Genomic DNA, 55761 nt, shown 5'->3' with positions numbered 1-55761 from the left:
GCCCGGTCGGCCTCCGGGATGCCGAGCATCTCTGCGATCACGGCGACGGGCAGCGGCTCGGCGACATCGGTGAGCAGGTCACCGCCGCCCTTCTCGACCAGCCCGTTGACGAGCTCTCCGGCCAGCTGGGTGACGTACGGCTTGAGCTGCTCCACCGTGCGCGGGGTGAAGGCCTTCGAGACCAGGCGGCGGATGCGGGTGTGGTCCGGGGGCTCCAGGTCGAGCATGCCGTGGTCGTTGAGCGTGTGGAACGGCTCGTGTTCCGCCGGGGGCGCCGTCCGCGCGAAGTCCTCGTGCGTGAACCGGTGCTGATACGTCCGCCCGAGCCGCCGTTCCCGCAGCAGCGCCGAGACGTCGGCGTGCTGCGGGACGAGCCACTGGTTCGTGGGCTCGTAGTACTGGACACGCCCCCTGGCGCGCAGGTCGGCGTAAGCGGGGTACGGGTCGGCGAGGAAGTCCGGGTCCCACGGGTCGAAGGCTGCCATGCCGGGACGCTAGCCCGACCTTCCCCCTTCTGACCAGGGGTGTCTCAGCGGGGCGATGCCGAGACCGGCGCTGCCCGGCGCGGCCGTGGGGGCGCCGGGCACCGGCGGTGCCGCTCTGGCGACCGGGTTATCGGGCCGTGGTCGGGCTCGGACACAGCTCCGCGCCGAGCACGTGCGGTTGCTGCGCGAACCTCGGCGGGCCGCGTACCACCTGCCCTGACCGCCGCCGCGTTCCAGGCGGAAGCCGCACTGCTCGTCTCACGCGGCGAGGTGTACCGCTGGATCCGGAGCCTGGAGCGCGGAACCGCTACAGCGGAACACGAACGGGCCGAGGAGAAGGGGCTGGTCTAAGGGGCCCCGCCGAAGTCGGGAAGGGTGACCGTGCCGTCCTCGGCGAGGGGGAAGCCGGGGTTGTGGGCGATCTCCCAGGCGTGGCCGTCGGGGTCGGTGAAGGCGGAGGAGTAGAAGCCGATGGCGTTGACCGCGGCGGGCTTGGTGACGGTGCCGCCGGCGGCTCGAACGGTGGCGAGCAGTTCATCGACCTCGGCCTCGGACCGCACGTTGTGCGCGAGGGCGATCCCGCCGAAGCCCTGTGTCTTTCCGGGCTCCAGCCCACAGTCCTCGGCGAGCTTGTCCCGGCCCCACAGGACCAGTCCCAGGCCGCCCGCCTGGAAAAAGACCGTCTCCTGGACTTCCTGGCCCTGCCAGCCGAGGGCTTCGTAGAAGGCCTTGGACCGGGCGAGGTCGGAGACGCCGAGGGTGATCAGGGTGACTCGCTGTTCCATGAGGGGCGGCCCTTCAGGTGGGAGATGAGGGCGGTGAAGGCGGGGGTGGGGAAGGAGGTGGATTTTCGCCAGTTCATCACAGTCACCCTATGCAAGAGCGCACGGAGCCGCTCCAACTGCGTTTCTGCGTCGATGTCGAATTCAGCAGGGCAACACCAAAGGCCCCGCCGCCCTACGCGTCCGCTGGTCGGACGGCGTACTGCGGATCGGGGCCTGGGATGCGCCTGTGCCAGCCTCTGGGGCCGGTGCGAACTGGCCTCGGCGTGACGGTTGTCAGCAGCTGGAGGCCGTGTCGATGCGGACGCCGGTCACCATGGATGAGGATCCGAAGTGGTAGGTGCTGTTCGGCGCCAGACAGACGTAGTACGTCACCGAGTCGTTGATGTAACGCAGGTAGGCGCGGTCGTCGTTGCGGGTGTTGCGGACATAGTTGGCGCCTCGGCTGGCGGAGCCCAGGGTCTGGTAGGAACTGGTGACGTCCTGGTACGCCGCCGTGGAGTCGCCGGCGCTCCAGTCGCTGTCGGTGAGGTAGAAGCAGACACGGGGCCAGCCGCATCCGTTGTAGTCGTAGGCCGAGGCGGCCGGCGCCGTGGCCAGCGTGGCGGTGGCGAGGGCAGCGGCCGCCGTCGCCATGACGGCCACCCGCTTGGTCGTCCTGCTCTTCAGTCGAACACGCACAAGGAATCAGCTCCTCGTTTCGCCCAGGTGGGCTCAGGTCCGGTCAGGCACACCTGACTGTCTCCTGGCCCCAGGCGCCGGGATACCTACAACTGTGCAGGTTCCCCGCACCGCCGCCCTGCGTAAGGCTGTCTTCCGCACCGCGAACATCCAGGGCACTGCGACAGACCTCAAAGCTGCCGGGGTAGGGCGATCCGATCTCGCAGTAGGGCGCCCTATCCCGGCTTCACCAACCGTGCCTCGTACGCGAACACCGCTGCCTGTGTCCGGTCCCTCAGCCCCAGCTTCACCAAGATCCGGCTGACGTGGGTCTTGATCGTCGACTCGGCCACCACCAAACGCTCGGCCATCTCCGCGTTGGACAGGCCCTGGGCGATCAGGACCAGTACCTCTGTCTCCCGTTCGGTCAGTTCGCCGTAGGCCGCCTGGGCGCCCGACATCAGTCGCGGCCCCTCGGACAGCTTGGAGAACTCGGTGATCAGGCGCTTGGTGACCGAGGGGGCCAGCAGAGCCTCGCCGGAGGCCACCACCCGCACGCCATCCGCCAGTTGACGGGCCGAGGCGTCCTTGAGCAGGAAGCCCGAGGCGCCCGCCCGAAGCGCCTGGTACACGTACTCGTCCAGGTCGAACGTCGTCAGCACCAGCACCTTCGCCGCACCGTCCGCCGCGACGATCTCTCTCGTCGCCTCGATGCCGTTCAGCTCGGGCATGCGGATGTCCATCAGCACGACGTCCGGGGCGAGTTCACGGACCCGGTCCACCGCCTCGCGGCCGTTGACCGCCTCGCCGACGACCTCGATGTCCGGCATCGCGTTGAGCAGGACGGAGAAGCCCTCGCGCACCATCATCTGGTCGTCCGCGATCAGCACGCGGATGCTGCCCTGCCTCATGCCTCACCTTCGCTCGCCAGGGCGACGGGGAGGAACACCGTCACCTCGTAACCTCCGTCGTCCGTCGGGACCGCCGTCATCTCGCCGTTCAGCATCGACACCCGCTCCCGCATGCCCGTGATGCCGTGCCCGGCGCCGGGCGAGGGCTTCAGCAGCGCCCGCGCGGGCGGCGGGTCGTTGACTATGCGCAGGCCCAGACCGCCCAGGACATAGCCGATCTCCACACGGGCGCTCGCGCCGGGCGCGTGGCGCAGGGTGTTGCTCAGGGCCTCCTGGACTATTCGGTACGCCGACAGCTCGACGCCCTGCGGCAGTTCACGCACCGCCCCGGTCACCGTCTTCTCCACGCTCAGGCCGGTGTCCCGCACATTGGCGAGCAGCACGTCGAGGTCGGCGAGGGTGGGCTGCGGGGCGTCCGGGGCCTCGTAGTCCTCGGCGCGGACCACGCCCAGGACGCGGCGGAGTTCGGTGAGCGCCGCCACCGCGTTCTCCCGGATCGTCGCGAACGCCCGCTCCAGCTCCGGCGGCGGGTTCTCCACCCGGTAGGGCGCGGCCTCGGCCTGGATGGCGACGACCGACATGTGGTGGGCGACCACGTCGTGCAGCTCGCGGGCGATGGTGGTGCGCTCCTCCAGCAGGGTGCGCTTGGAGCGCTCCTGCGCGGTCACCGTCTGCTGCGCGGTCACCTCCTGCCGGGCCTCCCTGCGGGTGTGCCAGACGGCGACGACGAGCAGGATCAGTGCGGAGAAGACCAGCATGGGGGCGGTGTCGTCGCCGTAGTAGGAAGCCGGTCCGAAGGCCACGTCCGCCACGAAGCCGTACGCCGCGGTGACGGCCCACAGGTAGGCGGCCGTGCGCGGTCTGGTGCGTATGGCCACGACCGTCAGCACGGTCAGGTGGCAGGCGAAGCCGGCGGGCAGCCAGGGGTAGCCGTCATAGGTGTTGCCGAAGACCTGGCTGACCGGAGTGGCTGCCATGGACAGCCAGAACGCTCCGACCGGCCGGAGCATGCTCAGCAGGATCGGGAGCACGGCGAGCGGACCGAGCAGGAGGGCCGCGTCGCCGGTGTCGACCGTGGCCATGAGCAGGGTGATCACGGCGATCGTGGTGATCACGGCGTGCGGTGTCCAGGCCACGTACTCGCGCAGGCGGCCGGGCAGCCGCCGGGTCAGCGGCCCGTCGACCCGCATCCGGGGCAGCGGGCGGTAGGCGAAGGCGTCGTGGAACAGGTCCTGCCGCAGCCCGCGCAGGGCGTTCGCGGCCAGCCGGTACTCCGGGCTGCGCGGCTTGGCCCCGTCCCCCGGTGGCGGCGTCTGCATGTGGGTCGTCTCGGTCACATACAGAACCGTAGGCGGAGGCGGGGGCCGCGGTCGTCACCAGTGAGAGGGGTCCTTCGGGATCCGTCTCAGGTACTACGGGTCCTGCCCGGGCCCGTGACCGGGACGGCCCGCTGCCGTGCGCTCAGTACCCCGACGGCCGCACCAGCCCCGACTCGTACGCGAACACCGCCGCCTGCGTACGGTCCCGCAGCCCCAGCTTCACCAGGATCCGCCCCACATGGGTCTTCACCGTCTGCTCCGCCACCACCAGCCGCGCGGCGATCTCCGCGTTCGACAGGCCCGCCGCGATGAGCGCCAGGACCTCCGTCTCGCGCTCGGTCAGGTCGCCGACGCGTTCCTTGAGCGGACCGCGGGGGCGGTCGCCGAGGCGGGAGAACTCGGTGATCAGGCGCCGGGTGATGCCGGGCGCGAGGAGGGCGTCGCCGGCCGCCACCACCCGGACCGCCTCGGCCAGCTGGTCCGCGGAGGCGTCCTTCAGGAGGAAGCCGGAGGCACCGGCGCGCAGTGCCTCGTAGACGTACTCGTCGAGGTCGAAGGTGGTCAGCACGAGCACCCTGATCTCGGGGGTCGCCTCGGTGATGCGGCGGGTGGCCTCGATGCCGCCGAGCTCGGGCATGCGGATGTCCATCAGCACGACGTCCGGGGCGAGTTCGGCGACCCTCGCCACGGCGTCCAGACCGTCGACCGCCTGGCCGACCACGTCGATGTCCGGCTGGGTGTTGAGCAGCACGGTGAAGCCCTGCCGGACCATCTGCTGGTCGTCGGCGATGAGTACGCGGATGGGGCTGCTCGTCATACGGTGCCGTCCTTGAGATCGCCGGTCGGGAGGAACGCGAACACCTTGTAGCCGCCGTCCGGAAAAGGGTGTGCGGTCATGGAACCATCGAGCATCCCGACCCGTTCCCGCATGCCGAGCAGCCCGTGCCCGGCGCCGGGCGAGGGCGCCGCTGCCTGTGTCGGCGGCGAGTTGACGACCTCCACGATCAACCCGTAGGCGGTGTACCGGAGTTCGACATGGGCGACCGCGCCCGGCGCGTGCCGCAGAACATTGCTGAGCGCCTCCTGCACGATCCGGTACGCCGACAGCTCCAGGCCGGGCGGCAGCGTGCGGGGCTCGCCCCGTACGTCGACCTCGACGCGCAGTCCGGCCGCCCTGGTGTTCTCCACCAGGGCGTCGAGCCGGTCGAGGGTGGGCTGCGGGGTGTGCGGGGCGGTGCCGGTGCCGGGCTCGACGGGGTCCGGGGAGTCGGGGTGCTCGGAGCGCAGGACGCCCAGGACGCGGCGGAGTTCGGTGAGCGCCTCCAGCGCGTTCTGCCGGATGCCGGCGAGGTTCTCCTTGAGCTCCTCGGACGGGTTCTCGACCAGGTGCGGGGCGACCTGGGCCTGGATGGAGATCACCGACATGTGGTGGGCGACCACGTCGTGCAGTTCGCGGGCGATCCGGCTGCGCTCCTCCAGCAGGGTGCGCCGGGCACGCTCCTCGGTGGTGAGGGTGGTCTGCTCGACGAGTTCCTGACGGGCCTCGCGGCGGCCGCGCAGGGCGATGCCGAGCACGACGACGACCAGGGCCAGGGCGACCGCGAGGACCCCGGTGGACTCATAGTGCGAGCCGCCCCACAGTCCCTCCAGGGCGTAGGTGGCCAGTGCGGTCAGGGCCAGCGCCTCCACGGCGACCCGGGTGCGGACGCGCAGGGCGAGCAGCAGGAGCACGAGCAGGTGGGCGATGAGCCCGGCCGCCGTCCAGGGCCAGGTGAAGCCTCTCGCCGGCCCCCCGAGTTCGCCGTGCACGGCGATGGCTCCCGTCACGGTGGCCGTCAGGGACAGCCACCACGCCGGGATCGGCCGCCACATCGCGAGGACCACCGCGCCGCCCTGGCCGAGTGCGACGACAAAGGCCCACCCAAAGGCCATTCCGGCGCTGTCCTGGAGCTGGGGCAGTGCGCCGGCCGTGACGCCGAACGCGGCCAGGCAGAGCAGACCGTGCGGCAGCCAGCGCAGCCACACCGACGGGGGCAGCGGATCCGCGCGGGTGGTCCACAGGTCCTCGCGCAGCAGGCGCAGCCAGCGCAGCACACGGCCCATGACCACGTGCTGGATCCCCGTTTCCGTCACGCGCCCCACCCTAGACACGGGTCACCCCCACCGGTGTCTCGCGGTCGGACGGACGGTGTGCCCGGACCACTCGTGAGCTGCTCGCCTTCCGTGGAGTCCGGCTCCGGCGGCCGCCCTGTTCGTAGGAGCGGAACGCGGTCCAGCAGACGGCGAGCGCGAGCGCGAACACCGGGAGCCAGGCGAGGCGGGCGGCGACCCAGCCGAGGCCGTCCGGGACGGTGTGCAGTCCGGGCAGGCGGCCGGCGAGGAGGCCGGTGGCCGTGGTCGCCATCAGAGCCGTCTGGTGCCAGAGGAAGATCGTCATCGCGGAGAGGTTCACCAGGGCGATCGCCGCCCAGGCCGTCGGGCGGCGCATCGCTCGACGCAGCCGGTCGCGCAGCAGCAGGGCCAGACCGCACTGGGCCAGACCGAAGGTGACGGCGGCCAGCGTGGGCGGGTTCAGATTGGAGACCGGGGCGCCGGGGACGCCGACCATCGACGCCGGGTAGCCGGCCCGGACGATCAGGATGGCGGTCACCGCCGCGCCGCCGGTCAGCAGGATCCAGCCCGAGCGTCGGCGGTCCAGTTCGCCGCGGGTCCAGGCCGCGCCGAGGGTGTACGGGACGAGCCAGCCCGCCGCCACGTTGACCCAGCCGAGCCAGGAGGGGCCGCCGAGGCCGAAGCGGAGCAGGTCGACATGGAGGACGACGGCCAGTGGCCACAGGGGGCTCAGCCGGGTCAGCAAGGGGGTCGCCGCCGTCAGCGCGGCGAACACGACGAGGAACCACAGCGGCGACAGGGCCAGCTTCACCAGGGTGTGGACCGTCCCGAACTCCGCGCCCGTGAGCAGCAGGCCGGCGGCGATCACCGTCCACAGGGTGAGGACGGCGGCGACCGGTTTGAACAGCCGGGACAGCCGGGCGGTCAGCCACTCGCCGTACGTCGTGCCACGCGCCCGCGCCGAGGCGTGGCTCTTGGTCGCCACATGGCCGCCGACCAGGAAGAACACCGCGAGGGTCTGGAAGGCCCAGGAGATGGGGGCGAGCCACGGCAGGTGCTGGAGCGGGCTCGCGGTGTGCAGGGCGCGGCCGTCGGCGACCAGGGCGGTCACCAGCCAGTGGCCGAGGACCACGCCGAGGATCGCCAAGGCGCGCAGGGCGTCCACGGCACGGTCGCGGCCGGCGGGCGTGGCCTCGTCGACGCGGGCGGCGCCCTCGCGTACGGCCGCCCAGCCCTGTCGTATGCCGCTTGTGGAGCGTGGGGTCGTGTCACGCACGGGTCACCTCCGAGGTGTGTCCCAGGACGATCCGGGCCAGGTTGGTCAGGGAGACCGAGCCCGGGGTGAAGTAGTCGCTGTGGCCGCCGTCGCCCGCGGCGAACACCTGCGCGCCGAAGGCCGGGGACACGGGGTCGGTGCCGAAGCCGACGGTGATGCCGAACAGGTTGGTCCTGACGTGCGGGACCTCGGCCACCCAGTCGTCGCTGCCGCGTGCCGCCCAGACGCGGGCGCGGGTGCGCAGGCCCGCGGCGTCGTCGGCTCCGGTGCCGGGGCTGCCGAGGAGGACCAGGTCGGTCGCGTCCAGGTCGGTGGCGGTTCGGGCGCAGACGACCGAGCCGTAGCTGTGGCAGAGGAGGGAGACGGTGGCCTGCCGGCCGGCTATGCCGTGGAGTTGGCGCACGAACCCGCGCAGGTGGGGGGCGGCTTGGTCGGCTCGGCCGGTGGTGGTGACGGTCGGGCTGATCGTGGCCGGGGTTTCGTAGCCGAGCCAGGCGATGACCGCCGTGCGGGGGTCGGTGCGGGTCAGCTGCTCGTGGAGGGCGGCCGCGGCCCTGTGGAAGCGGTCGTAGGTGTCGAGGGAGGTGTCGGAGCCGGGGACGAGGACGGCGATGTGGTCCGCGTGGGCGAGGTCGCCGAAGACCTCGGTGGCCTGGCCGGAGCCTCGGCCGTCGAAGTGGAGGAAGTGCCGGGAGGGGGCCGCCAGGGCTCGGTCGGCGGCGGCCCTCGCGTCGTCGCCGTGGGCCGCGGCCATGCGGGAAGCCTCCGCGGCGTTGGCACGGTTTGCCGCGTAGGCCTCGTCCAGTGTGGTTGCCATCAGGGGGGCGAGGGTCGCGGGGGCCGGGGCCGGGATCTCGGCGTGGGTCGCGGCGGAGAGGGGGAGCACCACGGCGCCGGTGATGAGGGCGGCGAGGGCGGCTCGGCGCCATCGGTGGGTGCGGCGGCGTGAGGGCTGGGCGGGGGCGGATGCGCTCGCGGACTCCGCGGACTCCGTCGCCGACGAGGTGCGCGGCGGCGACGGCTCATCGCTGCGCGGCTGTTCCTGCCCGCTGCCGCGTCGGACCCGCGCGGTCGCCCTCGGCGCCGCTGCCCTGACCCCCGTCGCGAACGCCACGGCCGCCTCCCTCCCAGACGGCCCGTCCATCGGGCTTGTCTGGTGGGGAAGTTACGGATCCGACCGCGTCGTCCACGTCCCGCCGGGGAGCCAATTCGCGACGTAGCTCTCAGGTACTACGGGTATCAGAGGTGCCGGGTCAGCCCCGGCTCAGCGCCGCCGCAGGCGCCGTCACCGGGCCGGGTCTCTTCACCACGCCAACTGCGCGATCTCCTCCACGACCACCGCACACGCGTCCGCCGCCGGATCGATCAGCGGGAAGTGACCGACGTCCTCCAGCAACGTCAGCCCCACCACCTCCCCCGCCTTCGCCGCCGCGTCCGCGTACGCCTCGGCGACGGCCTCCGGCACATCCACATCCGAACGCCCCTGGACGAGCGTCGTCGCGATGCCGGTCGGCAGCAGCAGCGCGGGGTCCGCATACGGCCGCCGCTCCCCGAAGTGCGCGTCCCCGCCGACGAGTTGCAGAGCGGCGCCCCCGCACACGTCCAGCTTCCCCGCGACCGTGAAGTCCGCGATCGGAGCCAGCGCCACCACGCCCCGCAGCGGCGTGGGCCGGTCCGTGCGCCACGGTGCGTCCGCGGGCAGCACATGACGGGCCGCCGCCCACAGCGCCAGGTGACCGCCGGCCGAGTGCCCGGTGATCACCATGCGCCGGGGATCGGCCTGCGGCAGGAGCCGCCGTACGAGATCGGGAAGCGCGTCCAGCGCCGCCGCGACATCGTCGAACGTGTCCGGCCACCGCCCCGCGACAGGCCCTGCGACGGACCCCGCGCCCGGCTCCGGCCCGCCCTGTCCCGGCAGCACCGCGCCCCTGCGGTACTCGACGTTGGCCACCGCGAACCCCCGCCGCGTCAGGAAGTCCGCGAACGGGGTGATGTGGCGCCGGTCGTACGGCGCGCGCCACGCACCCCCGTGCAACACGATCACGAGCGGCGCCAGGCTGACGTCACCCTTCGGTGTGTAGAAGTCGATCACCTGGTCGGGGTGGTCCCCGTACGCCGCGCTGACGTCGGGGTCGACGGGCGGGTGGGAGAAGGCCGACTCCTCCTCGGCGGCGGCGCGGGCTGCTGCGGAGTCGTCCGGCATGCTCCAACCTCTCAGCGACGTAACGTATTTGGACGAGACGGATTGGCGGACCTGGAGAGAATTCGGCCGTTGGCGGGGACGGTACCAGGCCGGTGACGTGCACGGACAACGCGGATGTCACGCTCGGTGAGGGTTAAACGGTTCTACTGTGTCGTTACTCTGGCGCCGGAAGCCCAGCGCGCACCAAGGAGGCCGTTATGTCCGCCGAGCCCGGCACCCTGCGTCCCGGAGGGCGTACCGCACGTGTCCGTGCGGCCGTGCTGCGGGCGGCCGGTGACGTGCTCGCCGAGCAGGGATTCGCGTATCTCGATCTCGCGGACGTCGCCCGCCGGGCGGAGGTCGGCAAGACCACCGTGTACCGACGGTGGGGCTCCGTCACCGCACTGGTCGCCGATCTGCTCGCCGACATGGCGGAACAGTCGCTGCCGCGCGAGGAGACCGGGTCCGTACTGGGCGACCTCCAGGCCAACTCCCGCCTGGTGCAGCGCACTCTCGCCGACCCCCGACAGGGCGCCCTGTTCCGCGCGGTGATCGCGGCGGCCACCTGCGACGAACGTACGGCACAGGCCCTGAGCCGCTTCTACGACGTCCGGGTCGCGGAGTGGGCCCCCTGTGTCGAACAGGGCGTACAGCGTGGGGAGTTGCCGCAGGGCACCGACGCGGAGGCCGTCGTACGAGCGGTGTCGGCACCGCTCTACTACGCGCTGCTGACCACCGGAACGCCCCCGGACCCGGCAGCGGCCGACCGCGCCGCCCGAGCGGCCCACGCGGCAGCCCTGGCGGGGGTGTACGCCACCGCCAGGTGACCGGCGTGCCCCGCACCGGCAGGCTGTCGCGACCCGGCACTCAACCGGCGACCGCCGAACCGCGACAGCACCCCCTCACGCCACGACCTCCCCCAGCACCCGGGCTGCCCGCTCCACGTCCCCGAACCCGACGTACAGCGGTGTGAACCCGAACCGCAGCACGTCCGGGGACCGGAAGTCGCCGACCACACCCCGCTCGATCAGCCGCTTCATCACGTCCCCGGCGTCGTCGCAGCGCAACGCCACCTGGCTGCCGCGCTCCTCGTGGGCCGCCGGAGTCACCGACTCCACCCGCCCCACCGGCACGTACGCGGCCACGCACTCCAGGAAGAAGTCCGTCAGCGCGAGGGACTTGGCGCGCACCGCCTCGATCGAGACGCCGTCCCACACCTCGAGGGCCGCCTCCAGCGCCAGCATCGACAGGATGTCCGGCGTACCGACCCGCCCGCGCAGCGCACCCGGCGCCGCCTCGTAGTCGGGCCGCATCCCGAAGGGCTCCGCGTGGGAGTTCCAGCCGGGCAGCGGGGAGTCGAAACGGTCCTGGAGACCGGAGCGCACATAGAGGTACGCCGGTGAACCGGGGCCGCCGTTCAGGTACTTGTAGGTGCAGCCGACCGCCAGGTCGACCCCGTGCTCGTCCAGCCCCACCGGCAGCGCGCCCGCGCTGTGGCACAGGTCCCAGACCACCACGGCACCCGCCGCGTGGACGGCCGCCGTCAGCCCGGGCAGGTCATGCAGCCGGCCCGTGCGGTAGTCGACATGGTTCAGCAGCACGGCCGCCGTACGCTCACCCAGCGCCCCCGGCACCTCGGCCGGTGTCACGGGGCGCAGCGTGCAGCCGGTCAGCCGGGCCGCGGACCCGGCGATGTACCCGTCGGTGGGGAAGGTGGTCGCGTCGACCACGATCTCGTCCCGGCCGGGCCCCGCCATCCTGACCGCCGCCACAAGTGCCTTGAAGACGTTGACACTTGTGGAGTCACCGACCACGATCTGCCCGGCCGCCGCCCCCACCAGCGGGGCGATCAGATCGCCGATCCGCTCGGGCGCGGTCCACCAGCCGCTCTCGTCCCAGGACCGGATGCGCAACGCACCCCACTGCCGTCGTACGACGTCCTCGACCCGCCCCGGGACGGCGGCGGGCAGCGCACCCAGCGAGTTCCCGTCCAGGTACACCCCCGCGGCGTCAGCCGCCTGATCAGACACAGTGTCGAGCACGAACTGCGCACGCAGGGCCGCCAGTTCGTCGGCGGCGTCCAACTTCTCGGCACGCACGATGAGTTCAGACATGGGACCGCGCCGTCCACAGCTCGGGGAACACGTTCTTCTGCGCGCGCTTCTCCAGCCAGGCCACCCCGGCCGAGCCGCCCGTGCCCGCCTTGGCGCCCATCGCGCGCCGCGTGGCCACCAGATGGTCGTTGCGCCAGCGCCACACCAGCTCGGCGACATCGGTCAACGCCTCGCCCAGCCGGGCGACCTCGTCCGTGGCGTCACCGGAGTAGACGGCGGTCCAGGCCGCCTCGACCTCGGCCGACGGCTCGTACCGCCGCGCCACGTCACGGCTGAGCACCGGCTGCGGGATGGCGTGCCCGCGCCGCGCCATCAGCCGCAGCACCTCGTCGTACAGGCTCGGCTCGTGCAGCGCCTTCTCCAGCTCCGCGTGCACACGCGGCGCGCCACGGTGGGGCACGAGCATGGACGCGGACTTCTCGCCGAGCAGGAACTCCATCCGGCGGTACATCGCGGACTGGAAGCCGGAGCCCTCGCCGAGGGCGGCACGGTAGGAGTTGAACTGGGCCGGCGTGAGCTGTCCGAGCGGCTTCCAGGACGCGTTCAGCGCGTCCAGCTCGCGTACGGAACGCTTCAGGGCGTCGACCGCGACCGGCACGTCGTCGGAGCGGAGCGCTCGCGCGGCGGTCTCCCACTCGTGGACGATGACGGTGAACCACAGCTCCATGACCTGGGTCGTGACCAGGAAGACCATCTCTCCGGGATCGTCGGAGAGGGTGTGCTGGAGGTGGGTGAGCACGTCCGCCTTGACGTAGTCCTCGTACGGCGTCGTGCCTTCGAAGTCGAGATGCGGAGTCTCTGGCTCCTGAATGTCATGAGCCTCGTGGGACATCGCTGTCTCCTGTTATGTACTCCGGGTAGCGGTCCGCCCCTGCCGTTACCGACACGGGGGCCCCGGTCCCCGCCAGGCATCCTCTTCGATGGTCCCGCGAAATGGCAAGGTTCGCCCCATCACACCGGACGGACCCGGCGCCGCCGCCTGTACTACGGTTCTGGAGCGCGCGGGACCGCGCCGGGGGAAGGTCTGTGCTGGGGGAGAAGCGTTGAACGCTCGGATTCTGGTGGCCGAGGACGACGAGAAGCAGTCCCGACTGATCCGGATCTACCTGGAGCGGGAGGGAAACGCGGTGCACGTCGTGGCCGACGGCCGCGCGGCGCTGGAACGGGCCCGTTCGTCGAAGCCGGATCTCATCGTGCTCGACGTGATGCTCCCGCTGGTCGACGGACTCGACGTCTGCCGCATCCTGCGCACCGAGTCGGCCGTCCCGATTCTGCTGCTGACCGCCCGCATCACCGAGGAGGACATGCTCCTCGGCCTGGACCTCGGTGCCGACGACTACCTCACCAAGCCGTACAGCCCCCGCGAACTGACCGCACGGGTACGGGCGTTGCTGCGCCGCTCCAGGAACTCCGGCGGTGCCGCGGAGCCCGCGGTGCTGCGCGTCGGTGCGGTGGAGCTGGACACCGCGCGCTTCGAGGTCCGCGTCGCCGGACGGCCGGTGACGCTGACCGCGAAGGAGTTCGCCATCCTGGAGATGCTGGCGCGGGAACCGGGCCGGGTCTTCACCCGGGCGGAGATCATCGAGCGCGTCTTCGGCTTCGACCGGGACGTCATGGAGCGGACCGTCGACGCCCACATGATGAACATGCGCCGGAAAGTGGAGGCGGACCCGCAGCGGCCACGCCTCCTGGAAACGGTGTACGGCCGGGGCTACCGCCTCGCGGAGGGCTCGGACTCAGCCCGCTCCTGAAGCCCCCGGAGTCCCCGCAGCCCCCGAAGTCCCCGCAGCCCTTGAAGCTCCTGAACCGCCGACGCCGTCCGGTACCGCCGGCAGGCTCACCCGGAAGGTCGTGCCGACGCCGACCGCGCTGCGCACCTCGATCGTGCCCCGGTGGTCGGTGACGATCTGGCGGGCGATGGACAGCCCCAGACCGCTGCCGCCCGTCGCCCGCCCCCGGGAGGCGTCGGCCCGCCAGAAGCGGTCGAAGAGATGCGGCAGGTCCTCGGCCGATATCCCCCGGCCGGTGTCCCGGATCTCCAGCTCCGCGACGGCCGGCTCGCCCTGTGCGAGACCCGGTGGGAGCAGGGCCAGGGTCACGGTCCCGCCCGCCGCGGTCGCCCGCAGCGCGTTGCCGACCAGGTTGCCGACGACCTGGCGCAGCCGGTCCGGGTCCGCGGTCACGATCACGGGCCCCGGCGCCCGCAGCTCCAGCGCGACGCCCGCCGCCTCGGCCTGGGCGCGGTGGGCGGTGCGGCCGGCCTCCAGGAGGTCACGCAGATCGACCGCGACCGGGTGGTAGGTGAGCGCGCCGGCCTCCGCCAGGGCGAGATCCTGAAGATCGTCCACGACCCGCTGCTGCAGCAGAGCCTCCTCGTGGAGCGAGGCGAGCAGTTCCGGGGTCGGCTCGACGACACCGTCCCGCAGGGCCTCCAGATAGCCGCGCAGATTGGCCAGCGGGGTGCGCAGCTCGTGCGCGATGTCACCGGTGAGGCGGCGCTGGCGCTCCTCGCCCGCCTGGAGGGAGTCCGCCATGCGGTTGAAGGCGCCGCCGAGCTGTGCGATCTCGTCCCGGCCGGAGACGGGGACCCGCCGGGCCAGGTCCCCCTCGCCCAGCTCCTTCGCCGCGAGTGTCATGGCCCGCACCGGATGCAGTACGGCCCGGCTCAGCAGCAGGGCGCCGAGGATGACCGCGAGGGCGACCCCCACCGCGACGGCCACGGTGGGCGCGGTGGCCAGGGTGGGCGGTGACTCGTTCCGGAAGCCGAGGCGGATCTCCAGGCGCGGTGGGGAGGTGGCGCCGACGCGCTCGTTGAACACCCGCTGAAGGCAGGCGGCGATCGGCTGCTCGGACTCGCACGGCCGGAGCGCGTCGAGGTCCTGCTGGGTCCGCGGATCCGCTGTTCCGCTCGGCTCCCGGCACTGCGAGGGGCGACGGTCCGTACTGATCCGGGGGACACCGGTCGCGCCCGGCCGGGCCGTCACCTCGGCTCCCGCCCGCGTCAGACAGGCCGCGTACGCCAGGGCGGCGCGGTAGTCGGCGATCGCGAGGGCCGTCTGCTTCAGCGACATCCGGGGCACCTTGCCCTCGGGAACGCTCAGGACGGGGCGCGCGTCCACCAGCACCGCGGGCTGACCGCTCAGCGCCCGGGGGGTGCGGCCGGCCAGGGCGTCGGAGTCGGCGAGCAGGCTGCCGGTCTCGGTGGCGACCCGGATGCGCTGACCGGTGTCCCGCGCGAGCTCGGCCACGGTCGGCGACAGTCCCTCCCAGGTGCCGTGGGCGAATCCGTAGGCGTGGAGTCCGCCGGTGATCCGGGAGACCTCCTGGCGGCCGGCCGCGGCGGTCGACTGCACCTGGCGGTTGGCCTGCCGCAGGGTCAGCCAGGCCGTGGCGGCGGTGGCGGCCAGCGCGACCACCATGAGCAGACCGAGAACCCTGATCCGGAAGCTCATCGCGGTCCGCCCTCGGCTGCCGCAGCGCAGGGACTCAATGTGACTCCTGTTCCGTACGGGACCGACGGGATCGACGGGATCGCCGGCAAGGAAGGGGCGACAAGGAATGTCCGACGGTACTCACGTGCCTGCCAGCGCCTCCGTCGGCGCCAGCCTGCTCGCCCGGACCGCCGGGTACAGGCCGGCGATCATGCCGATGAGCAGCGTCGCGGCGACGCCCGCCACGCTCGCCCAGGCCGGGACGACCGTAGGCCAGTCGCGGCTGAGGGCATAGCCCGCGGTGATGAGGGTGCCGAGGACCGTTCCGGCCAGGCCGCCGATGAGGGAGAGCAGCAGGGACTCCGTCACGAACTGTGTGCGGATCTGGCCCCGGGTCGCTCCGAGGGCGCGGCGCAGGCCGATCTCCCCACGCCGTTCCAGGACGGAGATGACCATGGTGTTGCCCACGCCTACGCCACCGACCAGCAGGGCGACCCCGCCGAGGCCGAGCAGCAGTCCGGTCAGCGCGGACTCGGTGGCCTCCCGGGCGGCGAGTGCGTCGGAGGGCCGTGAGATCCGTACCTCGCCCGGACTCTGGGGGTGGGCGGTGGCGGGGAGCACCGCCCGTACCGCGGTGACCTCGCTGTCCTGGGCGCGGACGTACACCGTCGACGGATGGCCCTCGAAGCCGAGATAGGTCCGGGCCGCCGACCAGCCGACCAGGGCGGCGCTGTCGAGCTCCGGAGCGAGCGGTACCGGATCGAGGACGCCGATCAGCGAGAACCAGCGGCCGCCGAGCCAGAGACGGGTCCCCGGGGTGTACACGTCGAGCCGCCGGGCGGCCGTGGCGCCGAGGACGACGGCGGGGTACTCGTCGGTCGCGGAGTCCAGCCAGCGGCCCCTGCGGACCTGACCGCCGACGGCGGGAAGGAGTTCGCGGCCGGCCGCGAGAACGGTCAGTGAGCCGGTGCGGCCGATGGCGATGCGCTCGTTGCGGTACACGTGGGCGTCGGTCGCGCCGGTCGCCGCGACCTGCCGCACCGGCGGAATCCTGCGGATCATCGAGACGGCCTCGTACGGCAGTTCGGTCTTTTCTCCCGCGAGGGACTCGCCGGGGGCGACCCGCAGCAGGTTCGTACCGAGGGCGTCGAGCCGCCGGTCCACCTCCGCCTGTCCGGAGCCGGAGATGCCGACCACCGCGATCATGGCGGCGACGCCGATGGCGATACCGAGCGCGGACAGGAAGACCCGCAGCGGACGGGTCCGCAGACCGGTCCCACCGAGCCGTACGACATCGGCGGGCCGGAGCCGGGCGGCGCGCAGCGGTTCCCGCCGGGCGGAGTTCGGCACGCTGTCCTTCACCGGTGCGCTCCGCTCGCCGTGCCGCGCAGCGTGTCGCCGACCAGCCGGCCGTCGCGCATCTCGATACGACGGGGCAGCCGGGCGGCGATCTCCCGGTCATGGGTGATGACCACGACCGTCGTACCGCCCGCGTGCAGTTCGCGCAGCAGTTCCAGTACGGCGGCTCCCGACCCGGAGTCGAGGTTTCCGGTGGGTTCGTCCGCCAGCAGGACCGACGGTCCGCCGACCACCGCGCGGGCGACCGCGACGCGCTGCCGCTCGCCGCCGGAGAGCTGGTGCGGCAGATGGTGGACGCGGTGGCTGAGCCCGACCCGGGCCAGCGCGGCCGCGGCCCTGGCCCGGCGGCGGCGCACCGGGACGCCCGCGTAGAGCAGGCCGTCCGCCACCGAGTCGAGTACCGGAACGCCCACCGCGAGGTGGAACTGCTGGAAGACGAAGCCGATCCGGGTGGCCCGCAGTGCGGAGACCTCGCGGTCGGACAGCTTCGCCACGTCGTGACCGTCGATCAGGACACGGCCCGTGGAGGGCCGGTCGAGGCTGCCCATGAGATGGAGCACGCTGGACTTGCCGGAGCCCGACGGGCCGACCACGCCGACCAGTTCACCGCGCCCGATGCACAGACTCACGTCACGGACCGCGGCCACCGGGCCGGGATACGTCTTGGAGACCGCGTCGAACTCCACGACCGCGGGCGGAAGTTGACTCACTCCGGGATCCTCACCTTCATGCCCTCGCGGACCGCGGGGCCGCTGACCTCCACCTTGCCGTCGGCGAAGAGCCCCGTCCGTACGGCGACGAACCGGCCCTGCTCGGTCTCCAGTCCGTGCCCGCCCTCGGCGAGGGCGACCAGCGCGGCGACCGGTACGGCCAGGACGTCCTTGACCTCACGGCCCACGTACTCGACGGTGACGGGCCCGCTCTCCAGGCGCCCCACGGACTTCTGGTCCCTGATGGTGACGGTCACCGGCACCGTGGCGCCGCTCTGCCCCGAGTCGCCCTCGCCACTCCCCTCGGGCGCGGTCGCCTGCTTCCCCACCGACGCCACCTCGCCCTTCACGGTCTTCCCGTCGGGCAGCCGGACGCGGACCCCCGTACCGCGTACGGCCCAGGCGGCATCCGCGGCGGAGGCGTCGACGACGACCTTCCGGGCGGTACCGGTGTAGGTGAGGGTGTTCTCTCCGGCGGCGTCGCCGAGCCGGACGCCCGGCCGGCCGATCCGCACCCGGCCCGTGGAGTAGACGACGTCACCGATGCCGACCGTCCCGGTCTCGGGCAGCCCGAGCGCCTTCTGCCAGCGCTCGACCGCCTGGGCCGTCTTGGCGGTGAACGTCTCGTCCACCGTGAAGCCGGTGTAGCCGAGTGCGGCCAGGTTGGTCTCGAACTGGAGGACGTCCATGCCCTTGAGCTCGGTCGGCGCGGGCGGCTCGGTCGGTGCGGCGCGCTCACCGTCCTCCCCGGATCCCGCGGCCTCGGTGGACTCGGTGGACTCGGTGGACTCGGTGGACTCGGTGACGGTCGTGTCCGTCGTATCGGTCGTGTCGGACGTGGCGGTCAGCCCCAGGTCCCGGTACATGGGCAGCCTCCCGTACAGGAGCACCACGGGACGGTCGTCGACGCGCAGCAGTACGCCCCCGCGCCGCACCGTGGCACCCTGCTCCGGCAGCCAGGTCACCGTGCCCGTCGCCCTGACCGGCAGCGGTATCTCCGTGCCGTATCCCAACCGGCCGTCCACCTGGGTGCGTTCGGTCAGCGTCGCGCGGGTGACCGGGACGACCGAGCCGGCCCGGGGCGGTGCGCTCGGGCCCTCCTCCTCGCCACCGCCGAGCCCGAGAGCTCCGACGACGGCGACGGCCGTCACGACGACGGCCCCGACGGAGGCGATGAGCGCCGTACGCCGCCTCGGTCCGCCGCGCGGCGGCAGCGGCACCGCACCGGCCGTGTCCGCGGTGTCCGCCGTGTCAGCGACATCCGCCATGATCAGCCCTTGCCGGGGCCGGGAGTCGCCGGAACCCCGATGATCGGCCCGCAGATGCGGGTGGCCCGCTTCGCGCCGGCCGAGGTCTGGTCCCATTCGCCCTGGCCCAGACCGTCGGGCCCCGGGTCGGGGAAGTCGGCGGCGCCGTTCTTCTGCATGCACTCGGCGTACTCGCGCTCCACCTCGATCTGCTCGGCGGAGAGCGGGGGCTGGTTGCCCTTCTCGATGCTCTCGGGCACGGCGGGCAGGTCCTTGCCGCATTTCTGGGTGGCGGCCAGGAACTTGGGGTCCTTCTTCAGGGCGCGCAGAATGTCGCCGCCGCCGAAGTCGATGTTCCCCTTGGCGTCCGGGTCCGGCGCGTCGATGCCGTTCTCCCGGAGGCACTTCACGTACTCCCGCCGGGCCTGCACATAGGCGGCCACGTCGTCCCCGGCGCTCTGCGAGGCCGACACGCCGGTGCCGCCGTCGGCCGTCGGGACCTCCGCCCCGTCGCCACCGCTCCCGCAACCGCCGGCCACGAACACCACGACCGAGGCCGCCACGGCCGGCAGTATCCGATACGTCCTCATCGGTTCTCCCGCTCTCCTGTCGAACCCGTCCGCGACCGCGCCGGGCAGGCCGACCGTAGGCCGGAGCCGATGAAGAACTGTTGAAGAACCTGTCAGCCGATCATGCGGCCGCGCCGGGGCGGGAAAAGCGCGGGGCCCGCCTGGTCACCGCCAGACGGGCCCGCACCGGAGGCATCCCTAGCCCAGCGTCTGTGCCGCCGCGGGGGAGGAGTCCTTCAGGAACTGCGAGCAGCGCTCGTACTCCTCCTGCTCACCGATCGAACCCGCGGCGCGGGCGAGGGCGTGCAGGGCGCGCAGGAAGCCGCGGTTCGGCTCGTGTTCCCAGGGCACCGGGCCATGGCCCTTCCAGCCGTTGCGGCGCAGCGAGTCCAGACCGCGGTGGTAGCCCGTACGGGCGTAGGCGTACGACTCCACGACGCTGCCCCGCTCGAAGGCGTCGTCGGCCAGCTGGGCCCAGGCCAGCGAGGACGTCGGGTACTTCGCGGCGACATCGGCGGGCGCGGTACCGGCGGCCAGCAGCTCACGCGGCCCGGGGTCGTCGGGGAGGTGGGTCGGGGGCGGTCCCCCGAGGAGATTTTCGTGAATCGACATGGGTCAAGTCTCCTCCATCGGCGGGGCGGCCGAGGGCCCCGCTAGACCAGCCGCTTCCGCGCCGGCTGCCCCTCCAGCGGAGGCGCCATGACGGACCCGTGGTGGAGGCACTCCGGCCGGACGCAGTCGGGCGGCAGGGTGCGTACGGTCGCGAAGGCCACGCCCGCCCCCAGCACCAGCAGCCCGGCACACACCGTCATCGCCCGTCCGAACGCGTCGTCGAAGGCGGCCGGCGACCGGTACGCCTCCTCCCCCATCCCGGCGATCAGCGGCAGCGCGGCCACCGCGATCAGGCCCGCCGCCCGGGCGGCCGCGTTGTTGACACCGCTGGCCAGGCCCGCCCGCCCCACGTCCACGGAGGCCAGGACGGTCGCGGTCAGCGGGGCGACCAGGCCGACCATGCCAAGGCCCAGGACCAGCAGGGCGGGCAGGACGTCGGCGACGTACGAGGCGTCCTCACCGACTCGCAGCATCAGCAGCATCCCCGCCGCGCACAGCAGTGGTCCGACGGTCAGCGGGATGCGGGGGCCGATGCGGTCGGCGAGGGCGCCCGAGCGGGCGGAGAACAGCAGCATCAGGGCGGTGGTCGGCAGCAGGGCCGTCCCCGCGCCGAGGGCCGAGTAGCCGGAGACGACCTGGAGCTGGAGCGCGGCCAGGAAGAAGAAACCGCCGAAGGCCGCGTAGACGCAGAGCGTGACGAGGTTGACGGCGGTGAACTGCTTCGACGCGAAGATGTCGAGCGGCATCATCGGGTCGGGGCGGCGCTTCTCGACGACCACGAAGGCCACCCCCGCGGCCACCCCGGCGACCGCCGCGACAACGACGGCCACGGAGCCCCCGCGGGCCTCGATCAGCGCGTACGTCACGAACGCCAGGGCCAGCGCGCCCAGCACCGCACCGAGCACGTCGAAACGGCTGTGGACCCGCCCGTCCCCGGACTCCGGGACATGGCGCACCGCGATCGGGACGCACAGCAGCGCCACCGGCACGTTCAGCAGGAACACCCAGCGCCAGCCCGGCCCGTCCACCAGCCAGCCGCCCAGGAACGGCCCCACCGCCGCTCCGATGCCGCCGAACCCGGACCACAGGCCGACGGCCCGGCCCCGGTCGTCGGGGTGGAAGGAGGCCTGGATGAGGGCGAGCGAGCCGGGGGTGAGGAGTGCGCCGCCGACCCCTTGCAGGGCACGGGCGGCGATGAGGACACCGGCGTTCGGCGCGAGTCCGCACAGCAGGGAGGCGGCGGCGAACCACACCACGCCCACGACGAAGATCTTGCGCCGCCCGTACCGGTCCCCGAGCGATCCCCCCAGCAGGATCAGCCCGGCCAGCGTCAGCATGTACGCGTTGACGGTCCACTGGAGGGCGGCGAGATCCGCGTCCAGGTCTTCGCCGATACGGGGAAGCGCCACGTTGACAACGGTCGAGTCCAGCAGCGCCATGCTGGAGCCGAGCACGGTGGTCAGCAGGATCCACTTGCCTTGCGGCGAGGACAGCCGGACATCGGACATGCCCCAGGTATACAGCGAGCCCGGCGCCGTAGACAGACGCCGGGCTCGTGAGGATCTCGGGTTACTTGAGCTTCGTACCCGTGGAACGCAGGTTGGCGCAGGCCTCCGTCACGCGCGCGGCCATGCTCGCCTCGGCCAGCTTGCCCCAGGTGCGCGGGTCGTAGGTCTTCTTGGAGCCGACCTCGCCGTCGACCTTCAGGACACCGTCGTAGTTGCGGAACATGTGGTCCGCGACCGGGCGGGTGAAGGCGTACTGCGTGTCCGTGTCGATGTTCATCTTCACGACGCCGTTGTCCAGCGCGAGCGCGATCTCCGCCTCGGTGGAACCGGAGCCGCCGTGGAAGACGAAGTCGAACGGGGACGCCTTGCCGTACTTGGCGGCCACGCCCTCGTTCAGCTCCTTGAGGAGCTCGGGGCGCAGGACGACGTTGCCCGGCTTGTAGACACCGTGGACGTTACCGAAGGAGGCGGCCAGCAGGTAGCGGCCCTTCTCACCGAGACCGAGGGCCTCGACGGTACGGATCGCGTCGTCGACCGTGGTGTAGAGGGAGTCGTTGATCTCGTGCGAGACGCCGTCCTCCTCGCCACCGGTCGGGGTGATCTCGACCTCGAGGATGATCTTGGCGGCGCGGGCGCGCTCGAGGAGCTCCTGCGCGATGGACAGGTTGTCCGCGAGGGTCTCGGCCGAGCCGTCCCACATGTGCGACTGGAAGAGCGGGTTCTCGCCACGGGCGACGCGCTCCTCCGACACCGCGATCAGCGGACGTACATACCCGTCGAGCTTGTCCTTCGGGCAGTGGTCCGTGTGCAGCGCGACGGTGATGTCGTACTTCTTGGCGACGATGTGCGCGAACTCGGCAAGAGCCACCGAACCGGTGACCATGTCCTTGTTGTACTGACCGCCCAGGAACTCGGCGCCACCGGTCGAGATCTGGATGATGCCGTCGCTCTCGGCCTCGGCGAAGCCGCGCAGCGCCGCGTGCAGGGTCTGCGTCGAGGTGACGTTGATGGCCGGGTAGGCGAACTTGCCCGCCTTCGCCCGGTCGAGCATCTCGTTGTAGACCTCGGGAGTTGCGATGGGCATCTGACCGCTCCTTGATTGTGCGGGTTGGCTGGTTCCTTACGGCCCTGACCTAGGGGGCGACGTCATCGTCGGCCCCATCTTTCCAGACTTGACCGGATGGTCCCGCCCTCGGTCTCAACCTGTGGATGACTCAGTCCAGGCCCAGCTCATCCTTGGAGAAGGCGAAGCGATACGGAACCCCCGCGCCCTCCTGAATCTTCTCCGCCGCACCGGTCGCGCGGTCCACGATCGTGGCGACGGCGACGACCTCGGCACCCGCCTCCCGCACGGCCTCGACCGCGGTGAGCGGGGAGCCGCCGGTGGTGGAGGTGTCCTCGACGACCAGGACCCGACGGCCCGCGATGTCGGGGCCCTCGACGCGGCGCTGGAGACCGTGCGCCTTGGCGGCCTTGCGGACGACGAAGGCGTCGAGCTTCTTCCCGCGCGCGGCGGCCGCGTGCAGCATGGCGGCGGCGACCGGGTCGGCGCCCATCGTCAGGCCGCCCACCGCGTCGAAGTCGAGGTCGGCGGTCAGGTCCAGGAGCACCTGACCGACCAGCGGGGCGGCCTCACCGTCGAGGGTGATGCGGCGCAGGTCGACGTAGTAGTCGGCCTCCAGGCCCGAGGAGAGGGTCACCTTGCCGTGGACCACGGCCTTGTCCTTGATCTGCTGCAGCAGCGCGCCGCGTACGTCGTCCGTCATGCCTGCCAGCTTAGAGGCGGCGCCAGCTCCAGGTCGTCGAGGCCTCCAGCGGCTCCAGGGGCGTGACCAGGCGGGGCGCGGTGTTGAGGCCGTTGGGCGGCCCGGTCTGCGGCTCCACGCAGACGGCCTCGGCCTGCTCGTCGTAGACCACGACCCACTCCTCGCGGGAGGCGACGGTGAGCTCCAGCTGCCCCGGCCAGGTGAGCGTGACGTCCACTCCGCCGGGCATCCCGAAGCAGTCGTCCCACGGGCCGGGCTTGGGGTCGAGACGGTTGCCGGTGGGCAGGTGGTCGTCACCGCGCTCCTCCTGCCAGACGGCGGAGAAGGCCAGTTGCACGTCCTCGCCGCCGAGGTTCCTGTTGAACCACGGGTGCCAGCCGATCTGCGCCGGGAAGGACGAGTCGTACGTCTCGACGGACATCGTGAGCGTCACGGCGTCCGGGGTGAGGGCGACCTGTTGCGTGATCCGGCCCGGGTGGGGCCAGGGCTCGACCAGGTCGTACGTGATGACCGCCTCGTCCGTCGCCGTGCGCGCGATGCGCCAGGCGCCGTCGCGGGCGGTGCCGTGGATGGCGTGCGGCGGGGAGTTGAGCGGCATCTGATGGACCGTCGCCCCGTCCCGGAAACGGCCGTCCCTGATCCGGCCGCACCAGGGCACCATCGGGAAGCAGCCGAAGCGCTCGCCCTGCCGCAGCAGTTCGGTACCGCCGACGCGCAGTCCGCCGATCCGGCCGCCGTTTCCCGGCAGCACGGTCGCCTCCGCGTCGCCCGCGGTCAGCGTGATGGGTTCGTTACTCACGGGACGACCCTACTGGGGTGATCAAGGGGGTGCTTCCGGCCATCCCCGATTCCCGCCGCCCGGACCTCGGCGCCACGGTTCCGGCCCACCTGACCCCGCCCTCTTCAGTGCCGCTTGCGCAGCGCCCGGCCGACGACGATCGCCGACGCGACGACGAGGGCCGCCGCGGGGGCCGCCCAGCGGAGGGCGGAGTGCGGGGCGCCGGTCTGCGGGGCGGGCACGGGCGCGTACCGGCCGCGCGGCGGGGCGTGGTCGACCTCCTCCGCACTCCGGCCGATCATCGTGCGGCGCGCGTGCGCGGCTTCGGCGGGGAGATCGGGGGTGAAGCCGGCGGGGGTGGCGGGTTCGGGCTCGACGAGTCCGGGGGTGGGCTCGTCGTGGGCATCCGGGGCGTCCGGGGCTTCGGGGGCGGTGGGTTCGTCCGTGGGCACCGCTGTGTCGTCGGCGTCGGGGCCGGCCTCGGCGTCGCCCTTCGCGGAGGGTTCGAGGTCCTCGGTGGCTTCGGGGGCGAGGGGGGCGGCGGGCTCGGTGGTGTCGGCGTCCTGAGTCGCCGACGGGGAGGCTTCGGCGGGGTCCGGAACGTCGGCGCCCTCGGCGGCCGAAGGCTCGTCACGCTCGGCGGCCGGAGGCTCGTCACGCTCGGTGCTCTCGGCTGCCGGGGACTCGGTGGCCTTGGCCGTCGGCGGCTCAGGGGCTTCGGTTGCCGAAGGTCCGGCTGTGTCGGTGGCCCGCGTGGTCTGCGCGCCCCGCTTCGGTTGTGCCGCCGCTCCCAGGTGCTCCGCGAAACGGTTCAGCAGCCGGGTGACGGCCGAGGTGACGGCCTCCGGCGGAAGCTCCTTGATGCGGCCGTCGGCGGAGGCGGTGCCGTCGAAGGTGAGTTTGGAGCCGCCGTCGGCCTCGTCCACCCTCAGCGTGAGGGCGAGTTTCACCACCCCGGTGCCACGGGCCTCGGTGGCGTCGCCCTCGACGGCGTAGGAACCGTCGTCCTGGGCGGAGAGGCGGGCCGAGCCGCGATAGGTGATGGTGTGGCCGCCGACGCGCACCTTCAGCCGCCCGGTGACGGGCTCGGCGCCGACGTCCTGCTGGAGCCCGGGAACGGCCCGGGCGAACCGAACGGGATCGGCCAGCGCCTCCCTGAGCCGCTCGGCCGGAACCGGAACGAACACCTCATGCTCCATGGTGGGCGAGCCTACCCAGTGGGCGCCACCGCGCACCCTGGTTGGTCGAAAGTGACCGCGCGTCGGCGCGGGCCTCAATAGCGCGGATGCACCAGCGTCGACACCTCCGACCCCCCGACCCGCGTCTCCTCCGCCGCCCTCCCGTCCGCCTCCAGTCCCGCCTGGGTCAGCGTCCGCTCCGACTCGTGGGAGTCGAGTCGCAGGGCCGGGCGGCGGGCGGAGGCCAGGACGAACCCCCAGTCCCGCGGCGCCCGGCTCGCCCCCGTCGTACGGTCCGGGCCCGCGGCGAAGCCGGAGTCGCGGCCGCCCACGCAGTACGGCACGGTCCTGAGCCCCGCCGCGCGGATCGTCCTGTCCACCGTCCAGAAGGCGCGGGGGCGGCTCGACACCGGACCGGCGTGCACCACCAGGCGGCCTCCCGGAGCCAGCACCCGCCTGGCCAGGCCGTAGAACTCCTGGGAGTACAGCTTCGTGCTGGCCGTGATCCCGGGGTCGGGCAGATCCGCGATCACCACGTCGTACACGCCCCGCGGCGCCCCCCGCAGCCAGTTGAAGGCGTCGCCCGTGGTGACCTGGACGCGCCTGTCGTCGTACGCGTGGCCGTTCAGCGCGGACAGCGCCGGGTCCTCGCGGGCCAGCCGCACCACCCCCGCGTCGAGTTCCACCACGTCCACCCGGTGCACATCCGGATGGCGCAGCACCTCGCGGGCCGCCAGGCCGTCACCGCCGCCCAGGATCAGCACGCGCGCGTGCTCGCCGTACATCGCGGGGTGGACCAGTGCCTCGTGGTAGCGGTGTTCGTCGCGGCCGCTGACCCGCAGCCGGCCGTCGAGGAAGAGGTCGAGAGGGCGGCCTCGTGTGCCGCCGGTGAGGACGACCTCCTGGACGTCTGTCTGGAGGGCCACGCGTACGTCCTGGCCGTACACCGCCTGACGGGCCGCCCGTTCGAAGTCGTCGACCAGGACGGCGGCCGCGGCCAGGGTGCCGAGCACGGCGAGGTTGGTGATCAGCAGCAGACAACGGGCACGGCAGGACAGGTCCCGGCGGAAGAGGCCCAGCACCAGCGCGCCGCCCACGATCACGTTCACCGTGCCGGTGATCAGGGCGCCCGTCAGCTGGCCCAGCAGGGGCAGCAACAGGAACGGAAAGGCCAGGCCCCCGACCAGCGCGCCCACGTAGTCCGCCGCGAACAGGTCCGCCACCGCGCCGCCCGGGTCCTGGCGGCGGATGCGCTGGATGAGCTCCATCAGCAGCGGGACCTCGGCGCCGATCAGCAGGCCGATGGCGAGGGAGAAGGCGACGAGGAGGCAGCGGGAGCCGTTCGCCCAGATGCCGCCCCAGTCGCCGGTCCAGGCGAAGGCGGCGTACAGGGCCATCGCGCTGAGGCCGCCCACGAGGGCGAGGGCGGCCTCGATCGCGCCGAAGGCGGCGGCCGCGTGCCAGCGCAGCCGCTTGGCGAAGAGCGAACCGATGCCCATCGCGAAGACCATGACGGACAGCACGACGGAGGCCTGGGTGACCGAGTCGCCGATCAAGTACGAGGCGAGGGCGACCAGTTCGAGTTCGTACACCAGTCCGCACGCGGCGCAGACGAAGACGCCCGCGAGGACCAGGAACCTGCCGATCCCGGGCCGGACGGGAAGCCGCGCGGGCCCGGCCCAGGGCGGCGTGGTGCCGGGTGGGGCGGGCGCGTGCGGTTCGATCACGTTGCGACGGTACGTCACGCCCGGCGCACGCTTCGTCACCCACACGTGTGGAACTGCGGGTCAATCAGGCGCGTGGCGTTTGTGCGCGTGAAGGGTGATCTCGCACGGGATCCCGGGCGTGCCGTCAGACGCCCGTCAGACGCCGCTCGGGCTGAGCCGGCCCGCGGGGGCTCTCACCCCCACCCGGGTCCTGGTCGCCACCAGCTGTCCGTCCTGCGGATAGGCGTGCCAGGTCCGCCACAGCACCTGCCCCTCCTGGCGCTGGGCCAGCAGCGCGGTGAAGGCGTGCGGGCTGCCGGGGAAGACGCCGGCGAGGCCGTGCGGGTGGTCGGAGACGAGGGCCAGCAACTCCTGGGCACGGCCCGCGAACTGGCCGGGTGAGAGGACCTCCACCCGGGCCGCGAACTCGTACTCCCAGTCGCCGACCCGCTTGGCGACGCCCAGCGGGAGCGGGGTGCTGCTGCCCGGGATGCACGCCACCGTCTCCGAACAGGTGCCCCGCTCCTCCTCCAGGAGCACCTGATGGGAGGCTCCGAGGAGTCTCAGCTCCAGCTTCGTTCCGTCGAACGCGAGGTCGAGGGTCGCCAGTGCGGGGAGCGGCTCGCGCCCCAGGGCCCAGGCGAGGTCGGCCGCGCGCGTGTCGGTGTACGAGGTTTTCAGGGTCGTGAGCATGGATCGGCTCCGCTAGGCACGCAAAGGGAAGAAAAGGGAGGGTGTGGGTCCGACGCACTCGGGTCGACACCGGCGGGGATTCGGCCCGGTCGGCCCGGTCGGAAGATCGGCAGGGGTGGCTCTGGGACGTCCGAAGGGCCGCTGCGTCAGGTGATTTAGAGAGAATCATGAACTGTGGCGCCGCCACAGCGTTTTTACCCAACTTCGTGGGGTTTCCATCCCTCAGAGGGCTCCACAGTTCAACTGTTCAACTACGGCGCACGCCAGGCCCGCCAGGGCGTGCGCCGGAGCGGCCGGGCGCTCGCGGCACACGAAGAGCCGGGCCCCACCCCCGTGCGGGCCCGGCTCTCGTGTTCCGGATGCGAGGAGCTCAGCTGCCCCGTGTCAGCTGCCCCCGCCGCATCCGCCCCCACCGCCCCCTCCGCAGGACGACCCGCCTCCGCAGGACGAACCGCCGCTGTCTCCCCCGTCGGCCCAGCTGTCGCTGCTGCCGCTGCCGTTGTTGCTGCCGCCGGACGACCGGTGACCCCGCTGTCGGCGGCTGGACCCCGCGATCGCCATCAGGAGCAGGGCCAGGAACACAACCAGCACGATGATCCCGAGAGCCATGGGCATGACCTCCCCCTCTTCCGCGGCTCAGCTGCCGCCGCCGCAGCCGCCCCCGCCACCGCAGGAGGACCCGCCTCCGCAGGACGAGCTGCTGCCGCAGGAGGAGCTGGACGAGCTGCACGACGAGCCGACGCCACCGCTCGCCCCGCCCCCGGCCCACCAGCTGCCACTGCTGCCACCGCTCCGGCGACGCCCCCGCGCCCCGGCCCGGCTCTTCGCGGTCTTCTTGTCCTCCCGAAGACTGAGGCGTACGACCACGACGACGAGTACTGCGGCAATCGCCAGGATGATGCCGATAACCATGGCGTCACCCTCCTTCCGTTTCCCCGAGACGACCCCCCGTGGGCGCCTCGCGTTGTGCGTGCGAGGGAGATGCCCCCGTGTCTCACCAGCCAAAGCAGAGTTGAGGAACTCCAGAGCTTGGGCGCAGGATGACCGACATGACCTCCACCGCACGCCCGCACCTCAACCGCCGGCTCGCCGAATTCGGGACGACGATCTTTGCCGAGATGTCCGCCCTCGCGGTGGAGACCGGTTCGATCAATCTGGGCCAGGGGTTCCCCGACACCGACGGCCCAGAGGAGATCCGTGAAGCAGCCGTGCGGGCGCTGCGCGACGGGCGCGGCAACCAGTACCCGCCGGGCCCCGGCATCCCCGAGCTGCGCACCGCGATCGCCGTGCACCAGCAGCGCCGATACGGCTTGTCGTACGACCCCGGCACAGAGGTCCTGGTCACCGCGGGCGCTACGGAGGCGATCGCCGCCTCTCTGCTGGCCCTCGTTGAGCCCGGCGACGAGGTGATCGCCTTCGAGCCGTACTACGACTCCTACGCGGCCTGCATCGCGATGGCGGGCGGGACGCGGGTGCCAGTGACGCTGCGCCCGCACGAGGGACGTTTCCGCCTGGACCTCGACGAGCTGCGCGACGCGGTCACCGACCGCACCCGGCTCCTGCTGATCAACACCCCGCACAACCCCACGGGCACCGTCCTCACCCGCGAGGAGCTCACCGCCGTCGCCGAGCTCGCGGTCGAGCGCGACCTGCTGGTGGTCACGGACGAGGTCTACGAGCACCTGGTCTTCGACGACGCCGAGCACCTACCGCTCGCCTCCTTCCCGGGCATGCGCGACCGCACGGTATCCATTGGCTCGGCCGGCAAGACCTTCTCCTTCACCGGCTGGAAGGTGGGCTGGGTCAAGGCGTTTTCGCCTACCTATTTCAGTCAGACCGCAAGACCCGACCGCGCCGATCGGCTGATTCGCTCGCTTGATTCCCAAATCCCGTGCGCTGCCTAATTGACCGTCATGCGACCGCGGGTTCCTAACGAAATCCCAAACACCGTGCTCCCAGTGGCGCGTGGGCCGCGTCTTCTACTGTCCTACCTGAAGCAGGGGATCGCGCGGCTCACGTCGCGCTCCTGCAGATCCTCTTGGTCTCAGGAAGGAAGCCAGTGGAGCAAAGGTCGTTGTACGTGATCATCGCGGTCCTCACCGCTTTGGTGGCCGCCCTCGCCGGCAGCCTCGTGGCCGTCGTCGAAGGGGGCAGGCTCACGGTGGCCTTCAAAACGGGAGTAGTAGCCTTCGCCGCCGCTCTGACGTTGGCGCTCGGAGTCATGGCTTCTCTTGGTGTGGTGGGCCCGTGAAGAACGGCATGGCCCCTCGCTCAAACGCCCGCCACGCTACGGGCGTCGCACGGGATCCGTCAGCAGAGGTCGGTCAGCTCACCGCCGACCTGTCCCGACTGATGAACTCTCATGACGCCGCCCGACTCGTCCTCGGGCTCCTCTACTTGAGCCGCACCGCGCACGTCGATTCCCGCTTCTCCGTCGCTCCCACCTGGCCGTGGCTACTAGGCCAGACCACGAAGGAGGAGGTGCCGATCAGACGTGCCGTAAGCCAACTGCTTGCCCATTGGCTGCCGACAATCGACGCAGAGGGCAACGAGACAGGCATTGGGGATACCGTGCCCTCTTTGCCCCCGAACATCGACGGGCCCCTGCGCCGACTCATCCAAGCGATCGATGCCGTACGGCTAGTGGGGGACTTGCTCGACCAGTGCCTGCGGAACCTCTCGGCTGCCCAGGCACGCGGTAGCCACTACTTCACGCCTCACGACATCGCTCGTCTCATGGTCGGCGTCGCGGCTCCTCAAGACGGGCACAGGGTGCTCGATCCCGTCTGCGGTTCGGCGGGCCTGCTGGTCGAGAGTCACCGCTACGTTCGTGAGCGCGTCGGGCTGAATCCGACCATGTCTCTGGTCGGGAAGGAGCAGCACGCCCACACCTCACAGGTCGCCCACATGAATCTCGCCGTACGGGGCATCGAGGCGCTCGTCTTCGCACCGGGAGACAGCCTCGCAGAGCCCGAAGCCGACCCGTGCGACATCGTCTTGGCCAACCTCCCGTTCAATCAACCTGCCTGGGCACCAGAGAACCGGAAGGATCGGCACTCGCTGGAAGGTCGGTGGGAGCGGCCGTCCATCGATCCCCGATGGCCGGATGAACCTCCGCCCAAGGGGTCCGCCAATTCCGCGTGGATCCTGCATATCGCGCACGCGCTCGCTCCGCAGGGTCGGGCAGCTTTCCTGATGGCCGACATCGCGGCCAAGAGCCCTCAACCGGCCACACGAAAGCTCAGGGAGCGACTGGTCCGGGACGACATCGTCGAGTGCGTGATCGCACTGCCGCCCCGCGTGTTCGGCCATACCGAGGCCACCGCCTGCTTGTGGGTGCTGAACAAGGACAAGAGCCCGCGACCCGGCTGGGGCAGCGCCGACCGTCGCGGACAGGTGCTGTTCATCAATGCACGGCGGGCCTTCGAACCCGTCCCGGGGTCGAGGGCACGGAGGCTGGGAGACAAACACACGGAGTCGATCCTGACCACCCTGGCAACCTGGCGGGGCATCGCGGAGAACCGTGCCTCCTCCACGTCCTACGGCGATGAGCCGGGCTGGTCCCGAAGCTGCTCGACCGAGGAGATCGCCCGCCGCAAGCACGACCTCATGCCCACCTCGTACGCGGTGGAGCCCGCAGGTCCCGAACGCGACACACGGAGCCGGATCGACCAGCTCAAGCTTGAGCTGGTCGAGAAGCTCGACCAGGTCCACGCCCTCGAATCGCGACTACTGGACGCCCTGGAGGAGATCTGATGGACGGGACGGCCCACCACGACGGCTCCGGCACCGAGGCGTGGCAGAGGACCTCCATCGGCAAGTTCCGGAAGGAGGACATGTACACCACTTCCGGCGTCCTCGACGACAACGCTCCAGATCAGACAGGCATTGTCAGCTCGACCTACGTCAGGGGCGGGAAGATTCACTCGCCGCAGACCGGCAAGCGCGGTCCGGGGGACTCTCGCCCCAACCGGGCGACCCTCAAGGAGGGCGACCTGGTCGTCGTACTCGTCAGGCGGCCGGGCGACGCCGCTTTCGTCACGGCTGAGCACGCGGGTTGGACGGCATCCAGGTCGATCGGCATCATCCGCGCGGACCCGCACATCGTGAAATGGCTCCGCATCTGGCTACAGACACCCACGGCGAAGGCTCGGATCGACGAGGACGTGACAGCACATGTCGAGCCCACGGTGAGCCTCGACACGCTCCGCAGCATGCCCTTCCCGCTTCCGCCTCCGGACATCATCACCAAGTACCACAGGGCCTTCAGCCTCATCGAGGAAAAGATCGACCTCCACGAGGAGGCCGCGCGAAAGGCAGTGGAGCTGGCCGACGCGATCCATGACGACTGGTCCACCGCGAGTCCGGTCTGGGAAACACGACTGCTCGGCGAGGTGGCCAAGGCGAAGACGGGCAGCGGTTCCGCACGCTCGATCCCTCGTGAAATCGAAGGACCCAGGGTCGACGCGATCACCCCGACCGACCTCTTCGACCTAACGGTGCCCCACGTGGAGAGGTTCCGCCTGAGCAGCCCGGCGCATGCCTCGGAAGCGTGGCCCCCCGGCACCTTCATGTTGAGTACCCGCCCCGACGGTGCACACATCGTCGTGACGCAGCACCCGGCGTCACCCACCAGATGTGTCGTGGCGGTACGGCCTGCGAATGACAAGGACAGCTGGTGGCTGCTCCACGAGCTGAGAAGCCGAAGCAACGACATCTCGCAGATGGCTCAGGGCCGAAACGCCCGGGAGATCTCCGCACGTGCCCTCTCACGCCTGAGCCTTGCCTGGCCCGACTCGATCACCCGCGCCGACTTCCACACCATGACCGACCCACTGCACGCGACGGCAAGGCAGTTGGTCTCCGAGAGCGCGACCCTGCACGACCTGAAGGACGCGCTCTTGCGCGACATCTCAGCAAAGGCCGGCGTTCTCCTGGAACAGGAAGCGGAACTCAACGAAGAGGACGTACATCCCCCTCGGCCCTCGATGACCTCTACGCCGCGCGAGGCCACGACCAGCCATGAGTCAGGATGGTCCCTGGAGAACCGACAAGCACCCGCGTGAGAACGGTGGAGACATGAACGCCAGGCCGCTGCTGAACCGAAGGCTGGACGGACTCGGGACGACGATCTTCGCGGAGATGTCGGCACTGGCGACCGCGACGGGCTCGATCAACCTGGGCCAGGGCTTCCCGGACACCGACGGGCCCGAGGAGATCCGGGAGGCCGCCGTCCGCGCCCTGCGGGAGGGGAAGGGCAACCAGTACCCGCCCGGCCCGGGCATTCCGGAACTGCGCGCCGCGATCTCCGACCACCAACAGCGCTTCTACGACCTCTCCTTCGACCCCGACACCGAGGTCCTGGTCACCGCCGGCGCGACCGAGGCCATCGCCGCCACCATGCTGGCGCTGCTGGAGCCGGACGACGAGGTCATCGCCTTCGAGCCCTTCTACGACTCCTATGCGGCCTGCATCGCGATGGCCGGCGCGAAGCGCGTACCGCTCACGCTGCGTGCCCCGTCCTTCCGCCCGGACCTGGACGAGCTGCGCGCCAAGATCACCCCGCGGACCCGTCTCCTGCTCCTCAACACCCCGCACAACCCAACCGGGATGGTCCTCACCGCCGACGAACAGAGCGCCATCGCCGCACTCGCCATCGAGCACGACCTGCTGGTCGTCACCGACGAGGTGTACGAGCACCTGGTCTTTGAGGGCACCCACCACCCCATCGCGGCCCTGCCCGGCATGCGCGAGCGCACGGTCACCATCGGCTCGGCCGGCAAGACCTTCTCCTTCACTGGGTGGAAGGTTGGCTGGGTCACGGCGAACGGCCCGCTCGTCTCCGCCGTCCGGACAGCAAAGCAGTACCTGACGTACGTCAGCGCGGGCCCGTTCCAGTACGCGATCGCCGAGGCGCTGCGCCTGCCGGACTCGTACTTCGAGAGCTTCCGCGCCGACCTCCGCCGCAAGCGCGACCTGCTCGGCGACGGCCTGCGGGCAGCCGGGTTCGAGGTCTACCAGCCCCAGGGCACGTACTTCATCACCACCGACATCACGCCCTTCGGCGAGAAGGACGCCTATGCCTTCTGCCGCGCGCTCCCCGAACGCTGCGGCGTCGTCGCCATCCCCAACTCCGTGTTCTACGACGACGCGGACGCCGGCCGCAGCCAGGTTCGGTTCACCTTCTGCAAGAAGGACAACGTTCTCCAGGAGGCCGCCGACCGCCTGCAGCGCCTGGCGTCCTGAGCTCACGCCCCTTCGCCGCGAACGAGACTGAGGCGAGACCGTCACCGACGTGAGCGGGTCCCGGCTCCCAGGCCGGTCTGCGCTCGTTCGAGTGCAGACCGGCCGCTCGAACTCGGCAGCATCCAGAACGTCGTAGCGTGACCAGAGTGAAGTCCAGACGCGTAGCCCAAGGCGTGCCGCTTGAGGAGTACCGGCTGACGCGTGCGGATCACCGTCGGCAGGAAGAGGCGGTGGCCAGGGCGGACTGGGTGCAGCGCCAACTGGCCAAAGCACCGCCATGGTCCGACGAAAAGTTCGAGGCCATCCAGGAACTGCTGGGTCCGCCTCCTCATCCCTCGGAGTTCGAGCGCTGGCGCGTACGCCTGTACTGCGGTCACATGCGCGAGGTCTGGCGCTTGCGGAGCCAGGAGCGGCCCGACGGAGGAGTAACCGACCAAGAGCGCTGCACGGAGTGTGGCCTCGACCCCTCGGTGATCGTGGCATTCGAACCACTTGTCGTGTGGTCGCCATCCCCAACGCGGTCTTCTACGACCACCGGGAGGCGGGCGCCCCCTTCGTACGGTTCGCGTTCTGCAAGCGGACAGGCGTGCTGGAGGACGCGGCCTCCCGGCTCAAGACGCTGGACGCCTGACAGCCGCAGACGTACCAGCAAATGTGCCGACCACACGGCCTGGTTGCTCTGAGCCGCCGCGCACCCGCACTCGACGACAGTCCGACGACGGCGGTGCCGACGGCACGGGCCTGACCGCGGCGGGGAGTTCTTCGTCAGCGGGCGTCCGCCTCGGGCTCCGGGCGCGGGAGCTCGTCGAGGTCAAGGGTGAATGTGCGGCCGTCGGCCAGGGGGATGGGGAGCTTGCCCGTGCCGTACTTGTGCGTGTGAGCCGCGATGTAACCGGTGGCGGTCGGCTGGGTGTGGAGGACGACTTCCTGGGCGTAGGGGTCCACGACCAGGTAGATCGGGATGCCGTAGCGGCCGTACTTCGCGGTGCAGTCGTCGTAGTCCTTGCGCGCGGAAGAGGTCGAGACGACCTCGGAGATCAGCAGGACGTCCTCGAAGCTGTAGCGCTTGCCCTCCCGGCGGGCGTCCTCGCGAAGGATCGCCAGATCGGGGGCGGAGTTCTCGTCGGCGGGGAAGTCGATGTAGACATCGGAGGTGACCTTCGCGTGGCGGCCGAGGGCGAGAGCGGAGTCGATCTGCATCGACCTGATGGTGCTGGAGTGCTCTTCGCTCTGCGGGGTCATGATCACCTTTCCGTCGGCCCCGAACAGGACCGTGTACCCCTTGGGAAACTCGGTGTGCACGATCGCGTCGACGCTCATGGACGGCTCCTTCCCGTGTGTGGTCAGGATACGACGGACAGTGCCGCGCCACCGAGCCCGGCGGTACGGCCGGGAGACCGGTCCGGACGGCTTGTGACCGACGGCTCCGCGTTCTGCCGCGGCCTGCCGGAGCGGGCCGGTGTGGTCGCCATCCCCAACGCGGTCTTCTACGACCACCGGGAGCAGGGCGCACCCTTTGTCCGCTTCGCGTTCTGCAAGCAGACGGGCGCGCTGGAGGAGGCCGTGAAGCGGCTGAAGGCGCTGGCAGGCTGAGGGGATCGGGCGGTCGGGAAGTGGGGCGGTTCGCTGTTCTTGAGCTGCGACGTCCTCGACGGGCCGGATCCCGGAGCCCGCTGACGCCGGTGGCGGGGCCCGTCACGGCGCCACGCCGGGCGCGGGGAATCCGCACCCGCCCGGGCGTTCAATGCTCGCTTATGCCCGCTTTCCCCTGCAATGTGCGGGTGTGACTCACGCCAGTACCCTCGCACCGCCCACCGTCACACACGCCGCCGCCGGGCGGGCCGCTCCGCGCGCTCCCCTCGAGGCGACGCTCGGTACCGCTCTCGGCCTGTTCGCGCTCGCCCGGCTCACCGGCGTCGCCGTGCTCGCGGCGACCGCCTGGGCCACCGGGAACCGGCCGCTCACCCTGCTCGGGCGATCCTGGGACTCCCGGTGGTACCTGGGGATCGCCGAGCACGGCTACGGCCGCGCCCTGCGCCTCGGTCCGGACCTGGTCTTCAGCGACCTGGCCTTCTTCCCGCTGTACCCGGCGCTGGTCCGGGCGGTGACCGCGGTGAGCCCGCTGAGCGGCGGTGCGGCGGGCCTGCTGATCTCCTGGACCGCCGCGGCCGTCGCCGCCGCCGGCCTCTACGCGCTCGGCGCACACCTCCACGGCCGGGCCGTCGCCGCCGCCCTCGCACTGCTCTGGGGCCTGCTGCCGCACTCGGTCGTGCTGTCGATGGCGTACACCGAACCCCTGCTGACCGCGTTCGCCGCCTGGTCGCTGTACGCCGTGCTCACCGGCCGCTGGCTGTGGGCGGGCACGCTCGCCACGCTGGCGGGGCTGGCTCGGCCGAACGGGTTCGCGGTCGCGGCGGCGGTGCTGGTGACGGCGGCCTGCGAGATCGGGAGGCGGCGCGGAAAAGTTACCCACAGGCTGTGGACGGGCGCGGCGCTCGCCCCGCTCGGCTGGTGCGCGTACGTGCTGTGGGTCGGACACCGCAAGGGCGACCTGCTCGGCGGCTACTTCGAGGTGCAGCGCCGGTGGGGCTCACGCTTCGACTTCGGCCGGGGCTCCCTGCGCTTCGTGCGCCGGCTGCTGCTCCAGGGCGACCGGCTGGCCTTCCCCATGGCGCTGCTGATCGTCGCGGCCGCGGTCGTGCTGTACGCGCTGCTGCTGGCCGACCGCGCCCCGCTGCCCCTGCTGGTCTACAGCGGTGTACTCCTGCTGATCACGCTGGGCGGCTCGGGCTTCTTCGCGTCCAAGCCCCGCTTCCTGCTCCCCGCCTTCCCGCTCCTGCTGCCGCTCGCGCGGGCACTGGTGCGGACGGCGAGAGCCCGGCCCTGGCACGCGGCCGTGATGGCCGGCGCCCTGGCCGGGCTCTCGTTCGGCTACGGCGCGTATCTGGTCGTACTCGCCGATACGCCCCTGTAGTCGGGTGCCGAGGGTGCCTGAGGGATCTACTCCTCGTCCTCGGGCTTCTCCGCTTCATTGACCTCCTGCTCGAGGCCGAGCTGCTCGACGAGCCACTTGTCGAACTCGATGGCGGCCCGCACCCAGCTGACCGTCGAGGAGACGAAGTGCTCCAGGCTGACGCCGGTGCCGATCAGCATCTGCGCCTCGCCGATCAGACGGACGGTGCCGTCGTCATGGGTGTGCGTGTAGACCTTGGGCCACAGGGTGCGGCGGTTCCAGTCGTCGATGGACTCCAGCAGCTGCGGCTTCTCGTCGATCTGGTGGGGCCGGTCGTAGAACGTCCGCACCGAGAAGACCTGCTGGTCACCCTCGCCACGGAACATGAAGTACGTACGGAACTGCTCCCACGGCGCTGCGAGGTCACCCTCTTCGTCGACGACGTACTTCAGCTCCATCTGTTCGAGGAGCTGCTTCACGAGGTCCTGATCCGGGACGACGGGACCCGCCGGTCCTTGGGGCTGCGGCTCGGGCTGCTGGCCCCCGAAGTTCGGAATCGAGGACGGATCGATGGTCACCGTGAATTTCCCTTCGTACGGATTCCGCCATCCTCCCCCATACGGGGAGGGGCGTGGCAACCCCGACGGGTACTGTCAGCCGACAGCTGACAGGAACCGGTCGGCAGGGCGCGAAGGGGCGGGGCTCATGGCGATGGCACACGGCGACGAAACGACGGGACGTACCAGGTGGGGAGTGGTGGCCGCCATTCTGGGACTGCCCGCGCTGCTCCTGTTCGGCCTCCTCGCGATAATGGCGGCCTGGGTGCTGATCGGCTGATCGAGGGAGCCCCGGACGGGCCCCCTCGATCATGGATCAGAGCGTCTTGCCGGTCGCCGGTCCGACGATCAGACCGTCCCCGAAGGCGTCCACCCGGACCGTGTCGCCGTCCTTGACCTCGCCGGAGAGGATCTCCTTGGCGAGACGGTCGCCGATGGCGGTCTGGACGAGGCGGCGCAGGGGCCGGGCACCGTACGCCGGGTCGTTGCCCTCGTCGGCGAGCCAGGTCAGGGCCTCGTCGGTGACCACGAGGGTGAGGCGGCGTTCCGCGAGGCGCTTGGCGAGCCGGTCGACCTGGAGACGGGCGATCCGGCCCAGCTCGTCCTTGTTCAGGGCCGAGAAGACGACCAGGTCGTCGAGGCGGTTCAGGAACTCCGGCTTGAAGCTGGTGCGCACCACCTCCAGCACCTGTTCCTTCTTCTCCGTCTCACTCGTCATCGGGTCGACCAGGAACTGGCTGCCGAGGTTCGACGTCAGCACCAGGATGGTGTTGCGGAAATCGACGGTGCGGCCCTGGCCGTCGGTCAGACGCCCGTCGTCCAGCACCTGGAGCAGGATGTCGAAGACCTCGGGGTGCGCCTTCTCCACCTCGTCCAGCAGCACCACGCTGTACGGCCGCCTGCGGACGGCTTCCGTCAACTGGCCGCCCTCCTCGTAGCCGATGTAGCCGGGAGGCGCGCCGACGAGCCGGGCGACGCTGTGCTTCTCGCCGTACTCGCTCATGTCGATGCGGATCATCGCCCGCTCGTCGTCGAAGAGGAAGTCGGCGAGCGCCTTGGCGAGTTCGGTCTTGCCGACGCCCGTCGGGCCGAGGAAGAGGAAGGAGCCGGTGGGGCGGTCCGGGTCGGCGATGCCGGCCCGAGTGCGGCGTACGGCGTCGGAGACCGCCTGCACGGCCTGCGCCTGGCCGATCAGCCGGCGCCCCAACTCCTCCTCCATGCGCAGGAGTTTCTGTGTCTCGCCCTCCATGAGGCGGCCTGCGGGGATACCGGTCCAGGCGGCGACGACGTCGGCGATGTCGTCCGGGCCGACCTCCTCCTTGACCATGGTGTCCTTGGAGACCTCCTCCTCGGCCTGGGAGGCTTCCGCCAAGTCCCGTTCCAGGGTGGGGATCTCGCCGTAGAGCAGCTTGCTGGCGGTGTCGAAGTCGCCGTCGCGCTGGGCGCGTTCGGCCTGGCCGCGCAGATCGTCGAGGCGTTCCTTCAGCTCACCGACGCGGTTGAGGGACTGCTTCTCCTTCTCCCAGCGGGCGGTCAGACCCCGCAGCTCCTCCTCCTTGTCGGCGAGATCGCGGCGCAGCCGCTCCAGGCGCTCGCGGGAGGCCGGGTCGGTCTCCTTCTCCAGGGCGAGCTCCTCCATCTTCAACCGGTCGACGGCGCGCTGGAGTTCGTCGATCTCGAGGGGTGAGGAGTCGATCTCCATGCGGAGGCGGGAGGCGGACTCGTCGACGAGGTCGATGGCCTTGTCGGGGAGGAAGCGGGAGGTGATGTACCGGTCGGAGAGGGTGGCGGCGGCGACGAGGGCGGCGTCGGCGATCTGGACCTTGTGGTGGGCCTCGTAGCGGCCCTTGAGTCCGCGCAGGATCGCGATCGTGTCCTCGACCGTCGGCTCGGCGACCAGCACCTGCTGGAAGCGGCGCTCCAGGGCGGGGTCCTTCTCGATCCGCTCCCGGTACTCGTCCAGCGTCGTCGCGCCGACCATGCGCAGCTCACCGCGGGCGAGCATGGGCTTGAGCATGTTGCCGGCGTCCATGGCGGAGTCGCCGCCGGCCCCGGCGCCCACGACGGTGTGCAGTTCGTCGATGAAGGTGACGATCTGCCCGTCGGAGGCCTTGATCTCGGCGAGGACGGTCTTGAGCCGCTCCTCGAACTCACCGCGGTACTTGGCTCCGGCGACCATGGCGCCCAGGTCGAGGGCGACGAGCCGCTTGTTCTTGAGGGACTCGGGCACGTCCCCCTTCACGATCCGCTGGGCGAGCCCCTCGACGACGGCGGTCTTGCCGACGCCGGGCTCACCGATGAGGACCGGGTTGTTCTTGGTGCGCCGGGAGAGGACCTGGACGACCCGCCGGATCTCCTGATCCCGCCCGATGACGGGGTCGAGCTTGCCCTCGCGGGCCGCGGCGGTGAAATCGGTGCCGAACTTCTCCAGGGCCTTGTACTGCCCCTCCGGATCGGGTGTGGTCACCCGGCGTCCTCCCCTGGCCTTCTGGAACGCCTCTTGCAACTTCCTGGCGTTCGCACCCTGCGAGGAGAGTACGTCCGCGGCCTGGCCGCCCTTCGCGGCGATGCCCATGAGGAGATGCTCGGTGGAGAGGTACTCGTCACCGAGGTCCTTGGCGCGGGCGCCGGCGTCGGCGACCACGGCGAGCAGGTCACGGCTGGGCTGCGGGGGCGCGACGGTGGATCCGGTCACGCTGGGCAGTCCGGCGAGGATCTTCTCCGCGCCGACCCGAACGGCGGCCTGGTCGGCCTCGACGGCGGCCAGCAGATCGACGATGTTCTCGTTGTCCTGCCCCTGGAGCAGAGCGAGGAGCAGGTGAGCGGGGGTGAGATCCGGATGCCCTTCGGTGGCGGCCCGCTTCTCGGCCGCGTTGATCGCGTCCCGGCTCCGGTTGGTCAGCTCGGCGTCCACGTTCGCGTACTCCTCCTCGGTGTCGGCTCTCCCTGGACTGACTCAGTCAACGTACACAAAGTTGAGTCTATTCCACTCAAGGCGGGGTGCGGGAGCCTTGGAGGGGCTAACTTCCAGGCCATGACGACTCCTCCCACGACATCGCACCCCCGGGACCTCACGGCCCTCGACGAGCCGTATCTCAGCTTCTGGCGGGAGCGGCACCTGTGCACGCTGACGACCCTGCGCCCGGACGGCAGCCCGCATGTCGTGCCGGTCGGAGTGACATACGACGTGGAGGCCGGACTTGCTCGGGTGATCACGAGCGGGTCCAGCAAGAAGGCGCGGAACGTACTGGCGGCCGGGCCGGAGGGGGCGCGGGTGGCGGTGTGCCAGACGGCGGGCCGGCGGTGGGCGACGCTGGAGGGGCGGGCCCGCGTCCGCACGGAGCCGGACCGGGTCGCGGAGGCGGTGCGACGGTACGCGCAGCGCTACGAGCGGGTGCCGCGGCCGAATCCCGCGCGGGTGGTGATCGAGATCGAGGTGACACGGGCGCTCGGTCACGCGTGAGGACGTGTGAGCGATCTTTTCCGGCCAGTGATCGATTGGGCGGATACCCGGAAATGTCCCCTGAAACTGCAGCGGCGTCACCGTGTTCAGGTCACGGTGACGCCGCTGCGGGGGGAAGCACCTGCGCGATCTGTTACGACGGGGGAATCGCGTCAGGCACTGCGGGGGGTGGCTGGGATGGCCCGTGAGGTGGGGGATTCCGGTTCCACCAGCCGATGGTCTCGTTGGTCAAGATTCACAAAGATCATTCCGTACCGAATGGCACACCGCACTGGCTGCGGCGCCCCCCGAGGCCGCCGCAGACACCGGTACGCCCGCAGGTCCTCGTCCTCGTCCCGCGTGACGACCACCGGCTCACCGAACACCGTCACCATCAACGAGTCACCGGCGTGGGGGATCGCGGTGACCAGGTCGATGAAGTGCCAGCCGGAGCGGTAGGCCGTGGCCATTTCGCGACGGAATGAGCGATCGTCGGGCGGAGTGGTCATGTCAGCTCTCGACCGCCCAGGCGCTGTCTTCGGTCCTCCACGCACTGTCTTCAGGCTGCGGCTCGGACTGGGCCGCAACCCGCCAGGCGCTGTCCGCCCGAACGTCGCCCTTCGCTTCGGACAAGCCGCTCAACGCTCCGAAGGCCAAAACGGCGGAAAAAGCAGCGGCAAGCACCGAGCGAAGCAATTTCTTCTGCATAGTCGGCTTCGTCCTCACTTGAAGGTCCCCTCTTCACCCCGTGAGATAAGACGATGGCTCATTCGGGCACGTCATGGCCACACAATCGATGCATCATGTTCCTGCACGTTCAGGACCCTGGGGGGTGGAGATTTGACAACAAAGGGGACAAGCACGACACATCCACACGCGGTGACCACGCTGTGTGAGGAAGGTGGCCTGCTTTATGCGAACGCTCTGCGCACAGGACGCGTCGCGCGCTCGGACGTGGAGGCCGCACCCTGCTTGATCGAGTTCGACCTGCTGCACCCCGATCCCGACGATCCGAGCTGGCTGCGCCCGGTGCCCCCGGCGATCGCCCTGGCGCAGCGACTCAACCCCATAGAGCACGAGATCACTGAGCGCAGGCAGCTGTCGATCGAACTGGCAGATGCTTTCAAGCCGTTCATGGCACTCAGCGCCCAGGCCACGACGCCCACGCACTCCATCACGGTGCTGGAGGGCCGCGACCGGATCAACGCCGCGCTCAACCTGGCCGCGGGCCAGTGCCAGGTCGAGATGCTCACGGTCCAGCCCAGCAACCGCAGAACCGAGCGCAGCCTCGTTCAGGGACTGGAACGAGACACGACGTTGATCGAACGTGGTGTGCGGATCCGGACGCTCTACCAGCACACCGCCAGGTACAGCCCGGAGAAACTGGCCTACGTGGAGCAGCTCTCCAAAGGCAAGGTGGAGTACCGCACCATCGACGAGCTGGTCGAGCGCCTCATCATCTGCGACGAGACCGTCGCCTTCATCCCGACCCGCGATGACCAGGAAGTCGCCCTGGAACTACGTCACCCGGGCCTCGTCCGCTACCTGATCAAGGTCTTCGAGTTCATGTGGGGCCGCTCGGTCCCGCTGAGCGCCGGGGCCCCCTACGAAACCGCCGCCGACGGCATCACGGACATCCAGCACTCCATCGCCAAACTCCTGGTGGAAGGCCATGTCGACGAGGCCATCGCCCGCCGGCTGGGCATGAACGTGCGCACCTGCCGTGCGCACATCGCCAAGCTGGCCGCGGCTCTGGGCAGCGGCAGCCGCGCCCAGCTCGGCTTCCTCATAGCCGAGTCCGGAATCCTCAAGTCGAGCCAGCCGGCAACAGGGGGAGAGAGCCACACGTGACCGCGGGCCCGACTCGGCCGCCTCAGCGGACAGTCGGGGATCCCTGACCAGGAACACTGAGGTACGGGCCCGTGCCCCGGGGGCGGTCCAGACCCACCTGGGCGATGCGTACGCCCAACTGCGTCCGGCTCGCCGCGCCCAGCGTCTCCGACAGCCGCGCGATGTGCGCCCGGCACGTGCGGACGCTTATGCCGAGACGTTCCGCGATCACCGCGTCCTGGTGGCCCTCCGCCAGGAGTGCCGCGATGGACTGTTCGCGGTGGGAGATGCCCTCGAAGCCCGTGTCGGGGAGCGGAGCGGTCAGCGGGATCGCGAGGCGCCACAGCCGCTCGAAGGTCGTGAACAGGTAGTTCACCAGCGCCGGATGCCGCAGCTCCAGGGCCAGCGTGCGGTCCGGGCTCGCCGGGATGAAGGCGACCGTGCGGTCGAAGAGGATCAGCCGGTCGATGACCTCGTCGAGGGTCCTGGCCTCCACCGCGTCGCCCATCAGCTCCAGATAGTTCAGAAGGCCCTGGCCGTGCCGCGCCACATGCGTGTAGAGGTCCCGCATCCGCACGCCCCGGCCGCGTAGCGCCAGCGCCCGGTGCAGGCCCTCCGTCAGCTCGTGTTCGGGGCGGATACCGCCCGGCTGCACGGTCAGGACCTCCGTCGTGCACGCCTCCGTCGCCGCGTCCATCGCGGCCTGGATCCTGGAGAGGCCGTCCAGGACCCGGATCGAGGAGCCCTCCGCGGCCGAGGAGCGCTGCTGCGGCGCCAGTCCGGCGTACCACTCGAAGGCGGCCACCGCCGACCCCATCCGCCGCTGGCTCGCGCTCACCTCCTCGTGGACCCCGCGCAGCAGCCGTGTCATGACCTCCTGCGGGGAGGTCGGCACGAGCCAGTCCATGTCGTCGGGGTCCGGGTGCAGCAGCGCCAGCTCCAGCAGGCAGGGCACCGGTTCGGCGTCCTCGCGCGGCACGCGTCCGCGCCGTACGGCCCGGGAATACACGCGATCCCCGGCCTCGCACAGTCGGTCAGCACCGTGTGGGTGCTCGTCCGTCCCGTGCCCGGCCATCGCCCAGCCCACCCCCGTATCCAGCCTCTCGTGCCCGGCATGCGCGCGCTCGTGGCACTGACACACCCCTACGGGTCCGCAACTATGCGCGGCCCGATCCTGCTCCGCAACACGGCTCCGCCCCCTGTGACCGAGGGAAACCACCTGTATGCCCCTGATTATCCGCGCCTCCGCCCGTCGAGTTGCAACAAGCTGATGCTGGTGGGCCCTACCCACAGAAGGCCTCCGCAAAGGGAATCCGGCTCTCCGCGTACGCTGCCCGAAATGCGCGGGTGATCGCCGCGTTACGTATCGCCTCTAACGTCCTTTCATGGCGGACATATTTGACGCGTACGCGTTGGCCGACGCGTGGGACGAGATGTTTGTGCGGCCGGGTGAGGTCAGGACCGCCTACGAGCCGGTGCTGGCGGCCCTTCAGCCGATCGAGCCGAGCGAACTGCGCTTCCGGGCCGACCAGATGGCCCGGGCGTTCACCGACAGAGGCGTGACGTACGCCTTCGCGGGCGAGGAGCGGCCCTGGCCGCTGGACCTCGTGCCCAGGATCCTCGACGCCCTCGAATGGGACCTCGTACAACGCGGGGTGAGCCAGCGGGTGCGGGCCCTGGAGGCCTATCTCGCCGACGCCTACGGGCACTGCCGGGCCTTCGAGGACGGCGTCGTGCCCTGGCGGCTGCTGCTCAACTCCCCCCACTTCCACCGCGCGGCCCACGGGGTCGAGCCACCCGGCGGGGTACGGATCCACGTGGCGGGAATCGATCTCGTACGGGACGAGGCCGGGGACTTCCGGGTGCTCGAGGACAACGTGCGGGTGCCCAGCGGGGTTTCGTACGTCATCGAGAACCGCAGGGCCATGACCCGGGTCTTCCCCTCCCTCTTCGCCGAACAGCACGTCCTGCCCGTCGACGGGTACGGGCAGAAGCTGCTCGCGGCCCTGCGCGCCGCCGCTCCCGGCGGTACGGCGGATCCCCGGGTCGTCGTGCTCACCCCCGGGCCCAGCAACGCGGCCTACTTCGAACACGCCCTGCTGGCCCGGCTGATGGGCGTACAGCTCGTCGAGGGGCACGACCTGGTGTGCCGGAACAACCGGGTGTGGATGCGGACCACACGCGGCGAGATGCCCGTCCACGTCGTATACCGGCGCCTCGACGACGACTTCCTCGATCCGCTGCACTTCCGCCCGGACTCGGTGATCGGCTGCCCGGGGATCATGAACGCGGCCATGGCGGGCAACGTCACCCTCGCCAACGCCGTCGGCAACGGCATCGCGGACGACAAGCTGCTCTACACGTACGTACCGGACCTGATCCGGTACTACCTCGCGGAGGAGCCGGTCCTCCCCAACGTGGAGTCCTTCCGGCCCGACGAGCCGGGGCAGCTGGACGCCGTCCTCGACCAGATCGGCCAGCTCGTCATCAAGCCCGTCGACGGCGCCGGCGGCCAGGGCATCGTCATCGGGCCCAAGGCGGACAAGGCGACCCTGGAGAGGACGAGGAAGGCCGTCATCGCCGACCCGCGCGGCTACATCGCCCAGCGGCCCGTCGCCCTGTCCACCTCCCCCACCCTCGCCGGTGAGCGCATGGCACCCCGCCACATCGACCTCAGGCCCTTCGCCGTCAACGACGGCGACGACATCTGGGTCCTGCCCGGCGGCCTCACCCGGGTCGCCCTCCAGGAGGGCAACCTGATCGTCAACTCCAGCCAGGGCGGCGGCTCCAAGGACACCTGGGTCCTCGCCGAGGGGCCCGCCGAGCATCCCGAGGAGCCGAGCGCCGGGACGGCCCTTCCGGGCGTCGCACCCCGTCAGCTGGGTCCCGACGGCACCCCCGCCGTCGTACAGGAAGGAGCGCAGCAGCAATGAGCGACGTGATCCTCTCCCGGATAGCCGAGGCGCTGACCTGGACCGGGCGGTATGTCGAGCGGGCGGACGCCACCGGGCGCATCCTCGACGCCTATCTGCACCGCATGCTGGAGGACCCCTGGCGCGACGAGGACGCGGCCTGCCGGTCGCTGTACGCGATCCTCGGCGTCGACGCGGGCGACGAGCGCGTCGACATGCAGCAGGTCCTCGACCAGCTCGCCTTCGACGCCCGTTCGACCTGCTCGATCGAGGGCGCGCTGGGCGCGGCGCGGCTGAACGCCCGCAGCGCCCGTGAGGCCGTCTCCTCCGAGATGTGGGAGTGCCTCAACTCCACCTGGCACGCGCTCGCCGACCAGCGGCGCGCCGCCCGGCGGACGGGCCCCTACGGCTATCTGGAGCTGGTACGCGCACGTGCCGCGCTGTTCTTCGGGCTCGCCGACTCCACGATGAGCCGGGACGACAGCTGGCGGTTCGTGGTGCTGGGGCGCAGCCTGGAGCGGGTGGACATGACCGTACGGCTGCTGTCCGTGCGGGTGCTGGACGCCGCGCACGCGCCCGACTGGACGACGCTGCTGAGCGCGTCCGGCGCCGACGAGGCGTACGCGCGCGTGCACAGCGGCTTCGGCGACAGCGCGCGGGTGGCCGAGTTCCTGCTCCTGGACCGGGGCTTCCCGCGCTCCGCACTGCACGCGCTGACCACCGCGGAGGAGTGCCTCAGCGCCCTCGGCCGCCCCCGCCAGGACCCGGCGCGCCGCCCGATCGGCCGGCTGCGCACCCGCCTGGAATACCTCGACTCGCACGCCCTCCAGGATCAACTCCCCGTACTGCTCGAGGACTTGCAGCAGGCCTGCCTGCACTCGGCGGAGGGGGTCGCGGAGCGGTTCTTCCCGTATCAGGGGCCCGTGGTGTGGGCCCAGGAAGGAGCCTGACATGACCCGTCGCCTCCGCATCAAGCACATCACCCGCGTCGCGTACGCCCAGGCCGCCGTCTCCTCGCACAACGAGGTCCGTATGACGCCGCTGACGCTGCCCGGACAGACCACGCTGGACTCCCGGGTCACCGTCACCCCGGCCACCGCGACCTGGTCGTACTGGGACTACTGGGGCACCCAGGTCACCGGCTTCGACCTGATGGACCCCCATGCCGACCTCACCATCACGGCCTCCAGCCTGGTCGAGACGTCCCCGCCGGAACCGCTGCCGACCGCTCCCGGCTGGCCGGAGGTGGCCGAACGGGCCAGGAGCTCACGCCTGTTGGAGTTCGCCGGCCCCACGGTCCGTACGACGGTCCCGCCCAAGCTGCTGAAGAAGGCGCGGAAGGCCGCGGTGGGCCTCGGCCCGCACGAGGCCGCCGTCGCCGTCTCCGCCCTGGTCGCCGACCGGGTCTCCTACCTCCCCGGCGCCACCAGCGTGAACACCTCCGCCGCCGAGGCCTGGGAACAGGGCGCGGGCGTCTGCCAGGACATCACCCACCTCACCGTCGCTCTGCTGCGGGGCGTGGGGCTGCCGGCCCGGTACGTCTCCGGCTATCTCCACCCCGAGCGGGACGCGGAGCTCCACCGGGCGGTCGCCGGGGAGAGCCACGCCTGGATCGAGTACTGGGCGGGCGACTGGTGCGGCTACGACCCCACCAACCGGACGCGTGCCGACGAGTCGCACGTGGTCGTGGGGCGTGGCCGGGACTACGACGACGTGACGCCCCACAAGGGCATCTACCGGGGCGTGCCGGGCGGACCGCCGGAGGTGACGGTGGAGTTCACGCGGGTGGCCTGAACCGGGGGCAGGGCCGGGCCGCGGATCCCGGCCCTGCGCCCCGGCTACGCCGGTGCGAAGACGAAGAAGCCGTCTTCCGTGGCCAGATACCCGTACCCGGTCGGCGTGTTCACGTCCGGGACGGCGGTCAGGTCCTTGGCAAGCACCTTGCGCGTGGTGACGTCCACGGCCAGGTCGCCGTCGTCCGTACTGCCGTACAGGACCTTGCCGTTGCCGGAGAAGCGGATCGGGTCGAGCGCGTTCTCGCCCTCCTCCTGGGCCCACAGGCGGGTGCCGTCGGCCGTCCTCCAGACCGCCGTACCGTCGAAGCCGGCGTCGAACTCGCTCTTGTCCAGGGCCGCCAGCTCACCGTCGGCGGAGTACACGACGAGCTCGCCGCCCTCGTAGGAGGCGGTCAGGGCGCCGCTCGCCAGGTCGTACCAGGCGTAGACCTGGGCGGTGGGGCTGAGGCCGAGGTCCTTCTGCCAGGCCACCAGGGCCTTGCCGTCGGTGACCTCGACAACCTCGATGGTGCGGGACTTCGGCTGTCCCTCGTCGTCGAGCACGACGCCCTCGGGTATCGCGGCCTTGGCGGAGGACCAGATCTGCTTGCCGGTGGCCAGGTCGTTGAGGGTGACGTCCGAGGGGTCGTAGTCGTACTTCCCGGCGGCCTCGAAGCCCGGGTAGTAGCCGCCCGCGATCACCGGGGCGTGCGTCCGGTCGCCGCCGGCGATCCCCGTCTCCGCGTCGAAGTCGCACTCGGCGTCGTCGTCGCCGTTGCAGGGGACCGTGCGGGTGGTGCCGCCGCCGATCGGGGTGAGGGTCACGGCACCGTCGGCGGCGGAGACCGCGTAGCCGCTGACGATGTGGCCGAACTCGTAGCCGGACGTCTCGCCCAGCTTCGTGCCCTCGACGGAGTACAGGGTCGCCGAGGTGGTCGTCTCCTCCTGGGTCAGACCGTCGGACTCCTTCGTCGCGGACGTGCCGACGGCGATCGCCGGGGCGCCGTCCTTCCAGGTGACGCCCTCGACCGACTGCGCGGTCACGCCGAGGGTCCTGGTGAGCGCGCCGGTCTTGGCGTCCCGGAACTCCAGCGTGAGCTTCTCCGCCTCGTCGGAGGCGAACAGGACGCGGTTGACGTCGTCGGGCTCGCCGTCGACCGAGGCGTCGGTGAGGTAGGCGCCGCTCGCGTCCTTGGCGAACAGCAGGACCCCGCCGAGGTCCAGGACACCGAGCTCGGGGTTGTCCGTGGACAGGCTCCAGGCGGCCTTCTGCGCGTAGCCGGGCAGGGCGGCGCCCCGGTACGCCGGGCCGCTCGCCGCCGGTTTCCCGGTGGCCTTCCCGTCGCCGGCGGCGGACTCGGTGCCGTCGTCGCCGCCGCAGCCCGTCAGCAGCGCCATGGACAGAGACAGACCGACGACCGCGGCGCGCGTGCGCACGCGGCTCCCCTTGATGGGCGGCATGTTCGTGGGCAGCATGTTCTTCCCCCGTGTTCGAGACATGACAGCCCGGCATCCTAGACCAGTTCTTGATCTTGGCTTCACCGCCCCGGCGCCCGCGGACCGAAGCGCCCAGAACGTTCACTTCTCCCCACCCGGGGCGCACAATCACCCCTATGCCGACCGCACGCCTGCTCCGCCGTACGGCCCCCGTGCTCGCTCTGCTGCTCCTTGCGGGCTGCGGGGGCGGGGACTCCGGCGGGTCGCCGCCGTCCTCCGCGTCCCCCTCCCAGAGCCCCTCACGGGCGCACAAGGACGGCCATCTCACCTTCACCGTCCTGTCGTTGCGCTGCGGCATCACGGGGGTGACCGGGTCGCACGCCGACGCGCCGCCGCAGGGGCAGTTCTGTGCCGCCCGGCTGCGGGTGGAGAACAGGGACCCGAACTACCACGTCTACGAGTCGGCCCGGCAGCATCTCGCGGGCGTCAGCGGCGACCGGGCCCGGCCCGACTCCTTCGCGATGGCGGTGCGGCGTCAGTCGGACACGGTGAAGCTCGGCGGCCACACCCTCATGGAGGTCGAGCTCTGGTACGACGCCCCCAAGGACGCTAAGGTCACCGGCCTGCGCGTCTCGGGGGACAACGACCCGTCCAGCTTCACCAGCACCAAGCCGATCGGACGGGCGCCGAACGGGGTGCTGGTGCCGATGAAGCCGCTGGCCGGCAATTGAGCGGCTGACCTACTTGAGCTTGATCGCCGCGCAGTCCGCCGCGTACTTGGCGGTGCAGATCTGGTCCACCGTGTAGATGCCGTCGGCGACGACCGTGCTCTTGATGTTCGCCTTCGTCAGCGCGGACACCGTCACCAGCTGCGCCGGGATGCCCTTGTCGGTGGGGCTGTCGACGGAGTCCTGGGTGAGGGAGTCGAACAGGATGTCCTTGCCCTGGACCTTGGCCACGGCCATCTCCGCGGCGGCCTCGGCCTCCAGCGGGTAGGACTTGTACACGCTCATGTACTGCTCGCCGGCGACGATCCGCTGCACGGCGCTCAGTTCCGCGTCCTGGCCGGTGATCGGCGGCAGGTCGGTGATACCCGCCTCCTCCATGGCCTCGATGGCGGAGCCGGCCATGGCGTCGTTGGCGGAGTAGACGGCGGCGATGTTGTCCTTGCCGATCGCCTTGATCGCCTCGGCCATGTCCTTCTTGGCGATCTCCGGCTTCCAGCCGTCGACGTCGTACTTCTTGGCGATCGTCACCTTGCCGTTGATCTCGGAGACCGCGCCCGCCTTGAACTGCCCCGCGTTCGGGTCGGAGGGCGAGCCGTTGATCATGACGATCTTGTCGGAGGTGTCGATGTCCGAGCCCAGCGACTCGACGAGGGTGCGGCCCTGCACCTCGCCGACGAGTTCGTTGTCGAAGGAGACGTACGCGTCGATGGGACCCTCGGCGAGACGGTCGTAGGCGATGACGGGGATGCCCGCGTCCTTCGCCTTCTTCACCGTCGACGCGATCTTCTTGGAGTCCACGGCGTCCAGCAGGATGACGTCGACCTTGTCGTCGATCATCTTCTGCATCTGGGTCGTCTGCTTGTCCGCGTCGGCCTCGCCGTTGGCGTAGACCGTGTTGCCCTTCTTGTCGGTGAGCTCGGCGACCTTCTTCTGGATGATCGGGTAGTCGAACTCCTCGTACCGCGAGTTGGTCCGCTCCGGCATCAGCACGCCCACCGTGACGTCGTCGCCCTTGGTGGGACTCGCGTCGGCACTGTCCCCGGAGACTCCCAGCGCCCCGCAGGCGGAGAGCGAGAGGGCCATCGATGACACGGCCACGCATATGGCGGTACGACGCATTGGGGAGCTCACTATCTGGTGCCTTCCGGACTCGGGCGCATATTGCGCACCCAGGTGAAGGAAGCCAACGCGGCCTTCACCTATCAGTCAAGAAGCAACCGTCAAATGAGATAGCAACGTTAACGCGTGTAGCTTCTGTGCAGAATCGTGCCACGTGAGCGGAACCGAACCCCCGCCGGCGGGCGACTGGACAGTCAGAGCACCGAACTCCTGACGACTCCACGAGGACCGGATGACCATCAGCGAAAGCTCCGTCACGGACACCCTCTTCGGCCCGCTCACCGTCCGCCTGAACACCTGGCGGGGTGAAGTCGTCGTCGAGGGCGAGGCGATACCGCGGGTCGTGCTGAGCCGGGCGACCGGCACCAAGGCCGACGGGGACATCCCGATCGGTACCCGGGACGCCGGTCTGCTCATCCTCACCGTCGGCGGCGAGGCGGCCGCGCTGTCCCCCGGCCGGGGACGGCTGATCCGGCGTTCGTACCGGGTCGACGTCCGGCACGCGGGCCGGCACTGGCGGCTGGTGCCCCACTCCATGCCGGACAGCCGCCTCCTGCGCGACGGCCGGCGGTTCGGCGACTTCCACTCGAAGGGCGCCGGCGAGGTGAAGGCCGCCGAGTGGCGGTCGGACGCCAAGCCGGACGCCATGGACGCGGCCGTCGGGTACGCGCTGGCCGCCGCGTTCGGCACGGGCGCGGAGTCGATGTGGGCGGCGGCCGCCGACCTGGTCTTCGACGGATTTCCCTGAGACACGCCGTACAACCAATCGGTGCCCTTGCCGGTCCTGATTCGACGACGGTGATCTCTCCCGTCGTCGGACAGGACCGAAGGACCGCATGAACCCAGCCAGACGTACGACCGCGACCGCCGTCGTACTCGCCACCGCGGGCACCCTGCTCACGCTCACGCCCGCCTCCGCCGCGACCACCTGCACCTCGCCGGTCTTCAAGCGGCAGTTCTTCGCGAACACGAGCTTCTCCGGCACCCCGAGGAAGACCGACTGCGACAGCGCCGTCGACCAGAGCTGGAGCGGGGCTCCGGCGTCGGGCCTGCCGAGCGACAACTTCGGCGTCCGCTGGTCCGTCACCCGGGACTTCGGCTCCGGCGGCCCCTTCGCCCTCGCCGCCTCCGGGCTGGACGGCATACGGGTCCACGTCGACGGCGTCCGCAAGATCGACCTCTGGAAGAACGTCTCGTCGACCGTCTCCAGGACCGTCAACGTGACCATCCCCTCCGGCAAGCACACCCTCCGCGTCGACTACGTCAACTGGACCGGCTCCGCCAAGGTCAAGTTCGGCTACACCCCGCGCACCTCCGCCACCGTCGACAAGGTCAAGCCCCTCACCCCGGCCGGGATCTCCGTCTCGTACGACAAGAGCGGCAACAAGGCCAAGGTCGGCTGGGCGAAGAACAAGGAGATGGACCTCGCCGGGTACAAGGTCTACCGGCGGCTCAAGGGCGCCTCCTTCGGCAGCAAGGCGCTCGCCACGACCACCTCCACCTCGTACACGGACACCCCTCCGCCCACCGGTGCGACCTACTACTACGAGGTCCGCGCCTACGACAAGGCGGGCAACGTCTCGACCGGCACCGCCGACCAGGCGGTCACGAGCGTGGACACCACCCCGCCCGCCGCGCCGTTCGTCGAGATGGACGCGTGCCCGGTGGACCAGCCCTACGCGGCCCCGGAGTTGGTCACGACCGCGGAGAACGCGGCCGACATCGCGCTCTACGAGATGCAGCGGCTGAACTCCGCCACCAACACCTGGGCCACCGTGTACACCGGCACCAAGGGCGCGATCTGCGACACCGGTCACGCCGCCGACGGCAGCGAGGTCACCTACCGGGGCCGGGCCCGCGACGCCGTCGGGAACTGGTCCGCGTACTCACCCGCCGCCACCTTCACCACCTCGGACCTGACACCGCCGGCGACCGCGGCCGACGCGCGCGTCGAGTACCGGTCGGGCGTTCCGCACATGCTGTGGTCGGCCGTCGACGGGGCCGCCTCGTACCAGGTCCTGCAGTACGACGCGGCGACCGGCGGCTGGCTCGACGCGCTGCCCGGCGCCACGGGCACCACCCCGACCACCACCACGGCAACCGACGCCGTGCCGCGCCAGCTGCTCGCGGTCGCCGACAGCTACCGGTACGCGGTGCGCTCGGTGGACGCGAAGGGCAATGCGGCCGCCCCGGTGGAGGTCACGCTGACGATGGCGGACCGGCCCGATGCGATCGCGCCGTTCCGCACCACCGCGAGCCGGTTCGACGAGGGGGTGATGATCGAGTGGAGCAGCGCCGACCCGTGGACCTTCGGCGAGGACGATCCGCTGCTCACCTATCGGATCGTCCGCACCGACCAGGCGACCGGCGAGAGCAGCGTGGTGACCGCCTGCAAGCCCAACAGCTCGCAGGACCTGCCGCTGACGGACCCGGAGACGTACTGGACCTGGAACACCGGCGACGCCCCCGACTACGCCGGTGCCCGGCAGATCAACGGCGTCTGCTGGGACGTCTCCGGTGCCTCCGAGACGACGTACGACTACACGGTCATGACGATCGACCCGTACGGTCATGAGTCGCAGCCCGGCCCCGCCGCCACCGGGACCACGCCGGACACCGAGCGCCCGGCACCGGTGCAGAACCTGGCCGCCGAGCAGATCCCGCTCGGTGTACGCCTGACCTGGACGCCGCCGGCCGACGACGACGTCACGGGCTACAAGGTGTGGCAGGGCGTCACGGACCCGGAGACCGGCGAGACGGTATGGGACCAGAACTGCTGGACGGGCGACTCCCTGGCCGAGACCGAGATCCTCTGCCCGACGGTCCCCGACGGCGCCGCGCACACCTACAAGGTGGCCGCCACGGACGGCTCCCCCCTGATCGACTGGTACGCCGGCCCCGAGGCCTTCCACCCCGCCGAGCTCTCCGTCACCCTGCCCGACACCCGGCCGCCGGGCTGGACGGGGACCGGGATCCGTGAGGACCAGTACCCGGAGCTGTACGTCGGCTGCTCCGAGAGCTCCGGCCTCGGCGACTGCGGCCGGTTCGCGAGCTATCGCGTGGAGCGCTGGGACCCGGCCTCGGCCGCCTATGTCACCCTCACCGAGGGCACGATGTACGACGCCGTGTTCCACATGGACAAGACGGTCCACGAGGACACGCTGGGCCTGTACTACTACCGCGTCGTCCGCCTGGACGCCGCCGGCACGGAGGCCGCGTCCACGCCGATGGCGTACGGCATCTGGGACTCCTGGCTCTGAGCCCGCACATGCGAAGGGGCCCGGAGGTTCGTCCTCCGGGCCCCTTCGCATGCACTTGGGTACCTCAGTCCTGCCGCCCCTTGGGACGCCACACCACCAACGCGCTGGTCTGCTGCACTTCCTGATAAGGCACCAGGTCACGGCGGTACGACGCATGCACCGCCGCCTCACGCTGCTGCATCGCCGCGGCGGCGCCGTCGAGGGCGGCCTCCATCTCGGCGACGCGGGACTGCAGCGCGGCGACCTGGTTCTCCAGCTCGATGATGCGCTTGATGCCGGCGAGGTTGATGCCCTCGTCCTGCGACAACGCCTGCACCGCGCGGAGCAGTTCGATGTCACGGGCCGAGTAGCGGCGGCCCCGGCCGGCGGTGCGGTCCGGGGAGACCAGGCCCAGACGGTCGTACTGGCGCAGGGTCTGCGGATGCAGGCCCGAGAGCTGGGCCGCCACCGAGATGACGTAGACCGGGGTCTCCTCGGTCAGTTCATACGGATTGCGTCGACGGCCGTCCATCTCGATCAAGCTCCCTTCGCGGCCTGGAACAGCTCCGCCCGCGGGTCCTCGCCCGCGGTCGCCTCGCGATACGCCTCGAGTGCGTCACGAGCCTTCCCCGTCAGGTCCGTCGGGACACTCACCTCGACGGTGACCAGGAGGTCGCCGCGGGTGCCGTCCTTGCGGACCGCGCCCTTGCCGCGGGCGCGCATGGTGCGACCGTTGGGCGTGCCCGGCGGCAGCTTCAGCGTGACGGCGGGGCCGCCCAGGGTCGGGACCCTCACCTCGCCGCCGAGGGCCGCCTCGGTGAACGTGACCGGGACCGTGACCGTGAGGTTGTCCTCCTTGCGGCCGAAGACCGGGTGCGTGTCGACGTGCACGGTGACATACAGGTCTCCGGCCGGACCGCCGCGCTCGCCCGGTGCGCCCTTGCCGCGCAGCCGGATCCGCTGACTGTCCGTCACCCCGGCGGGGATGCGGACCTGCATGGTCCGGGAGGACTTGGCGCGGCCGCTGCCCTTGCACTCCAGACAGGGGTGCTCGGCCATCAGTCCGCGGCCCTTGCAGTCCGGGCAGGGGTCGGTGAGGGAGAAGCCGCCGCCGGAGCCCCGCGCCACCTGGCCGGTGCCGACGCAGGTCGGGCACACGCGCGGTGTGCCGTTCTTGTCGCCGGTGCCGGAGCAGGCCTTGCACGGGGACTGCGAGGACATCCGCAGCGGCACCGTGGCACCCTCGATGGCCTCGGTGAAGCTCAGGGTGACCTCGGTGTCGATGTCCTGGCCGCGCCGGGGCTGGGTACGGGTCGTGCCCGTACCGCCCCGGTTGAACAGACCCCCGAAGACGTCGCCGATCCCGCCGCCGAAGCCACCGGAACCCCCGGCGCCACCGCCCTGCGCGCCGCCTCCGAAGAGGTCGCCCAGGTCGAAGTTGAAGGAGCCGCCGCCCGCGCCCGGCCCCGGGCGGAAGCCGCCGTTGCCGAAGAGGGCGCGGGCCTCGTCGTACTCCTTGCGCTTCTTGGGGTCACCGAGGACGTCGTTCGCCTCGGAGATCTCCTTGAAGCGCTCCTCGGCCTTGACGTTGCCCTTGTTGGCGTCCGGGTGGAACTCGCGGGCGAGCTTCCGGTACGCCTTCTTGATCTCGGCCTCGGTGGCGTCCTTGGGGACGCCGAGGACCTTGTAGAAGTCCTTCTCGATGAAGTCCTTGGTGCTCATCCTCGACGCGCCCCCTTCCTGGCGTCCCGCTCAGTGGTGACCTCAGCCCTCCTCAGGGCCGTTGTCCTTGTCGTCGTCGGCCGTGGAGTCCTCCTCGGCCTTGACCGTCTGCGCGCCCGGCTGCGGTTCGGCGACGGCCACCCGCGCGGGGCGGATGGTGCGCTCGCCGATGCGATACCCGGGCTGCAGGATCGCCACGCACGTCGTCTCGGTGACGTCCGGCGCGTAGCTGTGCATCAGGGCTTCGTGGATGGTCGGGTCGAAGGGCTCGCCCTCCTTGCCGAACTGCTGCAGACCCATCTTCGCCGCGACGGTCTCCAGCGACTCCCCGACGGACTTGAATCCGCCGACGAACTCGCCGTGGTCCCGCGCGCGGCCGATGTCGTCGAGCACGGGCAGGAGT

55 protein-coding genes and 3 pseudogenes (2 of these 58 running past the window's edge) are annotated in these 55761 nt (G+C 71.0%); 20 read left to right on the top strand and 38 right to left on the bottom strand.

The features are described 5' to 3' along the window. Positions 1-485: the start of a cytochrome P450 gene (locus tag OHU89_RS26805; RefSeq protein WP_405646448.1), read on the bottom strand. 718 nt of this gene lie to the left of the window's left edge; 485 of the gene's 1203 nt are visible here — the first part of the coding sequence; the start codon lies at positions 483-485; the stop codon falls past the left edge of the window. A gap of 347 nt (positions 486-832) precedes the next feature. Further along, positions 833-1270 carry a VOC family protein gene (locus OHU89_RS26800; RefSeq protein WP_266889561.1) on the bottom strand — a complete coding sequence of 146 codons (438 nt, stop codon included), beginning with the start codon at positions 1268-1270 and terminating at the stop codon, positions 833-835. A 151-nt stretch (positions 1271-1421) separates the two neighbouring features. Here OHU89_RS26800 and OHU89_RS26795 point away from each other — a divergent pair. Then, positions 1422-1493: pseudogene (locus tag OHU89_RS26795) on the top strand (ATP-binding protein); the annotation flags it as partial. A 50-nt stretch (positions 1494-1543) separates the two neighbouring features. Here the strand turns inward: OHU89_RS26795 and OHU89_RS26790 are convergent. The 8 genes from OHU89_RS26790 to OHU89_RS26755 all read right to left on the bottom strand — a co-directional run bounded on the left by OHU89_RS26790 (position 1544) and on the right by OHU89_RS26755 (position 9748). Then, positions 1544-1948 (bottom strand): hypothetical protein, encoded by a 405-nt coding sequence (locus OHU89_RS26790; protein WP_405646446.1) that lies wholly within the window; start codon positions 1946-1948, stop codon positions 1544-1546. A gap of 215 nt (positions 1949-2163) precedes the next feature. Continuing rightward, positions 2164-2838: a response regulator gene (locus OHU89_RS26785; protein ID WP_405646444.1), complete on the bottom strand. Its 675-nt coding sequence runs from the start codon at positions 2836-2838 to the stop codon at positions 2164-2166. Continuing rightward, positions 2835-4175 (bottom strand): sensor histidine kinase, encoded by a 1341-nt coding sequence (locus OHU89_RS26780; protein ID WP_405646442.1) that lies wholly within the window; start codon positions 4173-4175, stop codon positions 2835-2837. The genes OHU89_RS26785 and OHU89_RS26780 overlap by 4 nt, the downstream gene beginning before the upstream one ends. A gap of 124 nt (positions 4176-4299) precedes the next feature. Further along, positions 4300-4974, bottom strand: a complete 675-nt coding sequence (locus OHU89_RS26775; RefSeq protein ID WP_046262301.1) for a response regulator transcription factor — start codon at positions 4972-4974, stop codon at positions 4300-4302. Further along, positions 4971-6308 (bottom strand): sensor histidine kinase, encoded by a 1338-nt coding sequence (locus tag OHU89_RS26770; RefSeq protein ID WP_405646441.1) that lies wholly within the window; start codon positions 6306-6308, stop codon positions 4971-4973. The genes OHU89_RS26775 and OHU89_RS26770 overlap by 4 nt, the downstream gene beginning before the upstream one ends. Then, positions 6301-7545 (bottom strand): acyltransferase, encoded by a 1245-nt coding sequence (locus OHU89_RS26765; RefSeq protein WP_405646439.1) that lies wholly within the window; start codon positions 7543-7545, stop codon positions 6301-6303. Before OHU89_RS26765 ends, OHU89_RS26770 begins: the two co-directional genes overlap by 8 nt. Continuing rightward, complete coding sequence (locus OHU89_RS26760) at positions 7538-8659, bottom strand: alpha/beta hydrolase (RefSeq protein WP_405646437.1); 1122 nt, start codon at positions 8657-8659, stop codon at positions 7538-7540. The genes OHU89_RS26765 and OHU89_RS26760 overlap by 8 nt, the downstream gene beginning before the upstream one ends. A 189-nt stretch (positions 8660-8848) precedes the next feature. Continuing rightward, positions 8849-9748 carry an alpha/beta hydrolase gene (locus tag OHU89_RS26755; protein WP_405646435.1) on the bottom strand — a complete coding sequence of 300 codons (900 nt, stop codon included), beginning with the start codon at positions 9746-9748 and terminating at the stop codon, positions 8849-8851. Between the two features lie 197 nt (positions 9749-9945). Here OHU89_RS26755 and OHU89_RS26750 point away from each other — a divergent pair, with 197 nt between their 5' ends. After that, a complete protein-coding gene (locus OHU89_RS26750) occupies positions 9946-10554 on the top strand; it encodes a TetR/AcrR family transcriptional regulator (RefSeq protein WP_266889578.1) in 609 nt (202 codons plus the stop codon). Between the two features lie 75 nt (positions 10555-10629). Here OHU89_RS26750 and kynU read toward each other — a convergent pair whose 3' ends face one another. Continuing rightward, positions 10630-11841 carry a kynureninase gene (gene kynU, locus OHU89_RS26745; protein WP_405646433.1) on the bottom strand — a complete coding sequence of 404 codons (1212 nt, stop codon included), beginning with the start codon at positions 11839-11841 and terminating at the stop codon, positions 10630-10632. Then, positions 11834-12673, bottom strand: a complete 840-nt coding sequence (locus OHU89_RS26740; protein ID WP_266889583.1) for a tryptophan 2,3-dioxygenase family protein — start codon at positions 12671-12673, stop codon at positions 11834-11836. The genes kynU and OHU89_RS26740 overlap by 8 nt, the downstream gene beginning before the upstream one ends. A gap of 211 nt (positions 12674-12884) precedes the next feature. Here OHU89_RS26740 and OHU89_RS26735 point away from each other — a divergent pair, with 211 nt between their 5' ends. Then, on the top strand, positions 12885-13592 hold the full coding sequence (locus OHU89_RS26735; protein ID WP_405646432.1) for a response regulator transcription factor: 708 nt from the start codon (positions 12885-12887) through the stop codon (positions 13590-13592). Here the strand turns inward: OHU89_RS26735 and OHU89_RS26730 are convergent. From OHU89_RS26730 to OHU89_RS26660, 15 genes are all read right to left on the bottom strand, one after another. After that, a complete protein-coding gene (locus OHU89_RS26730; RefSeq protein WP_405646430.1) occupies positions 13578-15293 on the bottom strand; it encodes a sensor histidine kinase in 1716 nt (571 codons plus the stop codon). The genes OHU89_RS26735 and OHU89_RS26730 overlap by 15 nt on opposite strands. Before the next feature lie 120 nt (positions 15294-15413). Continuing rightward, complete coding sequence (locus OHU89_RS26725; RefSeq protein ID WP_405646428.1) at positions 15414-16634, bottom strand: ABC transporter permease; 1221 nt, start codon at positions 16632-16634, stop codon at positions 15414-15416. Further along, positions 16631-17341: an ABC transporter ATP-binding protein gene (locus OHU89_RS26720; RefSeq protein WP_405646426.1), complete on the bottom strand. Its 711-nt coding sequence runs from the start codon at positions 17339-17341 to the stop codon at positions 16631-16633. Before OHU89_RS26720 ends, OHU89_RS26725 begins: the two co-directional genes overlap by 4 nt. After that, positions 17338-18609, bottom strand: coding sequence for a peptidoglycan-binding protein (locus OHU89_RS26715; protein ID WP_405646424.1), 1272 nt, complete (start codon positions 18607-18609; stop codon positions 17338-17340). Before OHU89_RS26715 ends, OHU89_RS26720 begins: the two co-directional genes overlap by 4 nt. Positions 18610-18611: 2 nt before the next feature. Then, positions 18612-19178: a hypothetical protein gene (locus OHU89_RS26710; protein ID WP_405646422.1), complete on the bottom strand. Its 567-nt coding sequence runs from the start codon at positions 19176-19178 to the stop codon at positions 18612-18614. A 177-nt stretch (positions 19179-19355) separates the two neighbouring features. Beyond that, positions 19356-19769 carry a DUF3151 domain-containing protein gene (locus tag OHU89_RS26705; protein WP_405646421.1) on the bottom strand — a complete coding sequence of 138 codons (414 nt, stop codon included), beginning with the start codon at positions 19767-19769 and terminating at the stop codon, positions 19356-19358. A gap of 41 nt (positions 19770-19810) precedes the next feature. Further along, positions 19811-21277: an MFS transporter gene (locus OHU89_RS26700; protein ID WP_405646419.1), complete on the bottom strand. Its 1467-nt coding sequence runs from the start codon at positions 21275-21277 to the stop codon at positions 19811-19813. Between the two features lie 61 nt (positions 21278-21338). Further along, positions 21339-22361 carry a class II fructose-bisphosphate aldolase gene (fbaA, locus tag OHU89_RS26695; RefSeq protein WP_365408060.1) on the bottom strand — a complete coding sequence of 341 codons (1023 nt, stop codon included), beginning with the start codon at positions 22359-22361 and terminating at the stop codon, positions 21339-21341. Between the two features lie 130 nt (positions 22362-22491). After that, positions 22492-23043, bottom strand: coding sequence for an orotate phosphoribosyltransferase (pyrE, locus tag OHU89_RS26690; protein WP_266889604.1), 552 nt, complete (start codon positions 23041-23043; stop codon positions 22492-22494). 10 nt (positions 23044-23053) lie between these two features. Beyond that, positions 23054-23842, bottom strand: a complete 789-nt coding sequence (locus tag OHU89_RS26685) for an aldose 1-epimerase (RefSeq protein WP_405646417.1) — start codon at positions 23840-23842, stop codon at positions 23054-23056. A 104-nt stretch (positions 23843-23946) separates the two neighbouring features. Then, a complete protein-coding gene (locus OHU89_RS26680; protein ID WP_405646416.1) occupies positions 23947-25020 on the bottom strand; it encodes an SRPBCC domain-containing protein in 1074 nt (357 codons plus the stop codon). Positions 25021-25094: 74 nt separating this feature from the next. Beyond that, entirely contained in the window at positions 25095-26726 is a 1632-nt protein-coding gene (locus tag OHU89_RS26675; RefSeq protein ID WP_405646414.1) for a polyamine aminopropyltransferase, read from the bottom strand. 135 nt (positions 26727-26861) lie between these two features. Then, entirely contained in the window at positions 26862-27398 is a 537-nt protein-coding gene (locus OHU89_RS26670; protein WP_384158793.1) for a DUF2617 family protein, read from the bottom strand. A 384-nt stretch (positions 27399-27782) separates the two neighbouring features. Beyond that, positions 27783-28007 (bottom strand): fungus-induced protein, encoded by a 225-nt coding sequence (locus tag OHU89_RS26665; RefSeq protein WP_266889614.1) that lies wholly within the window; start codon positions 28005-28007, stop codon positions 27783-27785. Between the two features lie 27 nt (positions 28008-28034). Further along, positions 28035-28310, bottom strand: a complete 276-nt coding sequence (locus OHU89_RS26660; protein WP_405646412.1) for a hypothetical protein — start codon at positions 28308-28310, stop codon at positions 28035-28037. 128 nt (positions 28311-28438) lie between these two features. Here OHU89_RS26660 and OHU89_RS26655 point away from each other — a divergent pair, with 128 nt between their 5' ends. The 6 genes and pseudogenes from OHU89_RS26655 to OHU89_RS26630 all read left to right on the top strand — a co-directional run. Beyond that, positions 28439-29302: an aminotransferase class I/II-fold pyridoxal phosphate-dependent enzyme gene (locus OHU89_RS26655; protein WP_405646410.1), complete on the top strand. Its 864-nt coding sequence runs from the start codon at positions 28439-28441 to the stop codon at positions 29300-29302. A gap of 176 nt (positions 29303-29478) precedes the next feature. After that, positions 29479-29649, top strand: a complete 171-nt coding sequence (locus tag OHU89_RS26650) for a hypothetical protein (protein ID WP_327344343.1) — start codon at positions 29479-29481, stop codon at positions 29647-29649. Beyond that, positions 29646-31154, top strand: coding sequence for an N-6 DNA methylase (locus OHU89_RS26645; protein WP_405646408.1), 1509 nt, complete (start codon positions 29646-29648; stop codon positions 31152-31154). Before OHU89_RS26650 ends, OHU89_RS26645 begins: the two co-directional genes overlap by 4 nt. Beyond that, a complete protein-coding gene (locus OHU89_RS26640) occupies positions 31154-32464 on the top strand; it encodes a hypothetical protein (RefSeq protein ID WP_405646406.1) in 1311 nt (436 codons plus the stop codon). Before OHU89_RS26645 ends, OHU89_RS26640 begins: the two co-directional genes overlap by 1 nt. Positions 32465-32477: 13 nt before the next feature. Beyond that, positions 32478-33644 carry a pyridoxal phosphate-dependent aminotransferase gene (locus tag OHU89_RS26635; protein WP_405646405.1) on the top strand — a complete coding sequence of 389 codons (1167 nt, stop codon included), beginning with the start codon at positions 32478-32480 and terminating at the stop codon, positions 33642-33644. A gap of 460 nt (positions 33645-34104) precedes the next feature. Continuing rightward, positions 34105-34275: pseudogene (locus OHU89_RS26630) on the top strand (aminotransferase); the annotation flags it as partial. A 134-nt stretch (positions 34276-34409) separates the two neighbouring features. On the opposite strand, the gene OHU89_RS26625 reads toward OHU89_RS26630, so the two are convergent. Next, positions 34410-34964: a Uma2 family endonuclease gene (locus OHU89_RS26625; protein ID WP_405646403.1), complete on the bottom strand. Its 555-nt coding sequence runs from the start codon at positions 34962-34964 to the stop codon at positions 34410-34412. A gap of 96 nt (positions 34965-35060) precedes the next feature. Between OHU89_RS26625 and OHU89_RS26620 the strand changes: the two are divergent. Together OHU89_RS26620 and OHU89_RS26615 are read left to right on the top strand one after the other, a co-directional pair. After that, positions 35061-35237: pseudogene (locus tag OHU89_RS26620) on the top strand (aminotransferase); the annotation flags it as partial. A gap of 190 nt (positions 35238-35427) precedes the next feature. Further along, entirely contained in the window at positions 35428-36618 is a 1191-nt protein-coding gene (locus OHU89_RS26615) for a mannosyltransferase family protein (RefSeq protein WP_405646402.1), read from the top strand. A gap of 26 nt (positions 36619-36644) precedes the next feature. Here OHU89_RS26615 and OHU89_RS26610 read toward each other — a convergent pair whose 3' ends face one another. Further along, positions 36645-37175, bottom strand: coding sequence for a YbjN domain-containing protein (locus OHU89_RS26610; RefSeq protein ID WP_266889630.1), 531 nt, complete (start codon positions 37173-37175; stop codon positions 36645-36647). A gap of 127 nt (positions 37176-37302) precedes the next feature. Between OHU89_RS26610 and OHU89_RS26605 the strand changes: the two genes are divergently transcribed. Continuing rightward, positions 37303-37434: a hypothetical protein gene (locus tag OHU89_RS26605; protein ID WP_405646400.1), complete on the top strand. Its 132-nt coding sequence runs from the start codon at positions 37303-37305 to the stop codon at positions 37432-37434. Between the two features lie 36 nt (positions 37435-37470). Here OHU89_RS26605 and clpB read toward each other — a convergent pair whose 3' ends face one another. After that, positions 37471-40068 (bottom strand): ATP-dependent chaperone ClpB, encoded by a 2598-nt coding sequence (clpB, locus tag OHU89_RS26600; RefSeq protein WP_405646398.1) that lies wholly within the window; start codon positions 40066-40068, stop codon positions 37471-37473. Between the two features lie 120 nt (positions 40069-40188). Between clpB and OHU89_RS26595 the strand changes: the two genes are divergently transcribed. Further along, positions 40189-40617: a pyridoxamine 5'-phosphate oxidase family protein gene (locus tag OHU89_RS26595; RefSeq protein WP_405646396.1), complete on the top strand. Its 429-nt coding sequence runs from the start codon at positions 40189-40191 to the stop codon at positions 40615-40617. A 152-nt stretch (positions 40618-40769) separates the two neighbouring features. On the opposite strand, the gene OHU89_RS26590 is transcribed toward OHU89_RS26595, so the two are convergent. Next, positions 40770-41105 (bottom strand): hypothetical protein, encoded by a 336-nt coding sequence (locus OHU89_RS26590; protein ID WP_046247603.1) that lies wholly within the window; start codon positions 41103-41105, stop codon positions 40770-40772. A gap of 1 nt (position 41106) precedes the next feature. Further along, a complete protein-coding gene (locus OHU89_RS26585; protein ID WP_405646394.1) occupies positions 41107-41304 on the bottom strand; it encodes a hypothetical protein in 198 nt (65 codons plus the stop codon). Positions 41305-41436: 132 nt separating this feature from the next. Between OHU89_RS26585 and OHU89_RS26580 the strand changes: the two genes are divergently transcribed. Continuing rightward, positions 41437-42447 carry a helix-turn-helix transcriptional regulator gene (locus tag OHU89_RS26580; RefSeq protein WP_266889640.1) on the top strand — a complete coding sequence of 337 codons (1011 nt, stop codon included), beginning with the start codon at positions 41437-41439 and terminating at the stop codon, positions 42445-42447. A gap of 22 nt (positions 42448-42469) precedes the next feature. Here the strand turns inward: OHU89_RS26580 and OHU89_RS26575 are convergent, their stop codons facing one another. Beyond that, positions 42470-43501 carry a LuxR C-terminal-related transcriptional regulator gene (locus OHU89_RS26575; protein WP_405646392.1) on the bottom strand — a complete coding sequence of 344 codons (1032 nt, stop codon included), beginning with the start codon at positions 43499-43501 and terminating at the stop codon, positions 42470-42472. A gap of 310 nt (positions 43502-43811) precedes the next feature. Here OHU89_RS26575 and OHU89_RS26570 point away from each other — a divergent pair, with 310 nt between their 5' ends. Genes OHU89_RS26570 through OHU89_RS26560 form a run of 3 tightly spaced genes read left to right on the top strand, consistent with a single transcriptional unit; the run spans position 43812 to position 47132 of the window. After that, a complete protein-coding gene (locus tag OHU89_RS26570) occupies positions 43812-45359 on the top strand; it encodes a circularly permuted type 2 ATP-grasp protein (protein ID WP_405646390.1) in 1548 nt (515 codons plus the stop codon). Continuing rightward, complete coding sequence (locus OHU89_RS26565) at positions 45356-46288, top strand: alpha-E domain-containing protein (RefSeq protein WP_266889646.1); 933 nt, start codon at positions 45356-45358, stop codon at positions 46286-46288. The genes OHU89_RS26570 and OHU89_RS26565 overlap by 4 nt, the downstream gene beginning before the upstream one ends. A 1-nt stretch (position 46289) precedes the next feature. After that, positions 46290-47132 (top strand): transglutaminase family protein, encoded by an 843-nt coding sequence (locus OHU89_RS26560; protein ID WP_266889648.1) that lies wholly within the window; start codon positions 46290-46292, stop codon positions 47130-47132. 44 nt (positions 47133-47176) lie between these two features. Here OHU89_RS26560 and OHU89_RS26555 read toward each other — a convergent pair whose 3' ends face one another. Continuing rightward, complete coding sequence (locus tag OHU89_RS26555; protein WP_405646388.1) at positions 47177-48550, bottom strand: hypothetical protein; 1374 nt, start codon at positions 48548-48550, stop codon at positions 47177-47179. A gap of 176 nt (positions 48551-48726) precedes the next feature. On the opposite strand from OHU89_RS26555, the gene OHU89_RS26550 reads away from it, so the two are divergent. Next, on the top strand, positions 48727-49281 hold the full coding sequence (locus OHU89_RS26550; protein WP_405646387.1) for a hypothetical protein: 555 nt from the start codon (positions 48727-48729) through the stop codon (positions 49279-49281). A gap of 9 nt (positions 49282-49290) precedes the next feature. Here the strand turns inward: OHU89_RS26550 and OHU89_RS26545 are convergent, their stop codons facing one another. Then, positions 49291-50397, bottom strand: coding sequence for a sugar ABC transporter substrate-binding protein (locus tag OHU89_RS26545; protein ID WP_405646385.1), 1107 nt, complete (start codon positions 50395-50397; stop codon positions 49291-49293). A 232-nt stretch (positions 50398-50629) separates the two neighbouring features. Here OHU89_RS26545 and OHU89_RS26540 point away from each other — a divergent pair, with 232 nt between their 5' ends. Both OHU89_RS26540 and OHU89_RS26535 read left to right on the top strand, forming a co-directional pair. After that, entirely contained in the window at positions 50630-51145 is a 516-nt protein-coding gene (locus tag OHU89_RS26540) for a hypothetical protein (RefSeq protein ID WP_405646383.1), read from the top strand. An 88-nt stretch (positions 51146-51233) separates the two neighbouring features. Beyond that, entirely contained in the window at positions 51234-53657 is a 2424-nt protein-coding gene (locus OHU89_RS26535; protein ID WP_405646381.1) for a PA14 domain-containing protein, read from the top strand. Positions 53658-53721: 64 nt separating this feature from the next. On the opposite strand, the gene OHU89_RS26530 is transcribed toward OHU89_RS26535, so the two are convergent. The 3 genes in view from OHU89_RS26530 to grpE are tightly spaced (at most 42 nt apart) and all read right to left on the bottom strand, a layout consistent with a single transcriptional unit that may run on beyond the window. Continuing rightward, positions 53722-54168 (bottom strand): heat shock protein transcriptional repressor HspR, encoded by a 447-nt coding sequence (locus tag OHU89_RS26530; RefSeq protein ID WP_266889660.1) that lies wholly within the window; start codon positions 54166-54168, stop codon positions 53722-53724. Between the two features lie 5 nt (positions 54169-54173). Next, the gene (gene dnaJ, locus OHU89_RS26525) at positions 54174-55358 is read right to left on the bottom strand and encodes a molecular chaperone DnaJ (protein WP_266889662.1); all 1185 of its coding nucleotides are present in this window, start codon (positions 55356-55358) and stop codon (positions 54174-54176) included. Between the two features lie 42 nt (positions 55359-55400). Continuing rightward, a protein-coding gene (gene grpE, locus OHU89_RS26520) for a nucleotide exchange factor GrpE (protein ID WP_266889665.1) crosses the window boundary here: on the bottom strand, positions 55401-55761 show its 3' portion. Its footprint extends 287 nt past the window's final position; 361 of the gene's 648 nt are visible here — the last part of the coding sequence; its start codon lies off the right edge, out of view — the gene reads right to left on this strand; its stop codon occupies positions 55401-55403.

The organism is Streptomyces sp. NBC_00019 (genome assembly GCF_045041015.1).
Taxonomy (GTDB): domain Bacteria; phylum Actinomycetota; class Actinomycetes; order Streptomycetales; family Streptomycetaceae; genus Streptomyces.
The sequence above is the reverse complement of the archived record's forward strand: the minus strand, read 5'-3'. Positions and strand labels throughout refer to the sequence as shown.

What these genes read in the sequence shown, in the direction of transcription:
- OHU89_RS26800 (WP_266889561.1), bottom strand. Translation starts at nt 1,270, where the DNA reads ATGGAACAGCGAGTCACCCTGATCACCCTCGGCGTCTCCGACCTCGCC.
- OHU89_RS26785 (WP_405646444.1), bottom strand. Translation starts at nt 2,838, where the DNA reads ATGAGGCAGGGCAGCATCCGCGTGCTGATCGCGGACGACCAGATGATG.
- OHU89_RS26775 (WP_046262301.1), bottom strand. Translation starts at nt 4,974, where the DNA reads ATGACGAGCAGCCCCATCCGCGTACTCATCGCCGACGACCAGCAGATG.
- OHU89_RS26755 (WP_405646435.1), bottom strand. Translation starts at nt 9,748, where the DNA reads ATGCCGGACGACTCCGCAGCAGCCCGCGCCGCCGCCGAGGAGGAGTCG.
- OHU89_RS26750 (WP_266889578.1), top strand. Translation starts at nt 9,946, where the DNA reads ATGTCCGCCGAGCCCGGCACCCTGCGTCCCGGAGGGCGTACCGCACGT.
- kynU (WP_405646433.1), bottom strand. Translation starts at nt 11,841, where the DNA reads ATGTCTGAACTCATCGTGCGTGCCGAGAAGTTGGACGCCGCCGACGAA.
- OHU89_RS26740 (WP_266889583.1), bottom strand. Translation starts at nt 12,673, where the DNA reads ATGTCCCACGAGGCTCATGACATTCAGGAGCCAGAGACTCCGCATCTC.
- OHU89_RS26730 (WP_405646430.1), bottom strand. Translation starts at nt 15,293, where the DNA reads ATGAGCTTCCGGATCAGGGTTCTCGGTCTGCTCATGGTGGTCGCGCTG.
- OHU89_RS26715 (WP_405646424.1), bottom strand. Translation starts at nt 18,609, where the DNA reads ATGGCGGATGTCGCTGACACGGCGGACACCGCGGACACGGCCGGTGCG.
- OHU89_RS26710 (WP_405646422.1), bottom strand. Translation starts at nt 19,178, where the DNA reads ATGAGGACGTATCGGATACTGCCGGCCGTGGCGGCCTCGGTCGTGGTG.
- OHU89_RS26705 (WP_405646421.1), bottom strand. Translation starts at nt 19,769, where the DNA reads ATGTCGATTCACGAAAATCTCCTCGGGGGACCGCCCCCGACCCACCTC.
- OHU89_RS26700 (WP_405646419.1), bottom strand. Translation starts at nt 21,277, where the DNA reads ATGTCCGATGTCCGGCTGTCCTCGCCGCAAGGCAAGTGGATCCTGCTG.
- fbaA (WP_365408060.1), bottom strand. Translation starts at nt 22,361, where the DNA reads ATGCCCATCGCAACTCCCGAGGTCTACAACGAGATGCTCGACCGGGCG.
- pyrE (WP_266889604.1), bottom strand. Translation starts at nt 23,043, where the DNA reads ATGACGGACGACGTACGCGGCGCGCTGCTGCAGCAGATCAAGGACAAG.
- OHU89_RS26680 (WP_405646416.1), bottom strand. Translation starts at nt 25,020, where the DNA reads ATGGAGCATGAGGTGTTCGTTCCGGTTCCGGCCGAGCGGCTCAGGGAG.
- OHU89_RS26670 (WP_384158793.1), bottom strand. Translation starts at nt 27,398, where the DNA reads ATGCTCACGACCCTGAAAACCTCGTACACCGACACGCGCGCGGCCGAC.
- OHU89_RS26665 (WP_266889614.1), bottom strand. Translation starts at nt 28,007, where the DNA reads ATGGCTCTCGGGATCATCGTGCTGGTTGTGTTCCTGGCCCTGCTCCTG.
- OHU89_RS26660 (WP_405646412.1), bottom strand. Translation starts at nt 28,310, where the DNA reads ATGGTTATCGGCATCATCCTGGCGATTGCCGCAGTACTCGTCGTCGTG.
- OHU89_RS26655 (WP_405646410.1), top strand. Translation starts at nt 28,439, where the DNA reads ATGACCGACATGACCTCCACCGCACGCCCGCACCTCAACCGCCGGCTC.
- OHU89_RS26640 (WP_405646406.1), top strand. Translation starts at nt 31,154, where the DNA reads ATGGACGGGACGGCCCACCACGACGGCTCCGGCACCGAGGCGTGGCAG.
- OHU89_RS26635 (WP_405646405.1), top strand. Translation starts at nt 32,478, where the DNA reads ATGAACGCCAGGCCGCTGCTGAACCGAAGGCTGGACGGACTCGGGACG.
- OHU89_RS26625 (WP_405646403.1), bottom strand. Translation starts at nt 34,964, where the DNA reads ATGAGCGTCGACGCGATCGTGCACACCGAGTTTCCCAAGGGGTACACG.
- OHU89_RS26605 (WP_405646400.1), top strand. Translation starts at nt 37,303, where the DNA reads ATGGCGATGGCACACGGCGACGAAACGACGGGACGTACCAGGTGGGGA.
- OHU89_RS26595 (WP_405646396.1), top strand. Translation starts at nt 40,189, where the DNA reads ATGACGACTCCTCCCACGACATCGCACCCCCGGGACCTCACGGCCCTC.
- OHU89_RS26590 (WP_046247603.1), bottom strand. Translation starts at nt 41,105, where the DNA reads ATGACCACTCCGCCCGACGATCGCTCATTCCGTCGCGAAATGGCCACG.
- OHU89_RS26585 (WP_405646394.1), bottom strand. Translation starts at nt 41,304, where the DNA reads ATGCAGAAGAAATTGCTTCGCTCGGTGCTTGCCGCTGCTTTTTCCGCC.
- OHU89_RS26575 (WP_405646392.1), bottom strand. Translation starts at nt 43,501, where the DNA reads ATGGCCGGGCACGGGACGGACGAGCACCCACACGGTGCTGACCGACTG.
- OHU89_RS26570 (WP_405646390.1), top strand. Translation starts at nt 43,812, where the DNA reads ATGGCGGACATATTTGACGCGTACGCGTTGGCCGACGCGTGGGACGAG.
- OHU89_RS26565 (WP_266889646.1), top strand. Translation starts at nt 45,356, where the DNA reads ATGAGCGACGTGATCCTCTCCCGGATAGCCGAGGCGCTGACCTGGACC.
- OHU89_RS26560 (WP_266889648.1), top strand. Translation starts at nt 46,290, where the DNA reads ATGACCCGTCGCCTCCGCATCAAGCACATCACCCGCGTCGCGTACGCC.
- OHU89_RS26550 (WP_405646387.1), top strand. Translation starts at nt 48,727, where the DNA reads ATGCCGACCGCACGCCTGCTCCGCCGTACGGCCCCCGTGCTCGCTCTG.
- OHU89_RS26545 (WP_405646385.1), bottom strand. Translation starts at nt 50,397, where the DNA reads ATGCGTCGTACCGCCATATGCGTGGCCGTGTCATCGATGGCCCTCTCG.
- OHU89_RS26540 (WP_405646383.1), top strand. Translation starts at nt 50,630, where the DNA reads ATGACCATCAGCGAAAGCTCCGTCACGGACACCCTCTTCGGCCCGCTC.
- OHU89_RS26535 (WP_405646381.1), top strand. Translation starts at nt 51,234, where the DNA reads ATGAACCCAGCCAGACGTACGACCGCGACCGCCGTCGTACTCGCCACC.
- OHU89_RS26530 (WP_266889660.1), bottom strand. Translation starts at nt 54,168, where the DNA reads ATGGACGGCCGTCGACGCAATCCGTATGAACTGACCGAGGAGACCCCG.
- dnaJ (WP_266889662.1), bottom strand. Translation starts at nt 55,358, where the DNA reads ATGAGCACCAAGGACTTCATCGAGAAGGACTTCTACAAGGTCCTCGGC.